The organism is Streptomyces sp. NPDC005393, from assembly GCF_040606675.1.
In the GTDB taxonomy this organism is placed as follows: Bacteria; Actinomycetota; Actinomycetes; order Streptomycetales; family Streptomycetaceae; genus Streptomyces.
In genome coordinates this window covers 1-40,415 of the sequence record NZ_JBEXFG010000055.1, presented here as the reverse complement: position 1 = coordinate 40,415, position 40,415 = coordinate 1, and the positions used below count along the sequence as shown (strand labels likewise).

The window sequence follows — 40,415 nt, the reverse complement described above, 5'->3', positions numbered from 1 at the left end:
GTGGTGCTGGGCACCGGCCGGGCGCTGGTGGGGCCGGCCGACGACGCCGTGGAACTGGGCCCCGGTGCCCCGGCCCGCGCCCGTGGTGGTGGCGGGCCGGGGCAGCATAGCGACTGCCCCGGCCCGCGCCCGGTCACAGCGCAGGCCCGGTCCAGCATGGCCCGAGGCATTCAGCCGCCCTGCCCACCACAAGGTGGGAACCAAACCCAGGCCAGTGCAGCCGGCTCCGAGCTGATGAGACGGCACCGCTGCGCGAGGACGAGGCCGTGAGCAAGATGGCAGCGTGGACACGAATGGGAGCGGTTCCCTTGCAGCCCTCGTGCACTGGCGGGGCCAGGTCGCCGCGCTCGTCGAGGCCGTCCGGCATGACAGGGCAACGGGGCCTGTCACCTTTGACCGTGTCCATGTTGCGGCTGCCGCGGAGAAGGTGGCCACCGAGCCGGCCGGCCCGGACGAACTGCGCCGCCTCGGCCACAAGGTCAGCGCGGCCACCGTCCGCCGGCTTGGCAGGAAGCCCTCACCGTCCAGGAGCCTGACGAAGCGCCGGGCCGCCCGCATCGGCACCCACCGTGTGAGAGGAGGAAGGGCCGATGCCGACCGAGTACAGATCGAACGCACTCAACGCCGTCAGGGCACCTCCAGGCCGCGGTACTCGCTCATCGCATCGATGAGCCAGCGCGCCAGGTAGTCGGCGAACGAGGACCGCGGGAACAGCCGGTACGTCGGCGCGCCGTCGACCTGCCAGAGCAGCACCGCAACAGGTCCCACCGTGGTCGACACCGCCTGGCCGGGACCGAAGGCCCGAGGATGCAGGTCCAGCGGGCAGCCCTTCTCCAGCACCTGCCGAGCGGCCGGGCCACTCAGCTCCAGCGTGGTGCGGTTCGCCGAGACGTCCACAACCGAGCCCGGGCCTCCTCCGAGTGCCTCCCGCAACTCGGCGGCCACAGCGGTCTCATCGGCCTGGGACAGCACGAGCCACTCGTCGGGGCCGAGCCAGACGACCGTGTGAGGGCCCGATGCGGTGGTGTGGCCGCACTGCCGCGGGAGCGGCGCCCCCAGGGTCTTCTCGATGCGGTCGGCCGCTTCGGAAGCGGGGTCGACGCGCAGGTTCACCATGGTGATGAATGGCCACTCGGTCAGCGTGACGCCGCGGGCGCCGGTGACGGCGGCGGCGCGCATCCGCTCCTCCAGATGTGCCAGGGGACTTCTGCGCAGCGCTACTGGGCCTGCGCCGATCAGCTCAGCCATCTCGCCTGGTCCCTTCGGGGTCGTAGAGGACGGAGTCGGCCACCAGGACGGGCACCAGGTCCTCGCCCACCGGGGCGAGCAGGGTCTCGCCGATCCTTGCCCGCCCGTCGGCGACGAGGGCGAGGGCGAAGGGGCGGCCGAGGGCCGGGCTGTAGTAGCTGGAGGTGACGTGGCCGAGCATCGGCACCGGCCCGGCCCCGGGGGTGACGGGCACGTTCGGCGCGACGAGTTGGGTGCCCTCGGGCAGCCGGGTCCTGCGATCGCTCGGTAGCAGGCCGACCAGCTGCTTGCGGTCGGTGCGGGAGGTGTCGGCGCGAGAGTAGGACCGCTTTCCGACGAAGTCCTTCTGCTTCGAGACCACCCAGGACATGCCCGCGTCCTGCGGGGTGACGGTGCCGTCGGTGTCCTGGCCGACGATGATGTAGCCCTTCTCGGCCCGCAGGACGTGCATGGTCTCGGTGCCGTACGGAGTGATGCCGTACGGCCGCCCGGCCTCGTACACCTGCTCCCAGATGGCCAGGCCGTACCACGCGGAGACGTTGATTTCGTAGGCGAGTTCGCCGGAGAAGGAGATCCGGCAGATGCGGGCCGGGATACCGGAGGCCAGGGTGGTCTCGCGGAAGGCCATGAAGGGGAATGCTTCGGCGGACAGGTCGACGTCGGGCGCGAGTTGGGCGACGACCTGGCGCGACCGGGGGCCGACGACAGCGATCGTCGCCCACTGCTCGGTCACCGAGGTGCAGTGGACGTCGAGTTCGGGCCACTCGGTCTGCAGCCACTCCTCCAGCCAGTCCAGGACCGCGGCGGCGCCGCCGGTCGTGGTGGTCATGAAGTAGCGGTTCTCCTCGAGGCGCAGCGTCACGCCGTCATCGAAGATCATCCCGTCGGGCTTGCACATCACGCCGTAGCGGGCGAGGCCGGGCTTGAGCTTCTTGAAGGCGTTGGTGTAGATGCGGTTGAGGTACTCGCCCGCGTCCGCGCCCCAGATCTCGATCTTGCCGAGGGTGGAGGCGTCCATGAACGCCACCCCCTCACGGGCCGCGCGGCACTCGCGGGCCACGGCCGTGTCCATGTCCTCACCGGGCCGGGGGTAGTACCAGGGGCGTTTCCACTGCCCGACGTCCTCGAACACCGCCCCGTGAGCGACGTGCCAGCTGTGGATGGAGGTCGTGCGCTCCGGATCGAACAGCTCGCCGCGCTCACGCCCGGCCAGGGCGGCGAAAGCCACCGGCGTGTACGGCGCCCGGTAGGCCGTGGTGCCGATCTCTCCGGGTGATGCACCCGTGCCAAGGGCCTCGGCGATCACACCGATCGCGTTGACGCCGGAAGTCTTGCCCTGGTCGTTGGCCGTGCCGAGCGAGGTGTAGCGCTTGACGTGCTCGACACCGCGCATGCCGGCGCCGGTGGACCGCCAGACGTCGGCGACTGTGACGTCGCGCTGCAGGTCGACGAAGTGGGTGTCCCAAGTACCGGGGTCGCTGTCCCGACCGCTGTCGGAGCCGTTGTCGGGGGCAGGCACCAGCCACAGTGCGCGCACCGGGCCCGCTCCGGCCCCGGGCCGCGCGTCGTCGGACGGCGGTGCGGGCACGGGAACCGGGAATCCGGCGTCCGTCGCGGCCCGCGCACCGGCTCGCGCCCCTTCGGCCAGACAGCCGTCGAGGTCGTACGTCCCGCGGGCCGCACCGACGACGTGCTGGTCCCGTACGGTGCCGTCGGGGACGAAGGCGACCAGGTCCTCGTCCCAGCGCAGCCGGCCCTGGCGCTGGCTGTGCAGGTGCACCACCGGGCTCCACCCGCCCGAGACGGCGAGCAGGTCGCAGTCGAACGACTCCGGGTCACCGGTGAGTTGACCGCGGTCGTCGAGGGCCTGGACGGTGACGCCGGTGAGGCGACCGCCGCCCGCGGTGTCGACCACCGCACTGCCCGTCAGCACCCGCGCCCCGGTCGCCACGGCGACCTCGGCGGCCCGGTGGGACAGCTCGGGGCGCGCGTCCACGACGGCGGCGATGTCGATCCCGGCGGCGTGGAGATCGGCGACCGTGTCATAGGCGCTGTCGTTGGTCGTGCTCACCACGGCCCGCGAGCCCGGAGCCACGGCGTACCGGTTGAGGTACGAGCGCACGGCCGCGGCGAGCATCACCCCGGGGCGGTCGTTGCCGGCGAAGACCAGCGGGCGCTCGTGAGCGCCGGTCGCCAGGACCACCTGGCGGGCCCGTATGTGCCACAGCCGCTGGCGCGAGACGCCTTCGGACGGTTCGGGGGCGTCGGCTCCGAGGTGGTCGGTGCGCCGCTGCAGGGCCAGCACATAGTTGTCGTCGTACGAGCCGAACGCCGTGGTGCGCTGCAGGACGACGACCTCGGGGGCGGCGTCGAGTACCGCGCGGACTTCGGCGACCCACTCGAGGGCGGTCTGCGCGCCGACCGTCTCGGTGCGCCCGGAGAGCAGCGAACCGCCGGGCTCGGGCTGGTCGTCGACGAGGATCACGCGGGCGCCGGAGCCGGCGGCAGCGGCGGCGGCTGCGAGCCCGGCCGGTCCGGCGCCGACGACCAGGACGTCGGTGTGCACGTACTTCTTGTCGTAGACGGCGGGGTCGGGGTTCGGGTCGAGCCGACCCATCCCGGACAGCGTCGTGGCGGACAGCCCGTCGTACAGCTCTACCGCCGTCGCCGGCAACATGCCCTCCGAGCACGGGCCGCCGATCTGCAGCAGGGCGTTGGGCTCCTCGACACCTGCGGCGACGATGCCGCGCGGGCGGCTGCGGTAGATCGACGGAGTGACCTCGACGAGCCCGCTCGCCAGCATCGCCGAGGCGACGGTGTCACCGGGGTGCCCGGTCAGTTCCCGCCCGTCGACGGTGAACCGCAGCACAGCGCCGCGGTCGATGCGGCCCTTTTGCCGGAGCCGGAATCGCTGGTCGGTCATCGGTTCCCTCCGGCCGGTTCGGCGGGCTGGTGGACATCACGCAGGTCGGGGAGGTCGGGGCGGGGCTCGTCGAGCCGGTAGACGGCGAGCACCTCGTATGTGACGGTGTCGCGCAGGACGTTGAACCAGCGGCGGCAGCCGGTGCTGTGCATCCACCGCTCGGCGAAGGAGCCCTTGGGGTTGTCGCGGTAGAAGACGTACTCGGCCCACTGCCGGTCGTCGAGGTCCGCGGGGGTCTCGGGGTAGGGGACATGGGCCTGTCCCCCGTAGTGGTACTCGGTCTCGTCACGGGGACCGCACCATGGGCAGGTGATCAGCAGCACGGTGTCCTTCTCTCAGCGGGCCCTGGGCGGGCTCTCAGTGGGCCACGGCCGCGGCGCCGTGTTCGTCGATCAATGCGCCCGTCGTAAAGCGTTCAAGGGCGAAGGGGGCGCTCAGCGGATGCGGCTCGCCCGTGGCGATGGTGTGCGCGAAGGTCCAGCCGGCGGCCGGGGTGGCCTTGAATCCGCCGGTGCCCCAGCCGCAGTTGACGTAGAGGTTCTCGACGGGGGTGGTGCCGATGATCGGGGAGGCGTCCGGGGTGACGTCGACGATGCCGCCCCAGGTCCGCAGCACGTGCGCACGGGCGAAGACGGGGAACAGCTCGACGGCGGCGGCCATCTGATGCTCGATCACGTGGAAGGAGCCGCGCTGCCCGTAGCCGTTGTAGGCGTCGACGCCCGCGCCCATCACCAGCTCGCCCTTGTGTGCCTGGGAGACGTAGACGTGCACGTGGTTCGACATCACCACGGTGGGGTGCACCGGCTCGTGCAGCTCGGAGACCAGCGCCTGCAGCGGATGGGACTGCACCGGCAACCGGAAGCCGGCCCGCTGTGCCAGCACGCTGCTGTGCCCGGCGGCCGCGAGGCCGACCCGGCCGGCGAGGATGCGGCCGCGGCTGGACTCGACGCCCACGACCCGGTCGCCGTCCTTGAGGAAGCCGGTGACCTCGCACCCCTGGATCAGATCCACACCCATCTCGTCGGCCCGGCGGGCCAGCGCCCAGGCGACGTGGTCGTGCTTGGCGATGCCGGCGCGGGGCTGGAAGGTGCCGCCGAGGACCGGGTACCGGGTGGCGGGCGAGACGTTGACGATCGGGCAGACCTCGGCGACCTCGTCCGGTTCGAGCCACTGGGCGTCGACGCCGTTGAGGCGGTTGGCGTTGACGCGGCGCACGCCCTCGCGGACGTCCTGCAGGGTGTGCGCGAGGTTGAGGACGCCGCGCTGGCTGAACAGGAAGTCGTAGTCCAGCTCCTCCGGGAGCCGCTCCCACAGCTTGAGCGCGTACTCGTAGATCGCCACGCTCTCGTCCCACAGGTAGTTCGAGCGGATGATCGTGGTGTTGCGTGCCATATTGCCGCCGGCCAGCCAGCCCTTCTCCAGGACGGCGACGTTGGTGATGCCGTGGTTCTTGGCGAGGTAGTAGGCGGTGGCCAGGCCGTGGCCTCCCGCGCCGATGATGACGACGTCGTACGAGGAGCGCGGCTCGGGGTTGCGCCAGAGGAAGTCCGGATGCTCCGGCAGCGGCGTGCTGGTCATGCCGCGTCTCCGTTCAGGTGGGGGTAGAGGGGGAACGCCCCGGCGAGCTTTTCGACCCGGTCACGCAGCAGGCCCGCGCGCTCATCGCTGAGCCGCTCGTCCTTCAGAGCCTGGGCGATGATGTCGGCGACCTCCCGGAACTCCGCCTCGCCGAAGCCCCGGGTGGCCAGGGCCGGGGTTCCGATCCGCAGTCCCGAGGAGATCATCGGCGGGCGGGGGTCGAACGGCACCGCGTTGCGGTTGACGGTGATGCCGATGCGATGCAGCCGGTCCTCGGCCTGCTGCCCGTCGAGCGCGGAGTTCCGCAGGTCGACGAGGACCAGGTGGACTTCGGTGCCGCCTGTCAGCACCGTGATCCCGGCCTCGGCCACATCGTCGGCCAGCAGCCGTCCGGCGAGGACGCGGGCGCCGTCCAGCGTGCGCTGCTGGCGCTCCTTGAACTCCTCGCTCGCCGCCACCTTGAAGGCCACCGCCTTCGCCGCGATGACGTGCTCCAACGGGCCGCCCTGCTGGCCCGGGAAGACCGCGGAGTTGATCTTCTTGGCCAGGTCGGCACGGCTGAGGATCACACCGCCGCGCGGGCCGCCGAGGGTCTTGTGCGTGGTGGTCGTCACGACGTCGGCGTACGGCACCGGGCTCGGGTGCAGGCCCGCGGCCACCAGCCCGGCGAAGTGCGCCATGTCCACCATCAGATACGCGCCCACCTCGTCGGCGATCCGCCGGAACCCGGCGAAGTCCAGCCGGCGGGGGTAGGCCGACCAACCGGCGACGATCATCTTGGGCCGGTGCGCGAGAGCGAGCTGCTCGACCTCGTCCATGTCGATGCGCAGATCGGACTCGCGCACGTGGTACGGCACGACCTTGTACAGCCGGCCGGAGTAGTTGATGCGCATGCCGTGGGTCAGGTGCCCACCGTGCGCCAGGTCGAGGCCGAGGATCGTGTCGCCGGGCTTGAGCAGCGCGAACATCGCGGCCGCGTTGGCCTGGGCGCCCGAGTGCGGCTGCACGTTCGCGGCCTCGGCGCCGAACAGTTCCTTGACCCGGTCGATGGCCAACTGCTCGATGACGTCGACGTGCTCGCAGCCGCCGTAGTAGCGGCGGCCCGGGTAGCCCTCGGCGTATTTGTTGGTCAGCACCGAGCCCTGGGCCTCCATGACAGCGGCCGGGGCGAAGTTCTCCGAGGCGATCATTTCAAGGGTCGACTGCTGACGGTGGAGCTCGGCGTCCACCGCGGTGGCGACATCCGGGTCGAGCTTGCTGAGCGGGAGGGAGAGGGGGGAGGTGACCGCGGTGATCGACGGGTTCGTTGCCATCCGTACACCATCCTGAGAGCCAACTAATGAGCAACTGATATATCAGCCTCTGCGGTAAGGTATGGGAGCTCGCTGGACAGGTCAAGGGGGTTTCATGCAGCACGTGGCGACCGAGCCCAGGGGCGAGGAGCTGTCCCTCGCCGAGCGCGCCTACCGCGCCATCCGCGACCGGCTCGTGATGCTCGAGATCCGCCCGGGCGCGCCGATCAACGAGGACCAGTTGGCACAGTCCCTCGGCGTCGGACGGACGCCGGTGCGCGAGGCGCTCAAGCGGCTCCAGTACGAGCGCCTGATCACGACCTACCCCCGACGCGGCACCTTCGCCACCGACGTCAACATCACCGACCTGGCCCACATCTCCGAGGTGCGTCAGGAGCTGGAGCCCCTGGCCGCCGCCCAGGCCGCGCGGCGCGCCACGGCCACGGACCGTGCGACCCTGACAGCCGTACTGCGGGAGCTGGAGAGCGTGGATTCCCGTCGGCGCGACGCCGCCGAGCTCATGCGTCTGGACCTTCAGGTCCACCGCGCCATCTACGCCGCCACACACAACCCGTACCTGGAGGACACCCTCGTCCGCCACGACAACCTGGCCACCCGCATCTGGTGCCTGTTCATCGACCGTCTGTCCGACATGGCCGGCCACGTCGAAGAGCACGGACCGTTGATCGAGGCGATCGTCGCCGGTGACCCCGAGAAGGCGGCACAGCTCGCCCGCAGTCACGTCGAGGGCTTCGAACGGGCCATTCGCGACGCCCTCTGAGACGCCATCCGACCGGAGACTCCCGGGACGTTGACGGGAGGCTGCGGGCGCGGCGCGTGTGTGAAGTCCGGAGACCACCAACTCGCTTTCAACCTTTGGGAGTTGGAGGACGCGTCGCCGCGGGGCAGGGAGATGTGCACGACGGGGCCGAGGGCTCTCCGCGTCAGTGCGCGGCGCCCCGCGGATCCTCCCGGCGCAGGCGTGGCCTGCCCGCCAGGGTGGTCCACAGGTGCGGGGCGACGTCGTCTTCGGGGAGTTGGGCGATCGACTCGCTCGCTGGTCGGTGCGAACACGTCGCGAGAGATCCTCCGCCGACCGGTGCCTTCACGGCCGTCCCGGGGTTTACTTCGCCTGGTCGCTCCACTCGACCAGTCACTTCATCCGCCAGTGCTGCCACTTCGGCTGGGGCTGCGAGCAGTAGCTGGTACCGGCTGGGGTACACCCTGTGATCGCCGCATGCGGAGCAGGCCGCCGTCGACCTTGTCGTACACCTCGAACGGTTCGTCCGGCAGGGCGGGAGCGTGCGGCTGACCGGCCTCGTGTTCACCGACGTTGAAGAACTTCGGCAGGGGTAGTGCGACGACTTCGCCGGTGACGTCGTCGGTCGTCGGTGACGAGACCGCGGCAGCGCGTGGTGACGTGGTTCCGGTTCCGCTCGCCTTCGGGTGACCTCATACTCGAAAAATCACCCGTGATGAACGTGGACGCCGGCAGCGGACGGGCCAGCTTTCAGGGAATCGCCGTGTGCGATGCGGGTGCCCGGGCCCACGCTGGGCATGCCTGCCTGGAACGTCCGTCGGCACATCCGTGCGGAGGGGCAGCCGGACGAAACGCGACGGACAGGCGATCATGACTTGTGCACTGATCGCACCGAGGCGAAGGAGTGGACGCATGCCGAACGAGCGCGCGGGACAGCCGGCGCGGCCGGAGGACCTCGTCGATGTGGCTCGGCTGGTGACCACGTACTACGCCTTGCACCCCGACCCGGCCGAACCCGCCCAGCGGGTCACCTTCGGCACGTCGGGACACCGCGGATCCTCCCTCGCCACCGCCTTCAACGAGGACCACATCGCCGCCACCAGCCAGGCGATCTGCGAGTACCGGGCCCAGCAGGGAACCGACGGACCGCTGTTCCTCGGCGCCGACACCCATGCACTGTCCGAACCCGCCCGGGTGACCGCCGTGGAGGTCTTCGCCGCGAACGGAGTCACCCTGCTCATCGACTCCGCCGACGGCTACACCCCCACCCCGGCCGTGTCCCACGCCATCCTCACCCACAACCGCGGGCGCACCTCCGGCCGGGCCGACGGCGTGGTGGTCACGCCCTCGCACAATCCGCCGTCCGACGGCGGCTTCAAGTACAACCTCCCGAACGGCGGGCCCGCCGGTTCAGACGCGACCGGCTGGATCCAGGAGCGCGCCAACGAGATCATCAGGGGCGGCCTGAAGGACGTACGGCGGCTGCACCACGCCAGGGCACTGGCCGCGCCGACCACCGGACGGTACGACTTCCTCGGCGCCTATGTGCAGGATCTGCCGTCCGTACTCGACCTGGACGCCGTGCGCGCCGCGCGTGTGCACATCGGCGCCGACCCGCTCGGGGGCGCGTCCGTCGCGTACTGGGGCCGCATCGCCGAGGAGCACCGCCTCGATCTCACCGTCGTCAACCCGCTCGTCGATCCCACCTGGCGGTTCATGACACTGGACTGGGACGGCAAGATCCGGATGGACTGCTCCTCGCCGCACGCGATGGCGTCGCTGATCGAGCGCCGCGACCGCTTCCAGATCACCACCGGCAACGACGCCGACGCCGACCGGCACGGCATCGTCACCCCGGACGGCGGACTGATGAACCCCAACCACTATCTCGCCGCCGCCATCGCCTATCTCTACACCCACCGCGAACAGTGGCCGGACGACATCGGCATCGGCAAGACACTCGTGTCCTCCAGCATGATCGACCGGGTGGCGGCCGACCTCGGCCGCGAACTGATCGAAGTACCGGTCGGTTTCAAGTGGTTCGTGGACGGGCTGGCCGACGGCACCCTCGGCTTCGGCGGCGAGGAGTCCGCCGGGGCCTCGTTCCTGCGCCGTGACGGCTCGGTGTGGACCACCGACAAGGACGGCATCCTCCTGGCCCTGCTCGCGTCCGAGATCCTGGCCGTGACAGAGCGGACGCCGAGCGAGCACTACGCGTCGCTCACCGCCCGGTTCGGCGAACCGGCCTACGCCCGTGTCGACGCCCCCGCGACCCGCGAGGAGAAGGCCGTACTGAGCCGGCTCTCTCCCGACCAGGTGAAGGCCGACACCCTGGCCGGGGAACCGATCACTGCCGTGCTCACACAGGCTCCGGGCAACGGAGCGGCCATCGGCGGCATCAAGGTGACCACCGCCAACGCCTGGTTCGCCGCACGCCCTTCGGGCACCGAGGACGTCTACAAGGTGTACGCCGAGTCCTTCCTCGGACCCGACCACCTCACGCGCGTACAGGAGGAGGCCCGGGCCGTCGTGACGGCGGCCTTGAACAGCTGACCCCTCGGGCCCCCGGTGACGGCATCTGACGACGCGTCCGTCCACGGCTGGTCCGGCGCGCCCTTCCGGCCCTGCCGCCGAGGCCGGGCCTCCACGGTCCTCGCGGCGCGCTCCCTGGTCCAGCAAGCCCTTCCCGACCTGCCGTTCGGGCCGCGCCGACCTGGGATTCCGCGGTCTGTCCCCGGTACATCTCGGGTCACACCCCACCGTTCGGCGATGGGGGCAGCGGCCCGGCAACCGCCGGAGCAACGAGTACGGCAGCGCCGGCGGTGCGGGCCCGCACCGCCTGGTGCGCCCTGCAAGGTACCGGGGTGCGGGCCCTTGACAACCGGACGTTCGCCCAGCAGTCACTGCTGGAGGGCCCCGGCCTCGCCGACCGGGTGTGCAGCCGCGCCGACCCCTGGCACGGGCCGGCAGGGGCACGTCCAACCGCCTCCTCGTCGGGCACCTGCGCTTCACGGTCCACGGTGTGGGCCGAATCCCCGATGATCCATGTCCGCGGCTGAACGCTTCGGCGCCCGCTTCCGTATGGAACCGCGAAACGTCCCCCGACAGGAGGCACCACCATGACGCAGCCGGCAACCACCGGGCGCGGCACCACCCGCCGTGCCGTTGTCACCGCGGCCGGAGCGGCCGGGCTCGCCGCCACCCTCGCCGCGTGCGGCAAAGACGACGGCAATGGATCGGACAACGGAAGCGTGAGCGACGCCCAGGGCGCGGGTTCCTCGCAGCCATCGGAGAGCGCGGCGGCCGGCGACTCCGGCCAGTCGGGCGGCGGGGGCGGGATGGAGCTGGCCAAGACCTCCCAGATCCCGGAGGGCGGTGGCATGGTCTTCAAGGACCACAAGGTCGTGGTGGTCCAGCCCACCGCGGGCGAGTTCAAGGCCTTCTCGTCGATCTGCACCCACCAGGGGTGCTCGGTCGGCGATGTGACCGGCGGCACCATCAACTGCCCGTGCCACCAGAGCATGTTCGACATCACCGACGGCAGTGTGAAGGGCGGCCCGGCGCAGAAGCCGCTGCCCGGAGCGCAGATCAAGGTGCAGGGAAACTCGATCTGGATGGCGTGACGGACGATCGCCTCCAGCAGGCGATCACCTCGTCGGCCGTGGTGACGGCGGCCACGAGAGCGAGGGTGTGACGGACCATCGCCGGGGTGTACGAGGCGGGCACCCCGGCGATCGCGTCCTCGGGCACCACGGCCGTATAGCCGAGGTTGACCGCGTCGAAGGTGGCGACCGTGGCCGCGGACGGGCGGCCCCATGTCAGCGCGCTGTGGTTCGCCTGGGACGGCACCGCCCTGTGGCTCTACTCCCTCACCCGCAGCCGCCGCTGGTCCGAACTGCGTAGCGATCCGCGGATCGCGGTGGTCGTCGACGACGGGCACGACTACGGCGAGCTGCGCGGGGTGGAGCTCGCCGGGGAGACGGCGCTCGTGGGCGAGGCCCCGCGCACCAGCGTGTCGTGTCCCGAACTCGACACGCCCGAGCGGCTGTTCGCGGCGAAGTACTCCGGTCTGGACACCATGCCGCACGACGGCCGGCACGCCTGGCTGCGACTGGTCCCGGAGGCGGTCACCTCCTGGGACTTCCGCAAGCTCCCCCGGTGACGCCTCAGTCGGCGATCTTCTCCCCCACCGAGCGCAGCACTTCCACGGCCGCCCGAATCGAGGGCCTGCGGTCGGCGTCGGCGCGCCAGATCGCGTAGATGTGCCGCCGCATCGTGGGCTGGCTCACGGGCACCATCCGCACCCCCGCGGGCACCGGGCCACGGCCCAGCCGGGGCACGACGGCGACGCCGAGCCCGGCGGCGATCAGCGCGAGCTGGGTGTGGTGCTCGCGCGCGGTGTGGCGGATCCGGGGCTCGATGCCCTTGCCGCGCAGCGTCACCATCAGCCAGTCGTAGCAGAACCCGCCCTTGGGCCAGGACACCCACTCGTCGTCCACGAAGTCCTCCGGCTCGACCCCGCAGCGGTCGGCGAAGGGGTGGTACGCGGGCATCGCCACATCCACCGGATCGTCCATCAGCGGCGCCTTGACCAGCCCGTCGGGCATCGGCAGCGGCTTGTTGTACCAGTCGAGCACGACCCCGAGGTCGATATCGCCCCGCACCACCGCGGGCACCGACTCATCCGGCTCCATCTCCTGCAACCGGATGTGCAGCTGAGGGTGTTCGGTGCGCAGCCGGCCCAGCGCGGCCGGGAAGAGGCCGCGGACGGCGGTCGGAAAGGCGCCCAGCAGCAGCTCGCCGACGGCGTGTCCGCGCTGCGCCTCCAGATCCGCCTGGGCCAGCTCCACCTGGGAGAGGATCCGCGCGGCATGGTCGGAGAGCAGCCGTCCGGCATCGGTGAGGCGCACCCCGCGGCCGTTCTTGGCGAGCAGCTGCTGACCGGTCTCCCGCTCCAGCTTCGCGAGCTGCTGGGAGACGGCGGAGGTGGTCACATGCAGCCCTTCGGCGGCGCCGCTCACGGAGCCGTGGCGGGCCACGGCGTGCAGGGTCCGTAGGCGATCCAGGTTCAACATATAAGCAATGCTACGTGAACACTCGCACGAAAACTCGCTTGTTCTAAGAGGTTGCAACCCTCATCGTTATGACCATGACCACAGTGACCGCCTCGACGACCGCTGCCGCCCCCGCGGCGGCCCCCGTCGCCGCCGCTCCCTCCGGCCCTGTCCGCCGCCCGCTGCTCGACTGGCGGATCCGGTTCGGCGCGCTCTCCCTGATCTGGGGTTTCAGCTTTCTCTTGATCAAGGTCGGCAATGAGGCGTTCGCCCCCTTGTACGTCACGCTCGGACGGATGCTGTTCGGCACGGCCGTACTCCTGGCGGTCCTGGCCGTGAAGCGGGAGCGGCTGCCGCGCGAGGTGCGGGTGTGGGGGCATCTGGCCGTCGCCGCCTTCTTCCTCAACGCCCTCCCGTTCTCGCTCTTCGCCTATGCCGAGCTGACCATCCCCTCCACCCTCGCGGGCATCTGCAACGCCGCCTCGCCGCTGTGGGGCATGGTGCTCGCGGTGGCCGTGGTCTCCGACGACCGCCCCACCCGGCAGCGCGTCGCGGGCCTCGGGCTCGGCTTCATCGGCGTGCTGATCGTGCTCGGCGCGTGGCAGGGCTTCTCCGGCCAGGACCCTCTGGGCACCGCGCTGGCGCTCGTCGCCTCCGCCAGCTACGCGGTCGGCTGGCAGTACGTCCGGCACACGCTGAGCGGCACCGGCAACTCCCATCTGTCGATGTCCGGTGCCCAGCTGCTGCTGGGCACGGTCCAACTCGCCCTCGTCGCCCCGGTGTTCGCGCCGACGCCCGGCTCCTTCCCGGTCCTGCCCCTGCTCTCGGTCCTCGCCCTCGGCGCCCTGGGCACCGGGGTCGCCTTCCTGGTCCAGTACGGCCTGGTCGCGGAGGTCGGCCCGACGACGGCGATGATGGTGACGTACTTCGTCCCGGTCATCGCCACGGCGGCGGGTGTGGCGATCCTCGGCGAACACCTGACGTGGAACACGCCGGTGGGCGCGGTGGTGGTCCTGCTGGGCGCGGCCCTCACCCAGCGACGGGCCACGCCACGCTCCTGAGCCCTCCCCCCGCCGGGCCCCGGGACTCCGCCCCGGACCCGGCCCGCAGGACCCGATGGTGTCCCACCCGGCGCGCACGGAACAACGACGCCCGCACCAGGGGCATCCCGCCCGCCCGGTAATTGAGGCGCAGCCCGACCTCCAGCCCCTCCGGCGTCCGAGGAGCGGGCCCCGGGGCGGGGGCCCGGCGGGGGCTCGGCGGGGCCCGGCGGGGGCCCGGGAAGGGGCGGGGGCTCAGTCCACCCGCCCCGCCACGGACGCCCCCGTCGCCGACGCCACCGCGTCCGCGACCGCCCCCAGCTCCCCCGCGTCCAGCGGCGAGACGGTCATCCGCACCCCCGGCCCCGAGGCCACCCGGAAGCGTGCGCCCGGCGCGACCGCCCAGCCGGACTGCAGCAGCCGCGCCACCGCCCCGGTCTCGTCGGAGACCGGCACCCATACGTTCATCCCGCTCCGCCCGTGCGCGGCGATCCCCCGCTCCCGCAGCGCCCGCACCAGCGCCTCGCGCCGCGCCCCGTACGACGCCGCGACCACCGCCGGATCCACCGCACCGGTCCGCCACAGATGCGTCACCGTGTTCTGCAGCAGATGGCTGACCCAGCCCGGCCCGAGCCGCTGACGGCCGCGCACCCGGTCGACCGTGACCGCGTCGCCCGTGAGCACCGCGAGCCGCAGGTCGGGCCCGTACGCCTTGGCGGTGGCACGGACCAGCACCCAGTGGTCCGTGCCGCCCGCCAGCGGATGCAGGGGCAGATCCACGATGCCGTGCCCGTGGTCGTCCTCGATCAGCAGGACGGCCGGATGGCCGGCCAGCACTGCCCGCAGCTCGCGGGCGCGGGCCTCGCTCACCGCCGCGCCCGTCGGGTTCTGCGCCCGGTCGGTGACCACCAGCGCCCGCGCCCCCTGGCGCAGTGCCTCCTCGACCCGCTCGGGCAGCGGCCCGTCGTCGTCGACCTCCACGGGGACGGCGCGCAGCCCGAGCGCCGGGATCAGATCGAGCAGGCTGCCCCAGCCGGGGTCCTCGACCGCGACCGTGTCTCCGGGCCGCAGGTGGGCGGCCAGGACGCGCTCGATCGCGTCGAGCGAGCCGGAGGTGACGGCGACGGGCCCGGCCGGCACGCCGTCCGCGTCGAAGGCGGCACGGGCCAGTTCGGCGAGGTCGGGGGCGATGTCCGGCGCGCCGTACAGCGTCGGGCGCTCCGCCGCGCGCGCCGCGGCCGCCGCGAGCGGCGCACCGAGCGGGGGCAGCAGCGCGGGGTCGGGGTTGCCGGTCGAGAGGTCGCGCGCGCCGGGGGCCTCGACACGGATCCACTCGCGGGGCGTGCTGGCGGGGCGCGAGCGGACCCGGCTCCCCCGGCGGCCGGCCGTCTCGATCACTCCGCGCTCGCGCAGGATGCGATACGCGGCCGCGACCGTATTGGGATTGACGCCCAGCTGTCCGGCCAACTCCCGCAAGGGCGGCAGCAGTTGGCCGGGCGGCAGCTCACCGGCGCCGACGGCGCGCTCGACACTGGCCGCGATCTCCACTGCGCGCCGACCCTGGATCGGATATTCTCCTAGCACAATCGCTATTTTGCACTAGTTCAATGAGAGGACGCAAATGCCCGCGCCCCACGACACGACCACCGCGCCCGACGCCTACGCGCCGACCGACCGCACCGTGCCGACCCGCGCCCGCGAACGGGCCTCGTACGACCGCGAGGTGGTGCACGCGATCCTCGACGAGGGTTACGTCTGCCATCTGGGCTTCATACGCGACGGCGCGCCCGTCGTGCTGCCGACCCTCTACGGCCGGGTCGGCGAACGCCTCTACGTCCACGGTTCGACGGGCGCGCGCCCGCTGCACATGGCGGGCCGGGAAGAGGCGGACGAGGCCCCGGGGCTGCCGGTGTGCCTCACCGTCACCCATGTCGACGGACTGGTCCTGGCCCGCTCCGCGTTCCACCACTCCCTCAACTACCGCTCGGTGGTGGTGCACGGTATCGCCCGCCCGGTGACCGACCCGGCCGAGCGCGCCGCCGCCCTCGACGCCCTGGTGGACCATGTCGTGCCCGGCCGCGCCGCCGACTCCCGGCCCGCCGACGCGAAGGAGCTCGCCGCCACCGCCGTCCTCCGCCTCGACCTCGACGAGGTGTCCGCGAAGATCCGCACCGGCGGGCCCAACGACGACCCCGAGGATCTGGCGCTCCCCCACTGGAGCGGCGTCCTGCCCGTCGCCCGCACCTACGGCGCGCCGGTCCCCGCCGACGACCTCGCACCCGGCACGCCGGTGCCCGGCTACCTCACCCGGCGCTGACGGCACGCCGCGGCCTTGACCGCGGCGTGCCCGGGCGGCGCGCCGCGGTCATCAGCCGGCCGGGGCGGTGGTCCGCGCCTCCACCACGGCCAGCGCACCGACCGCACCCAGCAGGACGGCCGTGCCGACCACGGTCGCGGCCGTCAGCCGCTCGCCGAGCAGCACGACCGCGATGACCGATGCCGTGACCGGCTCGATGAGCGTGATCACCGTGACCGTGGTGGCACGGAGGGCGGCGAGGCCCGCGAAGTACAGGCCGTACGCGAGGGCCGTGGGGATCGCGACCATATAGATCATCAGCCCGAGCGTCCGTACGATGCCGTGCGCCTGCGGCCACAGCCCTTCCGCGACGGCGAACGGCAGCAGCAGCACCGCGCAGACGGCGAAGGACGTGAGCGTGGTGGTGTGCGGGTCACCGCCGCCGCCGTCGCGGCCGAGGTGGCGGGTGTAGAGGGTCATGGTGGAGTACCCGGCCGCGGCGAGCAGCGCCAGGACGACCCCGGCGGGGCGTACGGTCCCGGCCCCGTCCCCGCCGAGGACCAGCACCAGCAGCCCGGTCAGCCCGCCCGCGACGGCCAGCGCACCACCGGCGCCCAGCCGTTCGCCCATGGTCACCCGTCCGACGAGCGCGACCATCACCGGCGCCGCGCCGAGCGTGACCACGGTCCCGACGGCGAGCCCGGTGACCTCGACGGCCCCGAAGTAGGCGGCCTGGAAGACGGTCAGGCCGATACCGGTGACAAGGATCCGCACGGCCCGCCGCCCGGCCGGCTCGTACGGGCGCGGCGTAGCGCGCCCGGCCCGGTGACGCGCCCGGACCGCCCGGGCGGCGAGCAGCAGGACACACCCGCCCAGGGCCCGCCAGAAGGTCAACGCGAGGGGGCCGAGCCCGCTGTTGCCGTACAACAGCGCGGCGGCCGCGCCCGCGGTACCCCAGGAGGTGGCGGCGACGATGACATAGAACAGCCCACGGCCCACGGGCAGGGCGGGGGAAGGGGAAAGAGAAGGCAGCACGAGGTGTTCTCCCGCGGAAGACAGAAAAGGGATCGCGTCATTCCGTATGCGGGCAGCCGATGGGCGGGCGACTCGACGGCACCGCACCCCGCCCGCCGCCATCATGGGACGGGCGTGGGAGTCGTACGCCTGAGTACGCCGCGGCATCGCAGCATCGCGCGCGCCTGAACGGACCGGTCGACCCGGGATCAGAACCCGGGCCACGGCCTCAAGGCGGCGGCCGCCCGCGCTATGCGGCGGGAGGCGGAAGAACAGTCATCGGCATGATCGGAATGCTAGCCCACCGCCGAGAACCCCGCTGACCAGCCCACATCGTGGACCGGCCCGCCTTGCCGCCAGGGCCCGCCGCTCAGCTGACCGGCGGGCCCTCCGTCGCACGCTCCCGGTCTCCGTCCGCCGGAATCGGCCCCGACGCCGCCACCGGTTCGGCCGCGGCCGCCTTGGGGGCGGACGTCTGGGCGATGAGGGCGCCCGTCAGCACCACCACACCGCCGACGACCTGCACCGTGCCCAGGTGCTCGTCCAGCAGCACCCAGGCCAGGACGGTCGCGATGACCGCCTCCAGGCAGGCGACCACGCCCGCCACCTGCGGCGAGAGGCGCCGGACCGAGAGGACACCGGTGAGGTAGGCGACCACCGTCGCGACCAGGACGATCCAGCCGAGCAGCAAAACGGCGGGCACCCGCGCCCCGGCCAGGTCGGCGCGGCCGGTGAGGACCGACCACTCCATCTGCCAGGGGCGGCCGACGACGGTGAGGGTCGCGGCGCCGATCAGCAGGCCGTAGGCGATGACACCGAGCGGATCCGCCGCGTCCTGGCCGTCGCTGCCGTGGTCGGAGAGGACGAAGTAGCCGACCTGGCAGCAGGCCGCGCCGAGGGCGAGCAGCAGACCGATGGCGTCGAAGCTCAGCCCCGACCACACCTCCACCACACACGCCAGCCCGCCGACGGCGAGGACGACACCGATCGCCGCGGCGCGGCTCACCGGCCGGCGCTGGACGAACCGCACCCACCCCAGCACCAGGGCGGGCGCGAGGTATTCGACGAGCAGCGCGACGCCCACCGGTATCCGGGAGAGCGCCGCGAAGAAGCACGCCTGCACACCCGCCACGGCCAACAGGCCGAACCCCAGGAGCAGGGCGGGGCGGCGGGCCGGCAGCCGGCGGTGGCGCCAGGCCAGGGGCAGCATGACGAGGGCCGCGCCCGTCACCCGCAACCAGGTGACCTCGAGCGGTGCGAGCCCCGCCTCGATCAGCGGCTTGGCGGCGACCCCCGATCCGCCGAACGCCAGTGCCGATGCCAGGGCGAGCCCCAAGCCGACGTTCCGTTCCTGAGGCCGGCTCCGACCGTGAGTTACGTGCACCGGCTCATCATGCCAGCTCACGTCAGGACCGTCATCCCGTTGACTGCTGGCACACCTCGCCGTTCAGGGCCATGACCAGCAGGTCGACATCGACCCCCGCCCGCCGCAGCACCTCCACGGCCCGGCACTGCCGGTCGCGCAGGAGGGCGGCGAGGAGGTCGGGGCCGTCGGCCCGGAGCGCGCCACGGGCCGCGGCGCGCCGGATCGCCGCCTCCATGGCCGCCACCGCGGCGGGCGACCAGCCGGCCACGGCCTCCTCCGCGCGCCCCACCACCGGCACCGCGCCCGAGTCCTCGACGGTGCCGCTCCACCGCAGGCCGTATCCGATGGTGCGCTGCACCAGATAGCCGAGCAGCCGCACCACCTGCGGCGGGCCACCGGCGAAGGCGGCCCGCACGCGCGGGTCGGACTCCAGCAGGGAGTGCAGCAGATGGGCGGTGTCGAGGTGCTTGTCGCCGTCGCGTACGGCACGCCTGCGGGCACCCGCGACCACAGCGGTCAGTGGTTCGCTGAGCCGGCCCGCGAATCCGGCGTCGGCCGGGCCGGTGGAAGGGGTACGACTTCGCACGCTCTCACCCCATCAGTCCCTTGAGGCCGGAGCATCCACGCCGAGAAGCATGTGCACATCCCACGGTAGTTGTGCATGGTTGACCGGCCCTCATCCTCGGGGAGGAGGACCGCGACATTCCGGTCGCACTTCGCACCCGGAAACTGACGAGACGTCAGTATTGAAGGTTCGCCACCCCGGGGCTACGTTGCGCCCTGCCCGCAGTACCCGCGGAAGGGATGGCCCATGCCCGAGGTCAGCGCACAGCTACGCATCGAGGCACCGGCCGAGAAGGTCTGGGCCACGCTCACGGACTTCTCCCCGTACGGCGACTGGAACGCCACCCACACCGGCTTCCCGCACGGCGGCCCCGCCTCCCTCGAGGCCGGGACGACCTACCAGGAGAACATGAAGCTGATGGGTTTTCCGGCCGAAGTGACCTGGACCGTCGAGGAGTACGAGCCGGCCCGGCTGCTCACCACCCGGGGCAAGGGCCCGATGGGCGTGCGCCTCGCGACGCGCTACGCGCTCACCCCGGACGGCGACGCGACGACGGTGCGCGTCGCGTTCACGGGCGGTCTCGCTGATGGCCGGCAAGCTGAAGGACTCGGCAGCCGGCGCGCTGGACGAGTCGCTGCGCAGACTCGGCGCGCTGGTCGCCTGAGATCTCCGCCCCGTCACCCCCGCACGGCCGTGCCCCCTCCTCCGGCAGGACTCAACCCTCGCCGCCCGGAGCGCGCTCGCCACCGTCCCCGCCGTCGTCCTCGTGCTCGGCGAGGATCAGATACATGCGCTTGCGCGACTCGTTGATCACGGCGACGGCCTTGCGCCGCTGCTCCGCCGTGCCGGTCTTCCAGACCTGGGTGAACGCCTCCATCAGGCCGAATCCGGCCTGCCGGACCTCCTGCATCGCCTCCCAGTCGACGCCGCGCCCGGCCTCTTCCCACGGGGCCGCCGGCCCCGCCTCGGCCTCGGCGCGACCGGCCTCGGTGAGCGCGAACAGCTTCTTGCCGCCCTCGCTCTCGCTGGCGATCAGCCCCTCGTCCTCGAGGAGTTGCAGCGTCGGATAGACCGAGCCGGGGCTCGGCCGCCACGCTCCACCGCTGCGCTCGGCGATCTCCTGGATCATCTCGTAGCCATGCATCGGGCGGTCCTTCAGCAGCGCCAGGATCGAGGCGCGTACATCGCCACGCCGCGCCCGCCCGCGCGGCCCACGGCCGCCGGGTCCGCCGCGGCCACGGCCACCGAACGGAGGCCCGCCGAAAGGCGGTCCGCCGAATCCGGGGCCGAACGGGCCGAAGGCCGCGCGCCGCCCCTCGTGGTCACCCCGGCCGCGGTGGCCGGGCCCACCGTGCTCATGTCCATGTCCATGTCCGTGTCCATGGGAACGCATCGTGACGCTCCTTTCATCATCGATCCATCACGATGCCTCAACGATATATCGGAACCGATCGGATGACAACGCCCGGATCCCTCCCGGCAGGTCCACCCCCCGGAAATTGGCCATGGCTCGCGCCGCCGCCCGCCGCCTACGGTCGGTCCATGCGGATACGAATCGTCGACGCGTTCACCGACCGCCCCTTCGCCGGCAACCCGGCGGGGGTCGTACTCCTCGACACCGATGCCTTCCCGGACGACGACTGGCTGCAGCAGGTCGCCTCCGAGGTCAATCTCTCGGAAACCGCCTTCGCCCACCCGCTGCCCGCCGGGGCCGGGGCCGACTGGGCGCTGCGGTGGCTGACCCCGACCACCGAGGTCGCCATGTGCGGCCATGCCACGCTCGCCACCGCCCATGTGCTGCGCACCACGGGCACCGCGACCGGCACCGTCCGCTTCGCCACCCTGAGCGGAGTGCTGTCCGCGACCGGCGACGACAGTGGCGCGATCACCCTGGACTTCCCGACCGCCCCGCTGACCGAGATCGAGGTGCCGACCGCGGCGGCCGACGCGCTCGGCGCGGAGATCCGCTCCGCCCATGACACCGGGCCGAACGTCGGCGATCTGCTGGTGGAGCTCGCCGACGAGAAAACCGTACGGGCCCTCGCCCCCGACTTGGCGGCGCTCACCCACCTCGTCCGCCGGGCCGTCATCGCGACCGCGTTCCCCGAGGACCCGGCCCGCGGCTACGACTTCGTCTCGCGCGTCTTCGGCCCGGCCATCGGCATCGACGAGGACCCGGTGACCGGCAGCGCGCACACCGCGCTCGCGCCGTTCTGGTCGGCGCGGCTCGGCCGCGACGAGCTGACCGGCCTCCAGGCGTCCGCTCGCACCGGATTGGTCCACACCGCGCTGCGCGGCGACCGCACGCTGCTGACGGGCAACGCCGTCACGGTCATCGACGGCGAACTCCTGGTCTGAGCCACCACGCAGGCCCGCTCCCCGCCACCGTGCACCCCGGCCGCCCGGCGGCGGCCGGACCCCGCGTGGCCCTCCGGCCCAGCGGGCATCAGGACAGCGGCCGCCGGAGGCCGCACCCGCTCCGGATATCGCCGTGGTCGCCGGCCGGGGACGGCCAGGGACGGCCGGGGACGGCCGGGGACGGCCGGGGACGGTGACAGGGCAGGGCGTGCGCCGCTCAGGCGGTGGGCAGCCAGTCCACCTTGCCCGCCAGCAGGGCGTATCCGACGAAGGCCACGATGTCGATCAGCGCATGCGCGGCGACCAGCGGCCCGACCCGCCCCCACCGGCGGTAGAGCAGCACGAAGACCACGCCCATCGCCATATTGCCGAAGAAGCCGCCGATCCCCTGGTAGAGGTGGTACGAACCGCGCAGCACCGAGCTGGCCAGCAGCGCGGCCATCGGGGTCCAGCCCGACTGCCCGAGCCTGCGCAGCAGATAGCCGACCACGACCACCTCCTCCAGCACCGCGTTCTGCACGGCGGAGGTGATGAGCACGGGGATCTTCCACCACACATCGGGCAGCGCCTCGGGCACCACCGTCAGATTGCCCCCGGCGGCCCGCGCGCCGAGGTAGAGCAGCAGTCCGGTGCCGCCTATGGCGGCCGCGACCGCGGCGCCCCAGCCCAGGTCGGAGCGCGGCCGGCGCCGGTCGAAGCCGATCGCGCACAGCCCGGCGCCCTCCCGCAGCAGCAGATGCGCCACGAGCGCGACCGGCACCAGCGCGGTCGCGATCCCGAAGAGCTGCCAGGCGAGATCCAGCCAGGGCCGCCCCGGCGCCTCGGAGGCGTTGAGCGTGGCGGCCTGGTCCTTCAGCCCGCCCGGTTTGGTCACCGAGCCGACAAAGCTGATCAGCGCGGACAGTCCGCTGGCGCCGAGCGACAGCGCCAGTACGAGCAGCGTCTCATTGCGCAGGATCCGCCGCGAGAGCCCGTCCTCGAACACCGGCGGCTCCGCTTCGCGCGCCTGTGACCGCACTTCTGCCTCCACTTCCGCGCACCACCGGCCACTCCGATCGCTCTGGCCTCGATGGTCGCTCCGCAGGGGACAATACGGGGTCGAGGTCCGCGACGTTCGACCACTCCGACGGCCGCTGTCCGGAGGTGAAGGGGAGGGCGGACTGACCGGCGCCCGCCCCGTCCCCGGAGGCCGTCACCCGGAGAGATCGGCCGGCCAGGTGTGCACCGGTGCGTCGGTCCGCATCAGGGCGATGTACCGGCGGGTCACGGCAGCGAGCGCGGCGTCCCGGCCGAGCCCGCTGCCGAGCGCCCGGTGGTACGTCGCGGCCTGCCAGGACGCGCCGTTGACGCGCAGTTTGCAGCGCTCCTCGATCACTCCGAGATAGCGGTCGCGGTCGGCGGGTTCGACACCCCACGCGTCCAGCCCGGACGCGGCGAGCGGCAGCAGCTCCTCCCGTACGAGCCGTACGGCGGGGGTCCGGGCCAGGGACGCGGACCGGCCGGACCTGGGCCACTGGAGGACCGCGTCGATGCCGTGCCGGCACGCCGCGTCGAAGTTGGCCTCGGCGGCGGTGAACGGCAGCCGTGTCCACACCGGGCGGGTCTCCTCGGCGAGCGCCCTGACCAGTCCGTAGTAGAAGGCGGCGTTGGCGATGACATCGGTGACAGTGGGGCCCGCGGGCAGCACCCGGTTCTCCACCCGCAGATGCGGAACGCCGTCCACGACGTCGTAGACGGGCCGGTTCCAGCGGTAGATCGTGCCGTTGTGCAGCACCAGCTCCTGGAGCTCGGGCACGCCGCCCTCGTCCAGCACCCGCAGCGGGTCCTCGTCCCCGCCGGTCGACAGCAGCGGTGGGAAGAAGCGCAGATTCTCCTCGAAGAGCTCATACGCGTCGCTGATCCAGCGCTCGCCGAACCAGGTGCGCGGCCGCACGCCCTGGGCCGCGTACTCCGGCGGGCGGACGTCGGTGGCCTGCTGGAACAGCGGCGGCCGGGACTCGCGCCAGATCTCCCGGCCGAAGACGAAGGGGGAGTTGGCGCCGACGGCGACCTGTACGCCGGCCACCGCCTGCGCCGCGTTCCACACGGCCGCGAAGCGCCTCGGGGTGACCTGGAGATGCAGCTGCACGGAGGTGCAGGCCGCCTCGAGGGCGATGGAGGCGCTGGCGTAGCTGAATCGCTCCTTCCCCTCGATGTCGACGAGGAAATCCTCGCCGCGGGCGGCCAGCATCTGCTCGTTGAGGAGTTTGTAGCGATCGTCGTAGGAGAGGTTCGCGGATCCCAGGTCCCGGGCGGCGAGGGTCGGAAGAATTCCGATCATCACGATTTCGGAGGAGACCTCCCGCGCCTTGCGATCGGCATATGACAACCCGGTCCGGAGCTCTTCCGAGAGCCGGTCGAGAACCCGTCCGTGCAAACGGTGCGGCACGATGTTCACTTCAAGATTGCACTGCCCGAGTTCGGTCTGGAAATCGTGACTCGCGATGCGCTCCAGAACCTCCGCGTTCATCATCCTCGGCAGCCCGTCGGCACCGGCGAGATTCAGCTCGATCTCCAGCCCCATGAGATTCTTCGGGCGGTCGAATCGCTTGTCGGCCAGGAGCCGGCCCAGCCCGTCGAGGCACTGCCGGAGCCGTCCGCGCTGCCGCTGCCGACCGGACGGATCGAACTCGCCGGCTACGACCTTCTCCCCCATCGAAGCGTCCCTCCTCGAGTGGATCACCGGCACAAGCCGCGTACACCGCCCTCGATGATGCCCACCAATGTGATCGATAACGCCACATGCGCCTCGCCCAGCCGGTACTCTCTCAAGAGCCGCGCATTCCGCCGGGAAATGAACCGGCGAGATCCAGCCTACCGCGATGGCGGTAAAATGCCAGGTCATATCCGTTCATCTGGCATGGAATCGGGGAAAACCCCCGCGCCCTCCGGGTCCTGATAACCCCTTGTACGCAATACGGGGTGCGGCTAGCCGAAACATGACGGGAACACTCGTCGTATAAACTCCGGCTAACGAGGCAGAGAGACAACGCCCGGACCGTTTGTTCCGGCCCCCTTTGACCCGCGTTCCACCGACAGCGCCGCCCCGACCTGGCCCGCTATCGCTCCACCGTGTCTCCTAAGTGAGAGGCGACCCACCATGCCGCTGCATGTGCCCCCGGCCCCCGCGCCCGCCCTGCGCAGCGTCCTCACGGCCCTTGGCTCCCCCACCGCCGTCCGCGAGGCCCGCACTCCCGAACTTTCCACCCTGCCCGGCCCCTTCGAACCCGAACTCCCGCTCCCCGTCCATGTGATGGACGAGATCACCACCCCCGCGGGCCCCCCACGGACCCGGCTCACCGGATGGCGGTTCCTGATCCGCGACGGCGACCGCACGGTGGCCGCGGCGGAGGCGATGCTCACCGCCGACGGCTGGGCCTTCTCGCACTTCTCCGAGGGCCCGTACGTCGGATCGGCCGAACTGGCCCTGCGTCAGGCCGAGTCACTGCCCTCGGCGTACCAGCCGCGGCTGCTGTCCATCCCCGAGCTCTACATGGTCACGCTCTGGCTGCACGGCGACACCGCCGCGGACGCCGCCGAGGGCGGTCTGGGCGCCGGCGACCTGCTGGTGCCGCTCGCCCCGGCCCCGCCCGGTATCGCCGCCCACCGGGCACACCCCGCAACGGATCTGCTGCCCGTGCTCACCCTCCGGCTGACCCCGGCTCCCTTGCTTGGCTCACCTGCCTGACCTGCTCTTTCATCACGGCCGAAGCGCCCCGTGACCACCGGGTCACGGGGCGCTTCGGCGCATCCTGGTAACAGTCCCGCCGGGATGAACCGTCCGGACGGGTGATGCGTCATTATCTAGCGAGACCGGTGCCACGAAATCCCTGCGGAATCAGACCCGTAGGGCAACACTGGGAGCCAACCGACCAACTCACCACGGGGGGCGGCCATGAAAGCCGCAGCGAGCCGCAGGACAATCACCACTCCGCAGCGAAAGAACCCTGCCATGTGCCAGCACCAACCACCCTGTCCGTCAGCCGAATCCGCCGACCGGGAGGCCGCCCATCTCGTGGCGCACCACCCGGAGCAGGGCTGGAGCCTGCTGTGCAACGGTGTCCTGCTCTTCGAGGACACCGGTGAGCTGCTGCCGGACGGGCGCGTCATCGCACCGTGCCGGCCGCTGGGTTCCGAGCACATCGCGACCGCCGCCTAGCTTCGACACGTGGGCGGCACCACACACAGGGGCCGGCCCGGCGCATCGCCGAACCGGCCCCGCTGACGAGGTCGCAGACCCCCCGTCAGCCCTCGTAGGACTCCAGCGGCGGGCAGGAGCAGACGAGGTTACGGTCCCCGAAGGCCCCGTCGATCCGCCGTACCGGCGGCCAGTACTTGTCGGCAGCGACGACCCCGGCCGGGAAGACCGCTTCCTCCCGGGTGTACGGGTGGTGCCACTCCCCGCCCAGCGACGCGGCCGTATGCGGCGCGTTCCGCAGCGGGTTGTCCTCCTTGGCCCACTCCCCCGAGCCGACCTTCTCGATCTCCGCGCGGATGGCGATCAGCGCCTCGCAGAACCGGTCCAGCTCCGCCAGGTCCTCGCTCTCCGTCGGCTCGATCATCAGCGTCCCGGCGACCGGGAACGACATCGTCGGCGCGTGGAAGCCGTAGTCGATCAGTCGCTTGGCCACATCGTCGACGGTCACCCCGGTCGCCTTGGTGAGCGGCCGCAGATCGACGATGCACTCATGGGCCACCAGACCGCCGGGGCCGGTGTAGAGCACCGGGTAGTGCGGCTCCAGCCGCTTGGCGATGTAGTTGGCGGAGAGCACCGCGACCTGGGTCGCGCGGCGCAGCCCCTCGGCGCCCATCAGCCGGATGTACGCCCAGGAGATCGGCAGGATCCCCGCGGAGCCCCACGGCGCGGCCGAGACCGGGCCGACGCCGGTGGCCGGACCCGCGGCGGGCTGCAGCGGATGGTTGGGGAGGTAGGGGGCCAGATGTTCGCGCACCGCGACCGGGCCGACGCCGGGGCCGCCGCCGCCGTGCGGGATGCAGAAGGTCTTGTGCAGATTCAGATGCGAGACATCGCCGCCGAACCGGCCCGGCTCGGCGAGCCCGACCAGCGCGTTGAGGTTGGCGCCGTCCACGTACACCTGGCCGCCCGCGTCGTGCACCGCCGCGCAGACCTCGGTGATGTGCTCCTCGAACACCCCGTGCGTGGAGGGGTAGGTGACCATGAGGACGGCCAGCTCGTCGCCGTACTGCTCGATCTTGGCGCGCAGATCGTCGGTGTCCACCTCGCCGTCCTCGCCGGTCTTGACCACGACGACCTTCATGCCGGCCATCACGGCGCTGGCCGCGTTGGTGCCGTGCGCGGAGGACGGGATCAGACAGACGGTGCGCCGGCTGTCCCCGTTGGCCCGGTGGTACGCCCGCACGGCCAGCAGCCCGGACAGCTCGCCCTGCGATCCGGCGTTCGGCTGGAGGGAGACCTTGTCGTAGCCGGTGACCTCGGCCAGCCGCTCCTCCAGCTCGCGGATCAGCGTCAGGTAGCCATGGGCCTGCTCGACCGGCACGAAGGGGTGCAGCGCGCCGAACTCGGGCCAGGTGACCGGCTCCATCTCGGTGGTGGCGTTGAGCTTCATGGTGCAGGAGCCGAGCGGGATCATGCCCCGGTCCAGGGCGTAGTCCCGGTCGGCCAGGCGCCGCAGATAGCGCAGCATCGCGGTCTCGGAGCGGTGCTGGTGGAAGACCGGGTGGCTCAGATACGCGTCGGTGCGCAGCAGACCCGCGGGCAGCGCCTCGCCCGCCGTGGCATCGAGCTCGTCGATACCGGGGACGCCGGGGCCGTCGCCGGCTCCGCCGTCCACGCCGAAGGCGGACCATACGGCGGCGAGCTGGGCGCGTCCGGTGGTCTCGTCACAGGCGATGCCGACGTGGTCGGCGTCGGTGAGCCGCAGGTTGACCCCGGCCTCACGGGCCGCGGCGACGACCACGGCGGCGCGGCCGGGCACCCGCGCGGTGAGGGTGTCGAAGAACGCGTCGTGCACGAGCTCGACACCGCCCGCCCGCAGCCCCTCGGCGAGGACGGCGGCGTAGCGGTGGGTGCGGCGGGCGATGGCCGCGAGCCCGTCGGGGCCGTGGTAGACCGCGTACATCCCGGCCATCACGGCCAGCAGGACCTGGGCGGTGCAGATGTTGCTGGTGGCCTTCTCCCGGCGGATGTGCTGCTCACGGGTCTGCAGCGCGAGCCGGTACGCCTTGTCGCCGTCGGCGTCCACGGAGACGCCGACGAGCCGGCCGGGCAGGTTGCGCGCGAACGACTCCCGTACGGCCATGAAGCCGGCGTGCGGGCCGCCGAAGCCCATCGGCACGCCGAACCGCTGGCTGCTGCCGACCGCGATGTCCGCGCCCAGCTCGCCGGGCGGGGTCAGCAGGGTGAGCGCGAGCAGATCGGCGGCGACGGTGACGATCGCCCCGAGCTCATGGGCCCGCTCGATGACGGGGCGCGGGTCGCGCACCGCGCCGGAGGCGCCCGGGTACTGGAGCAGCACGCCGAACACGCCGCGCTCGGCGGCCTCGTCCGGGATGCCGTCGGTCAGGTCGGCGACGACCACCTCGACACCGGCCGGCTCGGCGCGGGTCTGGATGACCGCGATGGTCTGCGGCAGACAGTCGGCGTCAACCAGGAAGACGCCCTCCTTGACCTTGCCGGCGCGCCGCGAGAGCGCCATGGCCTCGGCGGCGGCCGTGCCCTCGTCGAGCAGCGAGGAACCGGCGGTGGGCAGCCCGGTCAGGTCGGCGACGACGGTCTGGAAGTTCAGCAGGGCTTCCAGCCGGCCCTGGGAGATCTCCGGCTGATAGGGCGTGTACGCCGTGTACCAGGCGGGGTTCTCCATGACGTTGCGCAGGATCACCGGCGGGGTGAAGGTGCCGTAGTAGCCGAGGCCGATCATCGACGGCAGCACCTGATTGCGATCGGCGAGACCGCGCAGCTCGGCGAGGACCTCGGCCTCGCTGCGGGCCGGGGGCAGGCGCAGCGCCCCGGCGCTCTTTATGACGTCCGGCACGGCGGCCTCGGTCAGCTCGTCGAGCGAGCCGAAGCCGACCTGGGCGAGCATCTTGGCCTGCGCCTCACTGTCGGGACCGATATGGCGCTGCTCGAACGGAGTACAGCGCTCCAGGTCGGAGAGTGAGATGCGGTTGGCGGTCATCTGCGGGGGCCTCCTGGTCTGTAACGACCGGCGAGGGGCACCGCGGCGCGGGTGCCCGGACGGCCTCCCCCTCTGTCATCTCAACCTGAGAGCTTCACCGGTCCCCGTGCCGCGGACCGGCTTTCACCGTCGGTGAGGAGGGGTTCGGGAGCCGTACTCGCCCGTGGCCCACCCTGCTTTCCAGAGTGACCTCGCCCGCGCGGTACGTGTGCCTGAGAGATTCCGGGGAGGATTTGCTCCTTCGGCGCCTCCGACAGCGTCGGCGGAGGACTCTCCCGCACGGGGTCTGCAGCCACAGTCAGCGTACCAGCGCATCTGTCGCCGGGGCTGGTCACCGACCGCTCGAGTGGCCGTGCGCGGCGATGTGGCTTTTTGTAGGTATCACTGGAGAATTGCCACCCTGTGGGAGAGAGCGTGCAGACCGATATCGACCCGCGGACCCTGATCGGCCGCAAGGCATTCGACCGCGAGGGCGCCAAGATCGGCACCGTGGACGAGGTCTATCTCGACGACGCGACCGGCGAGCCCGAATGGGCGGCGGTACGCACCGGACTGTTCAGCCGGGACGTCTTCGTACCGCTCGAACCGAGCGAGGTCGTCGGCGACACGCTCCGGGTGCCGTACGACCGGGCACTGATCAAGGACGCGCCGGACTTCGGGGTCGGCCGCCATCTCTCTCCCGAGCAGGAGCTGCAGCTGTACCACCACTACGGGCTCGATGTGACCGGCGGCTGACCCCCGCCGACGCCTGCTTCCCGCTCCGCGGGCCGTACCAGCGGCAGCGGCTCGCCCGGCTCCAGCGCCGGGTCGTCGACGGGGAAGGTGCGCACCCGCCCCGGCTCCGACCAGGGTTCCTCGAACCGCACGGTCACCCGGCCCACCCCGCTCCCCTGCACCCAGCCCGCCCCGAACTCCGCATGCCGCACATCGGACCCCGGCAGCCAGCGCCGCGACTTCCCGGCGCCCTCAGCGGCCCCTTGCGCGCCCGCACCCGCGGGCTCGGGCATTTCGGCGCCCGAGGCCCGCTCCGCCTCCTCCAGGGCGTCGTGGGCGGCCTGCGCGGCCTGTGCGAAGAGATCCTCCTGGGTGAAGTCCGCGAGACCGCTCACGCCCACCCCCAGCAGCCGCACCCCCGCCGTGGTGTCCACGCCCTCGATCAGCCGCGCCGCGGCCTCCCGCACCACCCCCGGGTCGTCCGTGGGCCCGCGCAGGGTCTCCGACCGGGTGAGCGTCGAGAAGTCGTACCGCCGCACCTTGAGCACGACCGTGCGCCCCGAGCGGCCCGCGGCGCGCAGCCGCTGGACACAGCGGTCGGCGAGCCGCGCGACCTCCAGCTGCACCCGGGTGCGGTCGGTCAGGTCCACGTCGAAGGTGTCCTCCACGGATACGGATTTGGTGTCCCGCTCGGCGACCACGGGCCGCTCGTCCCGGCCGCTCGCCATCAGATGCAGCGACGCCCCGTGGGCCCGTCCCAGCAGCCGCACCAGCTCCGCCTCGCCCGCCTCCCGGGTCTCGGCCACGGTGTGGATCCCGGCCCGGCGCAGCGCCTCCGCCGTGGCGGGGCCGACGCCCGGAAGCGTACGCACCGGCAGGGGGTCGAGCAGCTCCCGCTCCGTCCCGGGCTCGATGATCACGAGGCCGTCGGGCTTGGCCTCCTCCGAGGCGATCTTGGCGAGCATCTTGGATCCGGCGAGCCCTACGGAGCCGGTCAGCCCGGTCGCCGCCCGGATATCGGCCCGCAGCCGCTCCCCCACGGCGCGCGCCGCCCGCGCGCTGGGCTCGGTGCCGCCCGCCTCCAGATCCACGAACGCCTCGTCCAGGCTCAGCGGCTCCACCAGCGGCGACAGGGTGTGCAGCAGGGCCATGACCACATCGCTCACCTGGCGGTAGAGGGTGAAGCGGGGGGTCAGATACGCCGCGTTCGGACACAGGCGGCGGGCCTGGGCCATCGCCATGGCCGAGTGGACCCCGAACACCCGCGCCTCGTACGAGGCCGTGGAGACGACGCCACGCGGCCCGAGACCGCCCACGATCACCGGCTTGCCGCGCAGGCTGGGCTTGGCCGCCTGCTCCGCCGCGGCGAAGAAGGCGTCCATGTCCAGATGCAGAATCGTCGGCGCGCCCCTCACATCTACCCCTTTTTTTGAGGGCTCGGTTCGCCTCCGGGGCGCTCAAGCCACTGTCGACGGTCGACCGTGCTCGACCCCTCGTTCCTCGGGGCCTCCGCGCGCTCTCCCTTACGACAGCGGCGCGCCCCTTCGGCTCGCCCCCAGCTACCGCTGGAAGGTGCCCCCAACCGGGAGCCGGGGGCACCCCAAACCGGATGGGAACCCGAAGGGCCTCCGCGCGCTCTCCCTTTCGACAGCGGCGCGCCCCTTCGGCTCGCCCCCAGCTACCGCTGGAAGGTGCCCCCAGCCGGGGGCCGGGGGCACCCCAAACCGGATGGGAACCCGAGCGGCCTCCGCGCGCCCTCCCTTACGACAGCGGCGCGACGACAGCGGCGCGCCCCAGCCGGGGCCCGTCTCGGACCCGCGCCCTCAGCCCGCCTTGTTGCGCCGGGCCGCGAGCTCGTCGGCGGGGTTGTGCCCGACGAGCGTCTCGCCAGTGTCCACCCGCTCGCCGTGCAGCTGGGACAGCGCGCTCTCGACATCCCGCCAGACGACGCCGACGGCGATCCCGAAGACGCCCTGGCCGCCCTGGAGGAGGTCGACGACCTCGTCGGGCGAGGTGCATTCGTAGACGGTCGCGCCGTCGCTCATCAGCGTCATCTGGGCGAGGTCGTCGAGACCGCGGGTCCGCAGATGCTGGACGGCCGCCCGGATGTTCTGCAGGGACACGCCGGTGTCCAGCAGCCGCTTCACGATCTTCAGGACGACGACGTCCCGGAAGCTGTAGAGCCGCTGGCTGCCCGAGCCGTACGCGGGCCGCACGCTCGGCTCCACCAGCCCCGTACGGGCCCAGTAGTCCAACTGGCGGTAGGTGATGCCCGCGGCCGCGCATGCGGTGGGGCCGCGGTAACCGACCCGCTCCCTCCCCCCCGCGGCGGGCTCACGCGGCGGCGCGGCCTGTGCCGCGACCCGAGCTTTGAGTGCCGGATCGGCCGGTGCGCTCCCTGGGAGCGTATACGGACCGCCGGCCGCTGTGCCGTCGCCGGTGCTTCTCACGCCGACCTCCGTCCTCGACCTGCCATCTTGAAGGTAGGCAGTCACCCGGGGTGCGTCAACGATCGCCACACTCGGCACGCCGAGTGATAATCACCCTGAGGGTGGTTTCCCGTGTCCCTCTTCCGGGAAAGGCTACTCGAATGCGCTGGCGAGGACCGGCAGACCGCCCACGGACGGCGGTTCACTGACCCAGGTCACTGGCTGCTGGTGCCGAAGTCCTCGGGCGAGATCTGGTCGAGGAACTCGCGGAACTTCTCCACCTCGTCCTCCTGCTCGTCCGGGATCGCGATACCCGCGTCGTCCAGCACCCCGTCACTGCCGTAGATCGGCGTCCCGGTGCGCAGCGCGAGCGCTATGGCGTCGGACGGCCGCGCACTGACCTCCACGCCGCTGGCGAAGACCAGCTCCGCGTAGAAGACCCCCTCCCGCAGATCCGTGATCCGGACCTCCGTGAGCTGCTGGCCGACCGCCTCGAGTACGTCCTTGAAAAGGTCGTGGGTCAGCGGGCGCGCCGGAGCCATGCCCTGCTGAGCGAAGGCGATCGCGGTCGCCTCCCCTGGTCCGATCCAGATGGGGAGGTAGCGGTCGCCTCCCACTTCACGCAGGAGCACGATCGGTTGGTTGGAGGGCATTTCCACCCGGACACCCACGACGTCGAGCTCGTTCACACAGCAACCCTAGGACGTGCCCGCCCGGTTTGGATAGTCGGGGCCGAATCGCTCAGGGCGTCTGGGCCCGCAGAGCCGACTGCACAAGGGCCGCGTGAAGCCGTACGGAGAGCGTGGCGAGCTCCCGCGCACTTGCCTCCGCATGCGCTCTGGTCTGCGGATTTCGATGCAGCCGCAGCGGAGCGACCACCTGCTCGACCAGCCCCGCCTCGCGCTCGGCGGCCGCTTTCATGATTCGCAAATGGCGTGGTTCCAGACCGAAACGGCCGAGCTCGGCGAGGAGCCGGGCGACGGTCACCGCCTCGATGTCGTACCCGCCGCCCTCGACCGGCACGATCAGCCCGTACGACTCCCATTCGGCCAGCTCAGCCTCGCTGACCTCGGCCGTCGCCAGCAGCTCGGCACGGCCCACCCGGGGGGCCGTCGGGCCGTCCGGGACGGTCCGTGCGCAGCCGTCGATCAGCTCACCCTGCTGCGCCCCTTGCGAAACGGCGGGGAGCTGCGGCTTCTCCCCGCGCTCCAGGGCCTCCAGATGCTCCCGGATGACCTTGAGCGGCAGATAGTGGTCACGCTGCATCCGGAGGATGTGGCCGAGCCGCTCCACATCCTCCTGGCTGAATTTGCGGTAGCCGGACGGGGTGCGCCTCGGCTCCACCAGACCTTCCGACTCCAAGAAACGGATCTTGGAGATGGTGACCTCGGGGAACTCGTCCCGCAGCAGATTCAGCACGGTGCCGATGCTCATCGACCGGCTGCCCGCGGGGGCGGTGCCGGCATCGGCACCGCCCGACGGTGTCTGAAGCATGGACCTCCCCTGACGGGTCAGATGCCGACGCCCCGCTGGCTCGGGTAGAAGACCAGCCGGTACTTACCGATCTGCACCTCGTCGCCGCTGGACAGCACCACCGGCGCGTCGATCTGCTCCCGGTTGACATACGTCCCGTTGAGGCTGCCGACGTCCACGACGGTGAAGCTGCCGTCCTGGCCGCGCTGGAACTCGACATGGCGGCGGGAGACCGTCACATCGTCCAGGAAGATGTCGCTCTGCGGATGGCGGCCGGCCGTGGTGATATCGCTGTCCAGCAGGAAGCGGCTGCCCGAATTCGGCCCGCGGCGGACCACCAGCAGGGCCGATCCCAGGGGCAGCGCCTCGACGGCGGCCTGGGCCTCCGGGCTGAGCGACGGCAGCTGCGTCTGCCCGGTCACCTCGGAGTCGTACGCCTCGATGCCGGAGATCGAGATCGTCGAGGTCGTCTCCGAGGCGCGCTCGGAGGGCACTCCGCCCCGCAGCGGCGCGCCGCAGTTGGAACAGAACCGGCTGGCCTCGGCGTTCCGGTGCCCGCACCTATTGCAAACAGGCAAACCGAACCCTCCACCACTAGAGGTCGATGGTTCCTCGAAACCTATGCGTCCGGCCGCCGAGGGGTCAACAGAAGACGCGCCCTGGCCGCCCGAAATGTCGCCGCCCTGCGCGCCGATCTGGTCCCGGAAGAGCGGACGCTCCTCGGTCCCCCCTCCACTCTCCTCCGCGCTACGCGGGGCACGATGACGAGCGGTGCTGCTGCCGCCGTCCTGGCGGGCACTCTTGCCGAACAACTTCCCGAACAACTTCACGGGCGATTCCCCTTGACTGAAACAGACCCGCCCGTGGGGCAGGACAAACCCTCGATGCACACACCAGACGGTCCGGACATCCTCACAACGTCCGTGACCACCAGACAGTTTCCATCACGCACGACTCTTCCGGTGCGTTGACCCCCCGCATCCACATGGTCTCCCCGAGAGACCCTCATTTCGAACCGCCTCACCGTGATGACGACCGAGCGTAGTCAGGCCGCTTCGCCGATCGCAAGGCATCCACAACGATCTTCTTGTCCCGCACGACGGACACAGTGGCCTGCTCCTTCTCCAGACTCTGCACCACTCCGCCCGGAATGTTCAGCGCCGGCTCCAGATCCTCCGGCTTGCCGATCACCTTGACAACGTACGGGGGCGTCACTTTCCGTCCATCGATTTCGACCGCCCCGCCGCTGTCCGAAAAGTACGTGTTGGCGACCACTCGGACCTTGCCGATCTGGATCGCCTCGGCGCCCGCCGCCCGCAGCTCCTGGACCGCGTCGAGCAGCATGTCGGCCTCGACGGAGCCATGGGAGTCGTTGATGGTCATCGTGATGCCCGGCCCCTGGGCGGCGACCGTGCCCGCGAGCACGCCGAGCTGCTGCTCCTTCTGGAGCGTCTGCTTACGGGCCTCCTCGGCCTGGTCCGAGCTGTTCTCCAGCTCGGTCCGCTGGCTCTCGAGGCGGCGCTTCTCATCCTGCAGCCGCTGGGTGCGGGCGTCCAGCTCATCGAGGATCCGTACCAGATCCTCCTGGCGGGCGCCGCGCAGCACGCTGTTCTCGTTGGTCGAACGCACCTGGATGGCCAGGCCCAGACCAAGGCCGAAAAGCAGCAGGGCGACGATCAGCTGCGCGCGGGTCAGCCGGGGCGGCCATACGCCCTTCACCAGTCGCCGGCGGCCGGTCAGCGGCTCCTCGGCCGTCTGCCCGGCCTCGGGCTCGGGCGCGGGCTCCCAGTGGTCTCCGGGCCCCTTCCGAGGCCCGTCGTCGGGGATCGCGCCGGCGGGCTCGCCGCGCGGCGCCTCCGGCGGCAGGGGCTTGCCCGCCGCGGGCCCGGGGCGAACGGCCCTGGGGACGGCGGGCCCGGGCCCGGTGGCGTTGGGCCGGTCCGGTTCGCCCCGGCGCTCGGGCCCCTTCTCCGGCTGCTCCGGCTTCCCGGCAGCCGCCTCGGGCCGCTCGGGCTTCCCGGCCGCCACCTCGGGCCGCTCGGGCTTCCCTGCCGCCGCCTCGGACTTCTCGGGCTGGGCCGGCTGCCGGGGCTTTTCCGGCTGCCGGGGCACCCCGGTCCGCTCAAGCGTCTCGAGCCGTTCGGGCCGCTCGGGCTTCGACCGCTGCTCCGGCTTCTCGGACCGCTCGGGGGCGTCGGGCTTCTCCGGGCGCTCCGGGGTACCGCGCTGCTCGGACGGCTCCGGGCGCTCCGGCTTCTCAGGGGTCTCGTCGGTCGTCATCGGCCTCACGCCCGGAACACATGGCGCCGGATCGCGGCGGCGTTGGAGAAGATGCGGATACCGAGCACGACCACGACTCCCGTCGACAGCTGGGCGCCGACGCCGAGCTTGTCACCAAGGAAGACGATCAGCGCGGCCACCACTACATTGGACAGGAACGATACGACAAAGACCTTGTCGTCGAAGATCCCGTCCAGCATGGCCCGGAAGCCGCCGAAGACGGCGTCGAGCGCCGCGACGACGGCGATCGGCAGATAGGGCTCGACCACCGTCGGCACCACGGGTCGGACCACAAGCCCGACCACGACTCCCACGATGAGGCCCAATACGGCGATCACGATGTGCCCTTCCCTGTGTCGGCGACACCCTTGCCGGCGTCACCGGCTATCGGTTCTGCGGTACGTACGATCAGACTCGGCGCGGCCGGAAGCCGGACCGTGTCCTGGGCGGAGATGCTCGTGCGGATGTCGTAGTTCTCCTGCAGGACATGCAGGTACTGTCCGTCGGCACTGTCCTGGAAAGCGGTACTCAGCCGCCGCCCGTCCCCCACCGCGAGCACCGTATACGGCGGTGCCAGCGGCTTGTTGTCGACCAGTATGGCGTCTCCCGCGGCCCTGATCGCCGACAGCGCGGTCAGCCGCTGTCCGTTGATCGAGATGGCCTCCGCCCCCGACTCCCACAGGCCGTTGACGACGCGCTGCATATCGTGGTCGCGCACCCGCCCCGTATCGGAGAAGTCGGCGCTCTCGCGCGGTCCCCCGCCGCTGCTCGTCGCCTGCTTGGCGTCGTTGACCACCAGCTTCACACCGGGGCCCGTCACCTCGTTCGCCCCCGCGAGCAGTGCGACCAGATCGGCCTTGGCCCCGCCGTGCTTCTCCAGCGCCTGCCGCTGCTTGTCCCCCACCTCGCCGCGGAGCTTGTCCACGCCCTTGGCGAGCTGATCCGCCTTCGAGTTCCCCGACTCGATGCGGTCGATGAGTTCTCCCCGTTCCTTGGCCAGCGTCGGCGCCGATATCCGAGCCTCGGCGGCACCGATGGTGACCACGACGGCCACCATCACCAGCCCGAGAGCCAGCACCAGCCTGCCGCGCAGCGTACGCGGCAGACCGGAGCGGCCCGTCTCCCCGCGCCGCGCGGTGGCCTCGGCGTATCCGTCGTCAAGACTGTGGTCCATCACATTGGTCAGCAGCGACATGGACGCGTCGAGGCGCGGGCGCGGACTCGGCGATGCTGTGCTCCGAACGGGGGGCTGCTGCGACATGCCGCACATCGTCGCACGTCGGGAGCGCCGTCACCCAATGGCCCCACCGGCGTGCCGGTTCCGGGGCCTCGGGGCGGCGCCCCGACGCGCTCAGACGTGCTCGGACGGCCCGTGAATCAGCGCCCCGCGCTGTCCACGATCGCGGACCACTCATCGAGCAGAGCCTGCGCGGACGCGTCGTCCGGACCCTCCGCCCACAGATGGGTGACCGCCTCGGCCGGGTCGGGCAGCACCATGACCCAGCGCCCGTCGGCCTCCACGACCCGCACACCGTCGGTGGTGTCGACGTCACGGTCGCCCGCCGCCTCCACCACATGCCGCATGACCAGACCCTTGACCGCCCACGGAGTGGCCAGATCACGCCGCTGGACATGCGCCCGCGGAATCCGGGCGTCGATCTGGCTCAGGGTCAGCTGGGTGCGCGCCACCAGGCCGATCAGCCGTACGAAGGCGGCCGTACCGTCGAAGACGCTGCTGAACTCGGGAATGATGAAACCGCCGCGCCCATCGCCGCCGAAGATGGTCGTCTCCGATCTGGCGACCCGGGTGAGGTCGTCCGCGGCGGTCGTCGTCCACTCCACCTCGGTGCCGTGGTACGCCGCGACCTGCTCGGCGATACGGGTCGTGGTCACCGGCAGCGCGACCCGCCCGCTCCGCCGCTCCGCGGCCACCAGATCCAGCATGACCAGCAGCGCCCGGTCGTCCTCCACGATGCGGCCCCGCTCGTCGACGAGCGAGAGCCGCTCGCCGACCGGATCGAACCGCATGCCGAAGGCCGCGCGGGCCGAGGCGACGATTTCACCGAGCCGGGCGAGCCCCGAGCGGCGGGCGTCGGCGGTCTCGGTCGGACGCGACTCGTTCAGGCCCGGGTTGATGGTCAGCGCGTCCACACCGAGCCGGCCCAGCAGGCTCGGGAGAACGAGCCCGGCGCTTCCGTTGGAAGCGTCCACGACAACCTTGAGACCGGACTCGGCGATCCCGCTGATGTCCACGGCCCGCAGCAGCGAGCCCGTGTACGAGTCGAAGACGCTCGACGGGAAGCTGAGGTCGCCGATCTCCCCCGGGAAGGCCCGCCGGTACTCCTGGCGCGCGTACACCCGGTCCAGCTTGCGCTGGCCGCCCGCGGAGAGGTCCGCGCCGCGCTCGTCGAAGAACATGATGTCCACCGAGTCGGGGACCCCGGGGGACGTACGGATCATGATGCCGCCCGCGCTGCCGCGCGCGGTCTGCTGACGGGCCACCGGCAGCGGAACGTTCTCCAGGTCCCGCACATCGATGGCACTGGTCTGCAGGGCGGAGATCATCGCCCGCTTGAGGGCGCGCGCGCCACGGGAGTGGTCGCGTGCCGTGGTGACCGTGGAGCCCTTTTTGAGCGTCGTCGCATACGCCCCGGCCAGCCGCACCGCGAGCTCCGGGGTGATCTCCACATTGAGGATCCCGGAGACGCCCCGGGCGCCGAACAGATGGGCCTGGCCCCGGGACTCCCAGATGACCGACGTGTTGACGAACGCGCCCGCCTCGATGGTCTTGAAGGGATAGACGCGGACATTGCCCTGGACGATCGACTCCTCGCCGATCAGGCATTCGTCGCCGATGACCGCGCCGTCCTCGATCCGGGCGGCACGCATGATGTCGGTGTTCTTTCCGATCACGCAGCCGCGCAGATTGCTCTGCTGGCCGACATAGACGTTGTCGTGGACGACCGCCTTATGGAGGAACGCGCCGCTCTTCACGACGACGTTGGAGCCGACGACGGTGTGCTCGCGGATCTCGGCGCCGGCCTCCACCTTGGCGTAGTCGCCGATATAGAGCGGCCCGCGGAGGTCGGCATCCGGATGCACATCCGCGCCTTCGGCGACCCATACGCCGGGCGAGATCTCAAATCCGTCGAGCTCGACGTCGACCTTGCCTTCGAGGACGTCGGCCTGGGCCTTGACATAGCTCTCATGGGTGCCGACGTCCTCCCAATAGCCCTCGGCGACATAGCCGAAGATCGGCTTGCCCTCCTTCATGAGCTGCGGGAAGACATCGCCGGACCAGTCGACGGGAACGTCGGGCTCGACATAGTCGAAGACTTCCGGCTCCATCACATAGATGCCGGTGTTGACGGTGTCGGAGAAGACCTGGCCCCAGGTGGGCTTCTCCAGGAAGCGCTCGACCTGGCCCGCCTCGTCGACGATGGTGATACCGAACTCGAGGGGATTGGGAACCCGCGTCAGGCATACGGTGACGAGCGCGCCCTTTTCCTTATGGAAATTGATCAGCTCGGTGAGGTCGAAATCGGTCAGGGCATCACCCGAGATCACGAGAAAGGCATCGTCCTTGAGCGCCTCCTCCGCGTTCTTGACGCTGCCGGCGGTGCCGAGTGGCTTCTCCTCGTTGGCGTACGTGAGCTCCATGCCGAGCTCCTCGCCGTCACCGAAATAGTTCTTGACCAGGGACGCGAGAAACTGGACGGTCACCACGGTCTCGCTCAGTCCATGCCGCTTCAGCAGCCGCAGCACATGCTCCATGATCGGCCTGTTGGCCACGGGCAGTAGCGGTTTGGGCATGGTCGAGGTCATCGGGCGCAGGCGAGTTCCCTCGCCCCCTGCCATCACGACGGCCTTCATGTCGGAAGCGTCCTCCTTGAAGAGACGACGGTCATGCCGACCGTGCACGCCCGATGGCCCATACATATCGCTACGGGCACCCGGCCTCACAGGTTTGCCGCAACGGCGAGCTCAGTCGGCCGTGGCATCCGCCTTGACGAGCCGGCGGACTTGCACCACGTAGAGGACTCCTGCCCACCAATAGAGTGTTGTACCCCATCCGGCGAACGCCCATCCGAAAATAGCGGCGGTCGTGTGAAGCCAGCCACTTCCATCACTCAGAAGGAGCAAGGGGAAGGCGTACATGAGGTTGAAGGTGGCCGCCTTCCCGAGGAAGTTCACCTGGGGCGGCGGATAGCCATGGCGGCGGAGGATGCCGACCATCGCCAGCAGCACCAGCTCCCGCGCGAGGAGTACCGCGGGCAGCCAGAGGGGCAGGATCCCGCGCCAGGTGAGGCCGACGAGTGTAGACAGAATGTAGAGCCGGTCGGCGGCCGGGTCGAGGATTCGGCCAAGGCTGCTGATCTGATTCCAGCGGCGGGCCAGCTTGCCGTCGAGATAGTCGCTCACACCGCTGACCGCCAGCACCAGCAGCGCCCAGCCGTCGCTCTTGGGCCCGCCGAACTCCGGCCGGAGGATCAGCCACAGGAAAAGCGGCACACCGACGAGGCGCGCCGCGCTGAGGATGTTCGGGATGGTGAGCACACGGTCCGTCTGGACCCGTGTCTCCTGTACCTCCACCCGGGAGCCTCCTGTGGGAACAAGCCGATGATGCTCCATGACTCTACCGGCACGGCCACCCGGGTCCCGCACCGGGCCCAAGGGCGCATAACGACGAAAAGACCCCGAAGGGAAACCATGTTCCCTTCGGGGTCTTTTGTGAAATTTGTTCGGCGGCGTCCTACTCTCCCACAGGGTCCCCCCTGCAGTACCATCGGCGCTGAAAGGCTTAGCTTCCGGGTTCGGAATGTAACCGG

General features: G+C 71.3%; 33 protein-coding genes, 1 rRNA gene, 4 pseudogenes and 1 riboswitch. Of the genes and pseudogenes, 11 read left to right on the top strand and 27 right to left on the bottom strand.

Features of this window, described 5'->3' with window-relative positions; all coding sequences use genetic code 11:
• Nucleotides 1-507: 507 nt before the first annotated feature.
• From ABZS71_RS30885 to glyA, 6 genes and pseudogenes are all read right to left on the bottom strand, one after another.
• Nucleotides 508-631, bottom strand: a pseudogene (locus ABZS71_RS30885) (serine dehydratase beta chain); the annotation flags it as partial.
• Nucleotides 628-1,248 (bottom strand): sarcosine oxidase subunit gamma family protein, encoded by a 621-nt coding sequence (locus ABZS71_RS30880; RefSeq protein WP_356215295.1) that lies wholly within the window; start codon nt 1,246-1,248, stop codon nt 628-630. The gene ABZS71_RS30880 and the pseudogene ABZS71_RS30885, both read right to left, overlap by 4 nt.
• Nucleotides 1,241-4,171: a sarcosine oxidase subunit alpha family protein gene (locus tag ABZS71_RS30875; protein WP_356215293.1), complete on the bottom strand. Its 2,931-nt coding sequence runs from the start codon at nt 4,169-4,171 to the stop codon at nt 1,241-1,243. The genes ABZS71_RS30880 and ABZS71_RS30875 overlap by 8 nt, the downstream gene beginning before the upstream one ends.
• Nucleotides 4,168-4,494: a sarcosine oxidase subunit delta gene (locus tag ABZS71_RS30870; protein ID WP_355856814.1), complete on the bottom strand. Its 327-nt coding sequence runs from the start codon at nt 4,492-4,494 to the stop codon at nt 4,168-4,170. The genes ABZS71_RS30875 and ABZS71_RS30870 overlap by 4 nt, the downstream gene beginning before the upstream one ends.
• Nucleotides 4,495-4,528: 34 nt before the next feature.
• A complete protein-coding gene (locus ABZS71_RS30865) occupies nt 4,529-5,749 on the bottom strand; it encodes a sarcosine oxidase subunit beta family protein (RefSeq protein WP_356215291.1) in 1,221 nt (406 codons plus the stop codon).
• Nucleotides 5,746-7,062, bottom strand: a complete 1,317-nt coding sequence (glyA, locus tag ABZS71_RS30860; RefSeq protein ID WP_356215289.1) for a serine hydroxymethyltransferase — start codon at nt 7,060-7,062, stop codon at nt 5,746-5,748. Before glyA ends, ABZS71_RS30865 begins: the two co-directional genes overlap by 4 nt.
• A gap of 94 nt (nt 7,063-7,156) precedes the next feature.
• On the opposite strand from glyA, the gene ABZS71_RS30855 reads away from it, so the two are divergent.
• From ABZS71_RS30855 to ABZS71_RS30845, 3 genes are all read left to right on the top strand, one after another.
• Nucleotides 7,157-7,822: a GntR family transcriptional regulator gene (locus tag ABZS71_RS30855; protein ID WP_356215287.1), complete on the top strand. Its 666-nt coding sequence runs from the start codon at nt 7,157-7,159 to the stop codon at nt 7,820-7,822.
• 891 nt (nt 7,823-8,713) lie between these two features.
• Nucleotides 8,714-10,354 carry a phosphoglucomutase (alpha-D-glucose-1,6-bisphosphate-dependent) gene (gene pgm, locus ABZS71_RS30850; protein ID WP_356215285.1) on the top strand — a complete coding sequence of 547 codons (1,641 nt, stop codon included), beginning with the start codon at nt 8,714-8,716 and terminating at the stop codon, nt 10,352-10,354.
• A gap of 566 nt (nt 10,355-10,920) precedes the next feature.
• Nucleotides 10,921-11,424 (top strand): Rieske (2Fe-2S) protein, encoded by a 504-nt coding sequence (locus tag ABZS71_RS30845; protein WP_356215283.1) that lies wholly within the window; start codon nt 10,921-10,923, stop codon nt 11,422-11,424.
• Here the strand turns inward: ABZS71_RS30845 and ABZS71_RS30840 are convergent.
• Nucleotides 11,390-11,590: pseudogene (locus tag ABZS71_RS30840) on the bottom strand (cysteine hydrolase); the annotation flags it as partial. The gene ABZS71_RS30845 and the pseudogene ABZS71_RS30840 sit on opposite strands and share 35 nt — an antisense overlap.
• Between ABZS71_RS30840 and ABZS71_RS30835 the strand changes: the two are divergent.
• Nucleotides 11,583-11,963 (top strand): annotated as a pseudogene (locus ABZS71_RS30835) (pyridoxamine 5'-phosphate oxidase family protein); the annotation flags it as partial. The pseudogenes ABZS71_RS30840 and ABZS71_RS30835 overlap by 8 nt on opposite strands.
• 4 nt (nt 11,964-11,967) lie before the next feature.
• On the opposite strand, the gene ABZS71_RS30830 reads toward ABZS71_RS30835, so the two are convergent.
• On the bottom strand, nt 11,968-12,876 hold the full coding sequence (locus tag ABZS71_RS30830) for a LysR family transcriptional regulator (RefSeq protein WP_355856832.1): 909 nt from the start codon (nt 12,874-12,876) through the stop codon (nt 11,968-11,970).
• Between the two features lie 68 nt (nt 12,877-12,944).
• On the opposite strand from ABZS71_RS30830, the gene ABZS71_RS30825 reads away from it, so the two are divergent.
• Nucleotides 12,945-13,916 carry a DMT family transporter gene (locus tag ABZS71_RS30825; RefSeq protein WP_355856835.1) on the top strand — a complete coding sequence of 324 codons (972 nt, stop codon included), beginning with the start codon at nt 12,945-12,947 and terminating at the stop codon, nt 13,914-13,916.
• A gap of 234 nt (nt 13,917-14,150) precedes the next feature.
• On the opposite strand, the gene ABZS71_RS30820 is transcribed toward ABZS71_RS30825, so the two are convergent.
• Nucleotides 14,151-15,479 carry an aminotransferase class I/II-fold pyridoxal phosphate-dependent enzyme gene (locus tag ABZS71_RS30820; RefSeq protein WP_356215280.1) on the bottom strand — a complete coding sequence of 443 codons (1,329 nt, stop codon included), beginning with the start codon at nt 15,477-15,479 and terminating at the stop codon, nt 14,151-14,153.
• A gap of 37 nt (nt 15,480-15,516) precedes the next feature.
• Here ABZS71_RS30820 and ABZS71_RS30815 point away from each other — a divergent pair, with 37 nt between their 5' ends.
• Complete coding sequence (locus ABZS71_RS30815; protein ID WP_356215278.1) at nt 15,517-16,212, top strand: pyridoxamine 5'-phosphate oxidase family protein; 696 nt, start codon at nt 15,517-15,519, stop codon at nt 16,210-16,212.
• Between the two features lie 51 nt (nt 16,213-16,263).
• On the opposite strand, the gene ABZS71_RS30810 is transcribed toward ABZS71_RS30815, so the two are convergent.
• From ABZS71_RS30810 to ABZS71_RS30800, 3 genes are all read right to left on the bottom strand, one after another.
• Nucleotides 16,264-17,223 carry a DMT family transporter gene (locus ABZS71_RS30810; RefSeq protein ID WP_356215299.1) on the bottom strand — a complete coding sequence of 320 codons (960 nt, stop codon included), beginning with the start codon at nt 17,221-17,223 and terminating at the stop codon, nt 16,264-16,266.
• A gap of 352 nt (nt 17,224-17,575) precedes the next feature.
• The gene (locus tag ABZS71_RS30805; protein WP_356215276.1) at nt 17,576-18,541 is read right to left on the bottom strand and encodes an EamA family transporter; all 966 of its coding nucleotides are present in this window, start codon (nt 18,539-18,541) and stop codon (nt 17,576-17,578) included.
• Between the two features lie 79 nt (nt 18,542-18,620).
• The gene (locus tag ABZS71_RS30800) at nt 18,621-19,157 is read right to left on the bottom strand and encodes a Clp protease N-terminal domain-containing protein (protein WP_356215274.1); all 537 of its coding nucleotides are present in this window, start codon (nt 19,155-19,157) and stop codon (nt 18,621-18,623) included.
• Nucleotides 19,158-19,382: 225 nt separating this feature from the next.
• Here ABZS71_RS30800 and ABZS71_RS30795 point away from each other — a divergent pair.
• A pseudogene (locus tag ABZS71_RS30795) lies at nt 19,383-19,800 on the top strand (SRPBCC family protein).
• 51 nt (nt 19,801-19,851) lie between these two features.
• Here the strand turns inward: ABZS71_RS30795 and ABZS71_RS30790 are convergent.
• Nucleotides 19,852-20,529, bottom strand: coding sequence for a PadR family transcriptional regulator (locus tag ABZS71_RS30790; RefSeq protein WP_356215272.1), 678 nt, complete (start codon nt 20,527-20,529; stop codon nt 19,852-19,854).
• A gap of 149 nt (nt 20,530-20,678) precedes the next feature.
• Here ABZS71_RS30790 and ABZS71_RS30785 point away from each other — a divergent pair, with 149 nt between their 5' ends.
• A complete protein-coding gene (locus tag ABZS71_RS30785) occupies nt 20,679-21,494 on the top strand; it encodes a PhzF family phenazine biosynthesis protein (protein WP_356215270.1) in 816 nt (271 codons plus the stop codon).
• A 217-nt stretch (nt 21,495-21,711) separates the two neighbouring features.
• Here the strand turns inward: ABZS71_RS30785 and ABZS71_RS30780 are convergent, their stop codons facing one another.
• Both ABZS71_RS30780 and ABZS71_RS30775 read right to left on the bottom strand, forming a co-directional pair.
• A complete protein-coding gene (locus ABZS71_RS30780; RefSeq protein WP_356215268.1) occupies nt 21,712-22,512 on the bottom strand; it encodes a CPBP family intramembrane glutamic endopeptidase in 801 nt (266 codons plus the stop codon).
• A 174-nt stretch (nt 22,513-22,686) separates the two neighbouring features.
• A complete protein-coding gene (locus ABZS71_RS30775) occupies nt 22,687-24,189 on the bottom strand; it encodes a glutamate--cysteine ligase (protein WP_355856861.1) in 1,503 nt (500 codons plus the stop codon).
• Nucleotides 24,190-24,633: 444 nt separating this feature from the next.
• On the opposite strand from ABZS71_RS30775, the gene ABZS71_RS30770 reads away from it, so the two are divergent.
• Entirely contained in the window at nt 24,634-25,221 is a 588-nt protein-coding gene (locus ABZS71_RS30770) for a hypothetical protein (protein ID WP_356215266.1), read from the top strand.
• A gap of 264 nt (nt 25,222-25,485) precedes the next feature.
• Nucleotides 25,486-25,692: a DUF5999 family protein gene (locus ABZS71_RS30765; protein WP_355856867.1), complete on the top strand. Its 207-nt coding sequence runs from the start codon at nt 25,486-25,488 to the stop codon at nt 25,690-25,692.
• Between the two features lie 85 nt (nt 25,693-25,777).
• On the opposite strand, the gene gcvP is transcribed toward ABZS71_RS30765, so the two are convergent.
• Complete coding sequence (gcvP, locus tag ABZS71_RS30760; RefSeq protein ID WP_356215264.1) at nt 25,778-28,690, bottom strand: aminomethyl-transferring glycine dehydrogenase; 2,913 nt, start codon at nt 28,688-28,690, stop codon at nt 25,778-25,780.
• Between the two features lie 190 nt (nt 28,691-28,880).
• Nucleotides 28,881-28,978, bottom strand: a riboswitch (glycine riboswitch).
• A gap of 126 nt (nt 28,979-29,104) precedes the next feature.
• Here gcvP and ABZS71_RS30755 point away from each other — a divergent pair.
• Nucleotides 29,105-29,425 (top strand): PRC-barrel domain-containing protein, encoded by a 321-nt coding sequence (locus tag ABZS71_RS30755; RefSeq protein WP_355856873.1) that lies wholly within the window; start codon nt 29,105-29,107, stop codon nt 29,423-29,425.
• Here the strand turns inward: ABZS71_RS30755 and ABZS71_RS30750 are convergent.
• The 11 genes from ABZS71_RS30750 to rrf form a co-directional block, all read right to left on the bottom strand.
• Nucleotides 29,398-30,819, bottom strand: coding sequence for a DNA polymerase IV (locus tag ABZS71_RS30750; protein ID WP_355856876.1), 1,422 nt, complete (start codon nt 30,817-30,819; stop codon nt 29,398-29,400). The two genes, ABZS71_RS30755 and ABZS71_RS30750, sit on opposite strands and share 28 nt — an antisense overlap.
• A gap of 408 nt (nt 30,820-31,227) precedes the next feature.
• Nucleotides 31,228-31,854, bottom strand: a complete 627-nt coding sequence (locus ABZS71_RS30745) for a MerR family transcriptional regulator (protein ID WP_355856879.1) — start codon at nt 31,852-31,854, stop codon at nt 31,228-31,230.
• A gap of 194 nt (nt 31,855-32,048) precedes the next feature.
• Nucleotides 32,049-32,522: a bifunctional nuclease family protein gene (locus tag ABZS71_RS30740; protein WP_014058684.1), complete on the bottom strand. Its 474-nt coding sequence runs from the start codon at nt 32,520-32,522 to the stop codon at nt 32,049-32,051.
• A 52-nt stretch (nt 32,523-32,574) separates the two neighbouring features.
• Complete coding sequence (locus ABZS71_RS30735) at nt 32,575-33,327, bottom strand: MerR family transcriptional regulator (protein WP_356215261.1); 753 nt, start codon at nt 33,325-33,327, stop codon at nt 32,575-32,577.
• Nucleotides 33,328-33,344: 17 nt separating this feature from the next.
• Entirely contained in the window at nt 33,345-34,196 is an 852-nt protein-coding gene (locus ABZS71_RS30730; protein ID WP_355856886.1) for an FHA domain-containing protein, read from the bottom strand.
• Between the two features lie 130 nt (nt 34,197-34,326).
• Nucleotides 34,327-35,334: a DUF881 domain-containing protein gene (locus tag ABZS71_RS30725; RefSeq protein WP_356215297.1), complete on the bottom strand. Its 1,008-nt coding sequence runs from the start codon at nt 35,332-35,334 to the stop codon at nt 34,327-34,329.
• A 257-nt stretch (nt 35,335-35,591) separates the two neighbouring features.
• The gene (locus ABZS71_RS30720) at nt 35,592-35,924 is read right to left on the bottom strand and encodes a small basic family protein (protein WP_014058688.1); all 333 of its coding nucleotides are present in this window, start codon (nt 35,922-35,924) and stop codon (nt 35,592-35,594) included.
• On the bottom strand, nt 35,921-36,847 hold the full coding sequence (locus tag ABZS71_RS30715; protein ID WP_356215259.1) for a DUF881 domain-containing protein: 927 nt from the start codon (nt 36,845-36,847) through the stop codon (nt 35,921-35,923). Before ABZS71_RS30715 ends, ABZS71_RS30720 begins: the two co-directional genes overlap by 4 nt.
• A 116-nt stretch (nt 36,848-36,963) precedes the next feature.
• Complete coding sequence (locus tag ABZS71_RS30710; protein ID WP_355856893.1) at nt 36,964-39,459, bottom strand: mannose-1-phosphate guanyltransferase; 2,496 nt, start codon at nt 39,457-39,459, stop codon at nt 36,964-36,966.
• Nucleotides 39,460-39,570: 111 nt separating this feature from the next.
• Nucleotides 39,571-40,179 (bottom strand): CDP-alcohol phosphatidyltransferase family protein, encoded by a 609-nt coding sequence (locus ABZS71_RS30705; RefSeq protein WP_355856896.1) that lies wholly within the window; start codon nt 40,177-40,179, stop codon nt 39,571-39,573.
• Between the two features lie 147 nt (nt 40,180-40,326).
• Nucleotides 40,327-40,415 (bottom strand): 5S ribosomal RNA (rrf, locus tag ABZS71_RS30700); the annotation flags it as partial.

What these genes read in the sequence shown, in the direction of transcription:
- ABZS71_RS30880 (WP_356215295.1), bottom strand. Translation starts at nt 1,248, where the DNA reads ATGGCTGAGCTGATCGGCGCAGGCCCAGTAGCGCTGCGCAGAAGTCCC.
- ABZS71_RS30875 (WP_356215293.1), bottom strand. Translation starts at nt 4,171, where the DNA reads ATGACCGACCAGCGATTCCGGCTCCGGCAAAAGGGCCGCATCGACCGC.
- ABZS71_RS30865 (WP_356215291.1), bottom strand. Translation starts at nt 5,749, where the DNA reads ATGACCAGCACGCCGCTGCCGGAGCATCCGGACTTCCTCTGGCGCAAC.
- glyA (WP_356215289.1), bottom strand. Translation starts at nt 7,062, where the DNA reads ATGGCAACGAACCCGTCGATCACCGCGGTCACCTCCCCCCTCTCCCTC.
- ABZS71_RS30855 (WP_356215287.1), top strand. Translation starts at nt 7,157, where the DNA reads ATGCAGCACGTGGCGACCGAGCCCAGGGGCGAGGAGCTGTCCCTCGCC.
- pgm (WP_356215285.1), top strand. Translation starts at nt 8,714, where the DNA reads ATGCCGAACGAGCGCGCGGGACAGCCGGCGCGGCCGGAGGACCTCGTC.
- ABZS71_RS30845 (WP_356215283.1), top strand. Translation starts at nt 10,921, where the DNA reads ATGACGCAGCCGGCAACCACCGGGCGCGGCACCACCCGCCGTGCCGTT.
- ABZS71_RS30830 (WP_355856832.1), bottom strand. Translation starts at nt 12,876, where the DNA reads ATGTTGAACCTGGATCGCCTACGGACCCTGCACGCCGTGGCCCGCCAC.
- ABZS71_RS30825 (WP_355856835.1), top strand. Translation starts at nt 12,945, where the DNA reads ATGACCATGACCACAGTGACCGCCTCGACGACCGCTGCCGCCCCCGCG.
- ABZS71_RS30815 (WP_356215278.1), top strand. Translation starts at nt 15,517, where the DNA reads ATGCCCGCGCCCCACGACACGACCACCGCGCCCGACGCCTACGCGCCG.
- ABZS71_RS30790 (WP_356215272.1), bottom strand. Translation starts at nt 20,529, where the DNA reads ATGCGTTCCCATGGACACGGACATGGACATGGACATGAGCACGGTGGG.
- ABZS71_RS30785 (WP_356215270.1), top strand. Translation starts at nt 20,679, where the DNA reads ATGCGGATACGAATCGTCGACGCGTTCACCGACCGCCCCTTCGCCGGC.
- ABZS71_RS30775 (WP_355856861.1), bottom strand. Translation starts at nt 24,189, where the DNA reads ATGGGGGAGAAGGTCGTAGCCGGCGAGTTCGATCCGTCCGGTCGGCAG.
- ABZS71_RS30770 (WP_356215266.1), top strand. Translation starts at nt 24,634, where the DNA reads ATGCCGCTGCATGTGCCCCCGGCCCCCGCGCCCGCCCTGCGCAGCGTC.
- ABZS71_RS30765 (WP_355856867.1), top strand. Translation starts at nt 25,486, where the DNA reads ATGTGCCAGCACCAACCACCCTGTCCGTCAGCCGAATCCGCCGACCGG.
- gcvP (WP_356215264.1), bottom strand. Translation starts at nt 28,690, where the DNA reads ATGACCGCCAACCGCATCTCACTCTCCGACCTGGAGCGCTGTACTCCG.
- ABZS71_RS30735 (WP_356215261.1), bottom strand. Translation starts at nt 33,327, where the DNA reads ATGCTTCAGACACCGTCGGGCGGTGCCGATGCCGGCACCGCCCCCGCG.
- ABZS71_RS30715 (WP_356215259.1), bottom strand. Translation starts at nt 36,847, where the DNA reads ATGTCGCAGCAGCCCCCCGTTCGGAGCACAGCATCGCCGAGTCCGCGC.
- ABZS71_RS30710 (WP_355856893.1), bottom strand. Translation starts at nt 39,459, where the DNA reads ATGAAGGCCGTCGTGATGGCAGGGGGCGAGGGAACTCGCCTGCGCCCG.